Below are 55,675 nucleotides of genomic sequence, written 5' to 3' on the forward strand. Positions count from 1 at the left end.
CGTGCCGTGCCGTGCCGTGCCGTGCCGTGCCGTGCCGTGCCGTGCCGTGCCGTGCCGTGCCGTGCCGTGCCGTGCCGTGCCGTGCCGTGCCGTGCGCAGTTCCCGGCCGGGGAAACCGGAGTGGTCCTTGCGCGTCTGCGGAACCCAGAGCGGCCCGTGCTGGGTTGTCCCGTCTCTAGAGGGTGAACTCGGTTCCGTCCGGCGGCAGTTCCGCCCCCGCGGCGAGAACCGCGGCGTGCTCCGGACCAGCCGGGTCGACGACCGGGTTCGTGTTGTTCAGGTGGGTATAAGCCCACCGCGTGGCACCTGGGCGCGCCGCGAGCGTCGGCAGGGTCGTGGTGATCGGCACGTGGCCCATCGCCTGCTGAGCAGCGGGGTCGGCAGTGTCGGTGGCGGTCGTGAATTCGGTGCCGCTGTAGAACGAGCCGTCCAGCAGGACGAGGCTCGCGCCGTCGGTGAACGCGTCGAAGCCGGGTGGCCAGGTGCGCAGGCACGGCGCGTAGACGAGCGTGCCGCCGGTCGTCGGGTCGTGGACGCGGTACGCGACGACCCATGGGCCGGGGTGGGCGGAAGACCTGGCGTATTTGGGTTGTTTGTCGCTGATGGGGAGGGAGGTGATCGCTAAGCCGTCGAGCGTGGTTTCGGTGGTGGGGTGCCAGTTCCAGCTGTGGTATCCGCCGATGATGGTGCGGGCCGGGAAGTGGTCGGTCAGCGCGTGCAGGGCCGCGGCGGGTGCGTGGACGGTCAGGTCGGCCGCCTCGCGGAGCATGAGCAGGCCGAGGGCGTGGTCTAGTTCGGCGTCGGTGAGCAGGACTGTGCGCAGCGGCGTCTCGCGCGGACCCGGTCCGGCGCGCAGGGCTGGGGTCGCCAGGATTTGGGCGCGGATGTCGGGCGAGGCGTTGAGCAGGTGCCAGGTGCGGCCGTCTGCGCTGAAGGCGACGCTGTCCTGCGTGCGCGGCGGAGAACCCGAGGCGCATTGGGCGCAGGCGCAATTCCATTGTGGACAGCCGCCGCCGGCCGCGGTGCCGAGGAGGATGACTTTCACCGGGCCGGGCCACGCATAATCAGGTCCGAAGTGGACGGTGCGGTGAGGATCAGGTCGACTGCGCCGCGGTGTGGGGAGCGGGAGCAGACGGGATCGGTGTTGGCGGCGTCGCCGGTGAGCTGGAACGCCTGGCAGCGGCATCCGCCGAAGTCGGTGGTGCGGCGGTCGCAGGTCCGGCACGGTTCGCTCATCCAGTCTTCGCCGCGGTAGGCGTTGAAGGACTCCGAGCGGTACCAGATGTCGGCCAGGGTGGTGTCGCGGACATTGTCGAGAGACAGCGTGGTGATCGCGCTCGCGGCGGGGCAGGGCAGCACGGTGCCGTCGGGGGCGATCGTCAGCTGGCGCGCGCCCCAGCCGTGCATGCAGGGTTTGGGGAACGGCTCGTAGTAGTCGGCGACGACGTAGATGATCTCCATCGTCCCGCGGAGGCGCTCGACAGCCGCGCGGACCACGGGTTCCGCGGCGGCGAGTTGCGCGCGGGTGGGCATGAGTGCGTCCCGGTTGCGCAGGGCCCAGCCGTAGTACTGGGTGTTCGCCAGCTCAAGACGGTCCGCGCCCATCGACTCGGCGAGGGCGATGATTTCGGTCAGCTGGTCGTGGTTTTGCCGGTGCAGCACCACGTTGACGGTCAGAGGCATGCCGGCGGCCTTCACCAGCTCGGCGGCGGCCAGTTTCCGGTCGAAGGCCTTCGCCCCGGCGAGCAGGTTCGCGCGCTCCGGGGTGGCGGCTTGCGCGGACAGTTGGATGTGGGCCAAGCCCCGCTCGGCGAGATCGTTCAGCCGCGGCTCGGTCAGGCCGAGGCCGGAAGTCACGAGGTTGACGTAGCAGCCGAGGCCGCTCGCGTGCGTGACCAGCTCGGGAAGATCCGGGCGCGCCAGCGGTTCCCCGCCGGACAGGTGCACCTGCAGCACGCCCAGCTCACGGGCCTGGGACAGCGCGTCCGTCCAGTCCTCAGTGGACATTTCCGCGGACCGGCTCACGAGTTCCACCGGATTCGAGCAGTACGAGCAGTGCAGGGGACATCGATGCGTCAGTTCCGCGAGCAGCCCCAGCGGTGCGGTCACGTCCATTCGATCACCCGCCGTTGGCCGAACCGGGCCAGCACTGCCCGGACGTCGCTCTCTTGGACGCCTTGGTACCGGCTGTTCAAGGCAGTGACGATGCCGGAGACGGAGGTAGCGCCGTCGCAGAGTTCCAGGACCGCGGTGGCGGTGGAGTTCGGCACGAGCACCCCTTCCGGGAACAACACCACGGGCACGCCGCGCACATGATCGAACGTCAGGCGCACGCCGACGCGCAGTTTCGGCACCGATGCGGCGGTGATGGTGTCCATCGGCTTACTCCTTGGCCGCAGCGCGTTCGATGGCGTCGAGCATCGACCACAGGACGTCGCACTTGAACGACAACGCGGACACCGCCTTCTCCTGCTGTTCGCGGCTGACGCAGTGGCGCACGACAATGTCCAAAGTGTCCTTGCCCTCGCCGGAGACCTTGTCGATCCGGTTCGTGAAATACGCCAGGTCCGCGCGGGAGATCCACGAATAGTTCGCCAGGACGTCGGCCACCCGCTGCTGCATCAGATGCCCGGCGAACATCTCGGTCAGGCCGGAAGCGATGGCCTCGACCCAGGGTTTGGTACGGGCGAAGGTGACGTAGGCGTCGACGGCGAACCGGACGCCGGGAGCGACATGCCGTTCGTCGAGCACCTCGGCCCGATCGAGCCCGACCGCGGCGCACAGCCGCAGCCAGCGTTCGGCTCCGCCCTCGCCTTCGACGGCCCCGTCGTGGTAGACGATCCGGTCGAGCCAGATCCGGCGGATTTCCGGAATCGGGCAGTTGCTGATGACGGCGGCGTCTTTCTGCGGCAGCTGGCATTGGTAGTACCAGCGATTCGCGGCCCACAGTTTCAGCTCGTGCTCGCTCAGTTCGCCGGCGTGCATTCGCTGGTGGAAAGGATGGCTGCCCCAATACCGGTGGGCGAGCCCCCGCAGGGCTCCGGTGAACTCCGCCGGGCTCATCGGGTGCACAGTGGACATTCGCGTACTCCGGGATTCTCACTGAGCGGTACGGTTTTCCGGGAGGGACGGGACCGTCGGCGGGCCGGCCCCGTCCGGCGGGTCATTCCTCCCTGCGGGCCGCGTAGGCGGTGACCTCCATCGGCGTTTCGTACTCGACGAAGTCGGGCGCGGTCCACATTTCGGCGGTTTCGGGCATGAGGAAACTCGCTTTCCTTCGGTGGTGCACCGTTGAGCGGGGCAGGCGTCCCGCCGCGAACGCCGTCACCCTAAAAGCGCAAGGCGGCCGGTCGCCAGGGGTGCGGACCGATTTCCCGCCGACTTTGTAAATATTCCTTCCGATGGCGCAGCGAGCGGTCACTCTGGGGCGTCGCCGTCCCTTGTCCGCCCGGCAGATTCGCCGCGGGCGCGCGAAACCTCCCGCTGCCGCTTGACATCAGGCCCGCGGGCGGCCGAATAATAGGGTTCAAGTGCGGTTGACAACGATGTCAGAGGCTATGGGAGCGACGTGACCCAGGTGAATCGCAGGCGTTTCCTGTCCGGCGGGATGGCTGTCGCGGGCGGCGGTGTGCTCGGTGCGTTCGGGCTGTCCGGCACCGCCGGGGCGGCGCCGGAGGCCCGGCCGCCCCAGGCCGGCGGCGGGGAGATCGGCAGCGGATGGACGTTCGCCGCGGCGGACGGCACCGCGGCGGGAAGCGTGCTGGCCAGCGCCCAGGACGTCGCCGGGCTGAAGCCGGCCGTGGTTCCGGGGACGCCGCTCACGAGCATGATCGCCAACGGCGAGTATCCCGATCCGCTGTACGGCCACATCGTGACCGATACCGTGCCAGACACCCTCAAGGACACCGGCTACTGGTACCGGGTCGCTTTCCGGGTGCCGAAGCTCGTTCCGGGACAGCGGTTCTGGCTGCAGTTCGACGGGATCAACTACCTCGGGACCGTGTGGCTCAACGGCACGAAGGTCGGCACGGTCGAGGGTGCGTTCAAGCGGGCCGTCTTCGAGGTCACGGACATCGTGGCGAAGGCGGACGGGACGGCCCGGCTCGCGGTGCTGGTCGGCAAGCTCGACTACACCGATCCGCCCGCCTTGCCGAGTTACGCCAGCGGCGTGACGCGCGGCGGCCGCAACGGCGGTCCGACCGGAATCACGCTGAAGAACGGCCCGACCTTCTTCTGCACCGCTGGCTGGGATTGGCTGCCCACCGTCCCCGACCGGGATCTGGGTATCTGGCAGCCGGTCACCTGGCGTACCACCGGACCGGTCCGGGTGGCCGACGTGCAGGTCACCTCGACACTGTCGAAGGACTTGCGCACGGCGGACGTCGCGGTCGAACTGGCGCTGGACAGTGCCGGCGCGAAGTCCGTGGTGGTGAAGGGATCGCTGGACGGACGAGAGTTCCGGCGGACGGTCAGTGTTCCGGCGGGTGCGTCGTCGATCGTGCTGACGTCGAAGGACCTCGCTTGCCTGCGGCTGGACCGGCCGAAGCTGTGGTGGCCCAACGGCTACGGCGATCCGTTCCGCTACCGGCTGGCCGTGAGCGTCGAGTCCGGGGGCCAGGTCCACGACGAACGAACGGTGGACTTCGGGATCCGGCGAATCGAGTACACGACTCCGATGCGATCGCCGTCCGGGACGACGAGCGACTGCCTGGCGATCACCGTCAACAACCAGCCGATCCTGGTGATGGGCGGCAACTGGGGATTGGACGAGGCGCTCAAGCGGATTCCCCGGGAGCGGTTGCGGGCACAGGTGCGCCTGCACCGCGACGCCAACCTCAACCTGATCCGGAACTGGAACGGCCAGAGCAGCACCGAGGACTTCTTCGCCGCCTGCGACGAGTACGGAATCCTGGTCTGGCAGGACTTCTTCTGCTCGACCGAAGGCCCGCCCGCGGAGAACACCGCCCGCGACCTCGCCAACATCCGCGACTGCATCGTGCGGTTCCGCAACCACCCGTCGATCCTGCTCTGGTGCGGCGGCAACGAAGGCCCGCCTCCTCAGCCGTTGATCGACGGACTGGACGCGCTGGCCGCAGAACTGGATCCGCAACGGGTCGTGCTGACCAGTTCGGCAGGGGACACCGGGAACAATCCGATCGACGGATACCGGTCCGGCGGCCCTTACCATTGGGTGCCGCCCGCCAAGCACTTCTCGCTCAACGACGGTACGCAGTGGCCACCGTTCCACAACGAGGTCGGCTCGTACTCGATCCCGACGCTCGAGTTCATGCGGAAGATGCTGCCCGAGTCTTCCTGGGAACACCCGGATGACTTTTGGGCCGACCGGGACGTGAACGGCAACGGAGGCAACGGGGGCGGGGCAGGGTATCTCGCATTGACGGCTGAGCGGTACGGAGAAGTACGAAACCTCCCGGACTTCGCGCGCAAATCGCAGTTGATGAACTACGAGTGCATCAAGGCTATTTACGAGGCTCCGGTGGCGAATATGCGGAGCGCTGGACCTTACCCGCGCACCGGGGTCATCATGTGGATGACTAATCCCGCGCAACCGAGCTTTGTCTGGCAGATGTACAGCCACGATCTGGAGGCACACTCGTCGTACTACGCGGTTCAGCACGCGTGTCGGCGGGTCAATGTGATTCTAGATGGGCAGAACTTCGACGTCGTAGTGGCAAATCACGGCCGAACGGCGGTTAGGGGAAAGGTTGAGGCCACGCTCTACGGTCTGGACGGCGTGGAGGTCGGTCGCGCTTCGTTTGACGCGGCCGCGGGATCCTCTGATCGAGCTGTGGTCGGGAGTATCGCTTCGCGAGTAAAGGATGTGCCGTCCGAAGTAGTCTTTGTTCGGTTGGCACTCAAGGACTCTCGGGCTTCGGAGATCACCCGAAACTTCTATTGGGTAGAGAACCCCGCGCGAGCGGCGGGATTCGCCGCCCTGGACGGGATGCCCGCAGCCACTGTTTCGGTGATCGCCGGGGTTTCACGAGACCGAGACGGCATCGAGGTGGCTGTCGATGTACGCAACGTCGGAAAATCTGTCGCGTTGATGGTGCACTTGCAGGCCTATGACGTCCGAACCGGAGAACGCATTCTCCCCGCTACCTTCAGCGACAACTACGTGAATTTAGTCGGCGGGGAAACGGCGACCGTTAAAGTTCAGCTGGACAGCAAACAGACCCGGCAGCATCCGAACCTGGGAATCCGGATCGACGGATGGAAAATCGACCAGCAAACGTCCCAATTACGAGGCCGCGGCATAACAATGACCTTCAACCACGAGGCATTAGACACCCGCCCAGCACAGCCCACGTTCGGACGCTGACGTAGCGCACCCACACCCCCCCGCATCCCGATACGAAGCCAAAATGCACCCTCAGACCGTCATCACAATCAAGCTTCGGGGTGCCCCACGCAACCCCCAGGCGCAATGTCGCCGCCAGGCGACGAGCCGGAGGATCAGCAAGAACCGCCTCCAACAACCCAGAAAACCCCTCCACCTCACCCCGCCGATAACGTTGCCCTCCACGACCAAGCGCGAACGCCCCGCGGTACTGATCAATCCGCGCATCGTCACGCTGCTCACGGCGAGCACCCTGGTCCGGGCAACACGAACGCGACCCTGTCGCACTGCTGGTCAACGGAACGGCGCTCTTCCTCGGCACCCGGCTCGCAGGGCTCTTCGCCGACCGACTCCGCCCCCACGCTCGTCGTGCTGTTCGTACTCGGAGCGCGGGGACCGGCCGGGTCCTCCTGGCGCACGCGGGAGCGAACTGGCCCACCCCCGCCAGTCCCCGCGATCGCGCTGACCCCCCCGGAACAACCCCCAAACCACCCCGCGCACCCCCCCCGAACGTCCAGTGTGGACAGTCCGGACCACCGCGGGTTGCCGTGTTCGCGGGACTGGCGGATGATGGGCGGCCAGTCCCCGTCCCGTTCCACCGCAGCCCCGGAGGCACGCGATCGCCGGCAACGCCGCCGAACCCGGGCGCACGGTCCTGAGCCGCGCGTTCGCGGTGCTGGATTCCTTCCTGTCCGGCCGACCCGAACAGACTCACGGCGAGATCACCCGGGCGACCGGGCTCGCGCCCGCCACCGTGCATCGGCTGCTGGCCGAGCTGACCGGCTGGGGCGCGCTGGAGCGCACCGGGCGCGGCCGGTACCGGATCGGGCTTCGGCTGTGGCAGCTCGGGGCGCAGGCTCCGGGAGGACGTGAGCTGCGGGATGTCGCGCTGCCGTTCCTGCAGGATCTGCTGCAGGTGACGCACGAGGTCGTCCATCTGGTGGTCCTCGACGGGGACCGGGCGCTGTATCTGGAAAAGCTCGAGGCGCATCCGGATGTCGTGGTGACCTCGCGGGTGGGCCTGCGGCTCCCGCTGCACGCGGCGGGGCCGGGCAAGGTGCTGCTCGCGCACGCGCCGCCGGAGTGTCTGGAAAGCATTCTGGCCGCGGGGCTGGAGCGCCGCGCCAGCGGGACGATCACGGACCCGGCGCGGCTGCGCCAGGTGCTCGCGGAGGTGCGGCTCCAGGGATTCTGCATCTCCCGCAACGAAATGACCGAGGGCGCCTCGTCGGTCGCGGCCCCGGTGCGCGGGCCGGGCGATCAGGTCGTGGCGGCGATTTCCGTGGTGGTGCCGAGCTGCACGCCGAATCTGTCGCCGCTCGTGCCGGTCGTCCGGATGGCCGCGCTGGGGGTCACGCGGGCATTGCAAGGCTGAGGAACTTTTCCGCTGAGTGGAAGAGGGGCTGGGCGGCGCGGAACCGGGCCGGGAGACTCCGGACCCACCCGCTCGCACTGCCCGAGGAGAAGTCCGTGAGCCCTGCCCCGACCGTTCGCGACGCCGCGTTCGACGTGCTGCGCCGGTTCGGCGCCACGACGGTGTTCGCCAATCCCGGGTCGACCGAGATCGCGCTGCTCACCGACCTGCCCGACGACCTCGAGTTCGTGCTGGCGCTGCACGAGGGTTCGGTGGTCGGGATGGCGACCGGCTGGGCGCTCGCGAACGACCGGCCCGCGGTCGCGATCCTGCACACCACCGCGGGGCTCGGGAACGCGGTCGGCGCGCTCGCCACCGCCCGGGTCAACCGCGCGCCGCTGGTCGTGCTCGTCGGGCAGCAGGACCGCCGCCACCTCGCGCTGGAGCCGTTCCTCACCGGTCACCGGCTCGACGACCTGGCCCGCCCCGCGCCGGTGTGGATCGCGGAACCGCCGCGCGCGCAGGACGTTCCGGGCGCGCTGGCCCGTGCCTGGCACGAGGCGCGCGAGCACCGCGGCCCGGCGCTGGTGATCGTGCCGATGGACGACTGGTCGGAGCCCGCGGCCGTGGACGAGCCGTTGCCCGCCCCGGCCAAGCTGCTCCGTGCGAACGCCGTCGAGCCCGCGGTGCTGGTCGAGCTGGCGAAATTCCTCGGCACGGCAAGCAATCCGGTCCTCGTGGCGGGCGCTGGGGCCGACGACGCCGAATCGTGGCGCGGGCTGACCGCGCTCGCCGAGACGCTCGCGTGCCCGGTGTGGCAGGAGGCGTTCGGCGCCCGTGCCGGATTCCCGCAGGATCACCCGCAGTTCGCCGGACATCTGCCGCCGGGCCGCGAAGGACTGCGGAAAGCGTTGTCCGGGCACGACGCGGTGCTCTCGGTCGGCGCGCCGGTCTTCCGGCAGTACCCGCGAGAACCAGGACAGCTGACCGAGCCGGGCACGCGCATCGCGGTGGTCACCGACGATCCGAACGAAGCGCACCGCAGCCCGGTCGACCTTGCCGTGCTGGCGCGGCCGTCGGCGGTGTGCGGTCCGCTGGCCGAGCTGATTCCGGCGCGGGAAGCGGGCACCGAGAAGATCGGCCGGACGGTCGAATTGCCGGGAGCGCCGGAGGACGGTGCGCCGCTGGCCCCGGAGCACGTGTTCGGTCTGCTCGCGCGCCAGTTGCCCAAGGACACGGTGCTGGTCGAGGAATCCCCGTCGAGCCGTCCGCTGCTGCACGCGTACGTGCCGGCGCGCGAGCCGCTCGGGTTTCTGAGCGCGGCCATGGGCGGTCTGGGATTCGGCGTCCCGGCGGCGATCGGGCTGCGGATGGGCGGCCTGAAGCGCCCGGTGGTGGCGGTGATCGGGGACGGTTCGTCGCTGTACTCGATCCAGGCGCTGTGGAGCGCCGCGCATTACGGCGTCGGCGTTCTCGTGATCGTGCTGTCCAACGGCGGCTACGCGATCATGGACAAACTCGCCGCACGGCACGGCGAACGGACGGCCGGGGGCGGCAAAGCGCCGTGGCCCGGCTTCGACGAGGTCAGCGTGAGCGGGCTCGCGAAGTCGCTCGGCTGCCCGGCGCGGCGCGCGGAAACCTACGAAGAACTGGAGTCGGTGGTGAACGAGGTGCTGCCGACCCTGGCCGCGCGCACGGAGCCGCTGGTGCTGGAAGTGGCGGTGACGGCATGACCTTGCTCGGAACCGGATGGCAGGGCCGGATCTTCTCCGGCGGCTGGAACCCCGGCGCGGGCGGGGAATACGACGCGGTCGAGCCAGCGACCGGGAACACGCTCGCCCGGGTCGGCGCGGCGGCTCCGGAGGACGTCGCGAAGGCCGCCGCTGCCGCGCGGGAAGCCCAGCGGGAATGGGCCGCGAAGCCGTACGACCAGCGGGCACGGGTGTTGCGCCGGGCCGCGCGGCTCTTCGAGGACCACGGCGACGAGATCGACGAATGGCTCATCCGGGAATCCGGTGCCACACGGGGGTTCGCGCAGTTCCAGACCCGCGCGGTCGCCGCGGAGGAATGCCACGAAGCCGCCGCGCTGGCCGCGCATCCGTACGGGGAACTGTTGCGTTCCAGCCAGCCTCGGCTGTCGATGGCACGCCGGGTTCCGGCCGGAGTGGTCGGCGTGATTTCGCCGTTCAACGCGCCGGTGATCCTGTCCATTCGTGCGATCGCGCCTGCCTTGGCGCTTGGCAACGCGGTACTGGCGAAGCCGGACCCGCGCACGGCGGTGTGCGGTGGCGTAGTGCTGGCCAGGATCTTCGAGGAAGCCGGGCTGCCCGAAGGTCTGTTCCACCTGCTGCCCGGCGGCGCGGACGTCGGCGCGGCGCTGGTCGAAGACCCTCTGGTGCGCGTGATCGCGTTCACCGGTTCGACGAACGCGGGCCGCAAGATCGCCGCGGCGGCGGGGGAGCGGCTCAAGCGCGTCCATCTCGAACTCGGCGGCAACTCGGCGCTGGTCGTGCTGGCGGACGCGGACGTCGAGCAGGCCGCGTCGGTCGGCGCGTTCGGTTCGTTCAACCACTCCGGGCAGATCTGCATGGCGACCGGACGGCACCTCGTCGCCGCGGAAATCGCCGACGACTACGCGGCCGCGCTGGCCGAACACGCGGCCAAGCTGACCGTCGGAAACCCGGCGAACGGTGACGTCGCGCTCGGTCCGCTCATCGATGCGGGACAACGCGACCGTGTGCACTCGGTGGTCACCGGCAGCGCCGAAGCGGGCGCGAAGATCGCCACCGGCGGCACGTACGAGGACCTGTTCTACCGCCCGACCGTCCTCGCCGACGTCCCGCTCGCCGCGCCCGCCTACGCCCAGGAGGTGTTCGGCCCGGTCGCGCCGGTCGTGCCGTTTTCCACAGTGGACGAAGCAGTCCGCCTGGCCGGCGGTACCGAGTACGGGCTGTCGCTGGGCATCCTGACCAGGGACGCCGCGCGGGGGCTGGCGCTGGCCGAGCGGATCCCGTCCGGTCTGGTGCACGTCAACGACCAGACGGTCAACGACGAGGCCCTCGCGCCGTTCGGCGGGGTGGGGGATTCGGGAACCGGCTCCCGGCACGGCGGCGCGCAGGCCAACCTGGAGGCGTTCACCGAAACCCAGTGGGTCACCGTGCGCGGCGACCTTCCGCAGTACCCGTTCTGAAAGCAATTCGACCAGGTCCCCTCCGACGACGCAGGTGATGACATGACGGTCTCGACCGACCCCCGGGCTCGCTACGCCCGCTGGGTGGCCCCGCTGTGCTGGACGGCGGTGGCGCTCGAAGGGTTCGACCTGGTGGTGCTGGGCGTCGTGCTGCCCGCGCTGCTGAAGGACAAAGCGTGGGGGCTCGACCCCAATACCGCGTCGCTGATCTCCGCGGTCGGGCTGCTCGGCGTGGCGGTCGGCGCGTTCGCGATCGGCCCGCTCAGCGACCTGTTCGGCCGCCGCGGGATGATGCTGCTGACTGTGATCAGCTTCTCGGTCTGCACGCTGCTTTGCGCGTTCGCGAACGGGCCGTGGCTGTTCGGCGTGCTGCGGTTCCTGGCCGGGCTCGGGCTCGGCGGCGTGCTGCCGACCGCGCTGGCGCTGATCACGGAGTACGCGAGGATCGGCCGCGGCGGCAGCGCGACCACCGTGCTGATGACCGGCTACCACGTCGGCGCGGTGCTCACCGCGCTGCTGGGAATCCTGGTGCTGCAACGGTTCGGCTGGCAGTGGATGTTCGTCATCGGGGCCGCGCCCGCGCTGATCCTGGTGCCGCTGATGGTGAAGTTCCTGCCCGAGTCGAAGGCGCTGGAGCGGGCGAAGGAAGCCCGGCGGACCCGCAATCCGCTCGGCGTCCTGTTCCGGCACGGCTACGGCCGCGCGACGATCGCGTTCTGGGTGACGTCGTTCATGGGGCTGCTGCTGGTGTACGGCCTGAACACCTGGCTGCCGCAGATCATGCGGGCGGCGGGCTACGAACTCGGCGCGGCGCTGGCGCTGTTGCTGGTGCTGAACGTCGGCGCGGTCATCGGCCTGCTGGTCGGCGGCCGGGTGGCGGACCGGATCGGCTACCGGCGTTCGGTCATCGTGTGGTTCGCCGCGGCCGCGGTGTTCCTGGCGCTGCTGAGCATCAAGCTGCCCGGGGCGAGCGTGTACGCCGGGGTGGCGCTGGCGGGGATCTTCACCTTCAGTTCGCAGGTGCTGGTCTACGTGTACATCGCCCGCGTGTACCCCGCCGAAGCGCGCGGCACCGGACTCGGCGCGGCGAGCGGGATCGGCCGGTTCGGCGCGATGTCCGGGCCGTTGGTGACCGGGCTGCTGCTGTCGGCGGGGCTGGCGTATCCGTGGGGCTTCTACCTGTTCGCGGCGGTGGCGGTGATCGGGGCGGTCGCGATCGCGGCGGTGAACCGGGACCCGGCCCCGGACGCCCCGGCGGACAGCCCGGCACCGGAGGCGGTTCCGGCTCCGGCTCCGGAAAGCTGAGTCATTCGGCGGTCGTCTGGGCGATCCGGTCGCTGTCGGTGTCGTAGTCGAACAGTTCCGCGTACCGGCCCCAGTCGATCGCCGTGTCCAGCTGCTGCCGGGCGTCGGCGGCGGAGAAGCCGCGGCGGAGGAGGTCGAGGAAGAACTCCGCGCGCAGCGTGCCGTCCGAACTGGCGGTGAGCGCGTTGACGATCGTGCGCACCAGCGGCGCCCGGTCGCGGACCTGACCGGCGAAGATTTTCTTGCTGGTCTGGATGTCCGCGGTGGTGAAGGCGGTGCCGACCGGCGTCAGGTGCAGGTCGCCGCCGGCCACGAAGAGGAGGTCGAGCAGGGCGGCGGCGTCCACGAGCGGCAGCAGGTCGTCGACCTCGAAGCTCAGCTCGGCGGCCAGATCCGGCAGATCGGCGTGCCCGCCGCGCGCGTGCACGAGTTCGACCAGGCCGGCGAGCCCGCCGACCGACGCCCGCGGCAGCGGCCGTGCGGTGGGCGTGGCCTGTGCGGGTTCGACGGCCGCCGGGTCGCGTCCGGTCAGCAGGTCGTAGAGCCGTTCGACCAGCGCGGTGAACGCGGGGGATTTGCGGTCGCGCGGCCGGGCGAGGCCGATTTCCACCTCCGCGGTCAGGTTTCCGGGATTGGAGCCGAGGACCAGCACTCGGTCCGCGAGCAGGACTGCCTCCTCGATGTTGTGCGTGACGATGCAAACGGCTTTCGTGGGGAAATCGTCACGCTGCCACAGGCTCATCAGCTCGGTGCGCAGGTTCTCCGCGGTCAGCACGTCGAGCGCGGAGAACGGTTCGTCCATCAGCAGCACGTCCGGTTCGAGCACGAGCGCGCGGGCGAAGCCGACGCGCTGCCGCATTCCGCCGGAAAGCTCCTTGGGATAAGCGGATTCGAAACCGTCGAGGCCGATCAGGTCGATCGCCCGCAGCGCCTGGTCCCGGCGGGTTTTCGGCGGGATCCCGCGCGCGGCCAGGCCGAGTTCGACGTTGTCCTGCACGGTCAGCCAGGGCATCAGCGCGAAGGTCTGGAACACCATCGCGGTGCCCGGATTGGCGCCGTCGAGTTCGTCGCCGCGGTAGCGCACGGTGCCCCGCGTCGGGCCGATCAGCCCGGCGATCGTGCGCAGCAACGTCGATTTCCCGGAGCCGGACCGGCCGAGCAGCGCGACGATCTCGCCCGCGCGCAGGTCGAGGGTGATGTCGTCGAGGACGCGCAGTTCGTCGCCCGCCGAACCGGGGAAGCTCTTGCTGACCTGCTCGACGGACACGAGGACTTCGGACATGGGAATACCTTTCAGGACAGGGAGAACCGGCGTTCGGCGAGGCGGTACAGCCGCCGCCAGAAGAGCCGGTTGAGACCGACGACGTACAGGCTCATCACCGCGACGCCGAGCAGGATCCGCCCGGAGTCGCCGGAGCCGGTCGCGTCGGCGATGTACGCGCCGAGGCCGGTCGCGGTGAGCGTGACCCCGTTGTAGGACACGATTTCCGCGACGATGGAGGCGTTCCACGCGCCGCCCGCCGCGGTGATCCCGCCGGTGACGTAACTGGGGAAGATCGCGGGCAGCACGAGCCGCCGCCGCCACAGCGCCCGCGGCAGCCGCAGGTTCGCGGCGGCCTCGCGCAGGTCGTGCGGGATGGCCGAGGCGCCCGCGATGACGTTGAAGAGGATGTACCACTGCGCGCCGAGGCTCATCAGCAGGATGCCGCCCCAGTCCAGGGAAATCCCGGTCGCCACGAGCACGGCGGTGAGCAGCGGGAACAGGAAGTTCGCCGGGAACGACGCGAGCACCTGCACGACCGGCTGGGCGAGCCGCGACACCCGCGGGTTCATCCCGATCCACACGCCGATCGGCACCCAGACGAGCGTGCCGGCGACCACCAGGGTCACCACTCGCGCGAACGTGATCAGGCCGAGCAGCAGGACGTGGCCGATTTCGCCGTACCCGGTGGTCTCGCCGACGAACAGCACCGCGCGCACGGCACCGTAGAGGATCAGCCCGAAGACCACGACGCTGAACACGATGTCCGCGACGCGCCTGCGGGCGGGGGAGAAGCGCAGCGGGTACTCGGCGAGCCCGAAGACCGCGAGCGCGCGGTCGAGCGGGAACACCAGCTTGCCGAGCACCCGGCCGAGCAGCGTCGGGATTCGCGAGCGGCGCAGCAGGTCGAGCACCAGGCTGCGGGGTGCTTCGGCGGCTTCGGAGTTCTCGATGCGGAACCGTTCTGACCACGCGGTGAGCGGTCGCCAGAAGAGCACGTTCACGCCGACGACCAGAACCACCATCACGCCGACTGCCAGCAGCACCTTGCCGAGGTCGCCCTGTTCGGAGGCAGTCGCGACGTACGCGCCGATGCCGGGCAGCGCGAACTTCTGGTTGTTCACGCTGAGCGCTTCGGAGGCGGTGAGGAAGAACCAGCCGCCGCCGAAGCTCATCATCCCGTTCCAGACCAGCGGAATCATCCCGCTCGGCACGTCGACGCGCCAGAACCGCTGCCAGCGCGACAGCCGCAGCAGCCGCGACGCCTCGTCGAGGTCGCGTGGCTGCGACACCAGCGAGTGGTGGAACGCGAACGTCATATTCCACGCCTGCGCGGTGAAGATCGCGAAGATCGACGCGCATTCCAGGCCGAGTTGCGAGCCGGGGAACAGCGCGATGAATCCCGTGATCGTCACCGACAGGAACCCGAGCACCGGCACCGACTGCAGGATGTCGAGTGCGGGCAGGAGGATCTTTTCGGTACGGCGGAGGCGGGCCGCCGCGGTCGCGTAGACGAAGGTGAACCCGACCGACAGCACAAGTGCGACGAACATCCGCAGCAGCGAACGTCCGGCGTAGTAAGGGAGTTCGGCCGGGTCAGTGGACACTGTGGACGGTGCGGTCGCCGGAGTCCACGCCGTGGCGGCCCCGTGCGCGAGCCGCACGATCAGCCACAGTGCCGCGGCGGCGCCGAGGAACACCGCCACGTCGGCGAGCGTGCGGCGGGGCCGGACGAGCGCGCCGCGGGTGGGGAAGGTACGCAGCATGGTCTAGTTCTCGCTGTCTTCCTCGGTGTAGGAGAGTTCGGTTTGCCAGCGCACGCTGGTCACTGACGGCTCCATGGACAGCCTGCTCACCGCCGATTCCATCTGCTTGTCGTCGCGCTGATCGGCGGACAGTTCGGCGCGCACCTGCACCTGCCCGTCGGTTTCGGTATTGGTGCTGGTGACCGATTGCAGGGAGAAATCCGTGCGCGCCAACGCCTGCACGAGCAACGCGCGCACGTGCGCTTCGGCGTCGTCCTTGGTCACCGCCAGGAAGGTGTACGACGTCGGGGTTTCGCGGCCGGTCGCCGGACGGCGGTCGACCACCCGGCCGAGCGGGCGCAGCGCGATGTTCACCGCCATCACCACGGCGGTGCCCGCGCCCGCCGCCGTGTACAGCCCGGCTCCGGCCAGCGCACCCACCGCGGCGGAACACCACAGTGTCGCCGCCGTGTTGAGGCCGCGCACGGTCAGCCCTTCGCGCAGAATCACGCCCGCGCCGAGAAAACCGATTCCGGAAACGATTTGCGCGGCGACCCGGGTGGGGTCGGCACTCGCTCCGCTGAAGCCGTGCGCGGACAGCAGCACGAATAGCGTCGAACCGGCCGCGACCAGGGCGTTCGTGCGCAGGCCTGCCATCCGGGCGCGGTATTGGCGTTCAAATCCGATTACTGTGCCGAGGCCGACTCCGGCCCCAAGGCGCAGCAGCATCTCCGCAGTCGTCATCTGCGCTCCCACTGGTTGTTGCGAAAAGTTCGGAAATGGTTGTAAAAAGCTGGAAAAAGGACAGTTACCACCACGTACGTTGGCGTGCGTAGCCGCGTTTCGCTACTTGAGCCGCCAATGCGTACCCGGTCAGGACGAGCACCAGCCACAGCAGGTAGCTCGCGGGCAGCGCCTGCATCCGCAGCGGTCCGGCGAGCGGCGACAGCGGCACCAGCAGGCCGGCGAGCGCCGCAGCAGCCGTGGCGAGCACGACCGGGCGGCTGGCGCGCAGGGGAGTGCCGCGACCGCGCAGGACGAGCACGACCAGCAGCTGCGAGAGCAGCCCTTCGACGAACCAGCCGGTCTGGAACAGCAACGGGTCCGCTCCCGCGCCGAAGACGTGCCACAGCACCGCGAACGTCGCGAGGTCGAACAGCGACGACAACGGGCCGAAGACGAGCATGAAGCCGGTCAGCCCGCGGGCATCCCACCGGCGCGGCTTGCTGAGATAGTCGTCGTCCACCCGGTCCCAGGCCAGCGCGAGCTGAGCGAGGTCGTAGAGCAGGTTCGACACCACGAGCTGGATCGGCAGAATGGGCAGGAACGGCAGGAACGCGCTGGCCGCGAGCACCGACAGCACGTTGCCGAAGTTCGACGCGGCGGTGATGTTGACGTACTTCAGCGTGTTGCCGAGCGTTCGCCGTCCTTCGGCCACGCCGCGGGCGAGCACACCGAGGTCGCGTTCCAATAGCACCAGATCGGCGGCGTCCTTGGCCGCGTCTGTGGCGGTGTCCGGAGCGATCCCGACGTCTGCGGTGCGCAGCGCGGTGACGTCGTTGACGCCGTCGCCGACGAAGCCGACCGCGCGGCCGTTCTCCCGCAACGCCGTGACGACGCGGGCCTTGTGCGCTGGCGTGAGCTTCGCGAAGACGGTGGTGTCCTTGACGATCTCGCGCAACTCAGCGTCGTCCGCCGTCTCGACCTGAAGGCCGAGCACGACTTCGCCGACCGGAATGCCCGCCGAATCCGCGACGCGCGCGGCGACGTGCCGGTTGTCCCCGGTCAGCACTTTGAGCGCGACGCCTTGCTCGCCAAGGGCTTTCACCGCGTTCACGACGCCGTCGCGGACCGGGTCGACGAATCCCACGAAACCGACGAGGATCATCTCGTTCTCGTCGGTTTCGTCAAATCCGTCGAGCCTGGCGTTGACTTCATGGGCGGCTACCGCGAGCACCCGCATGCCGTGCTCGGCGTACGCGCGCACCAGTTCGTCCGCGCCGATCCGGGCCGCGTCGTCGAATTCGGCGACGACACCGTCGCGGCGCGCGTGGCTGCAGCGCGGCAGGATCTCGTCCGGGTCGCCCTTGCTGATCAGCAGGTGCTCGCTGCCGCGCCGGACCACGACGCTGGCCCGGCGCCGGGCGTGGTCGAAGCCGATCTCGGCGACGCCGGTGAACAGCGCGTCGGCGACCAGGTCGTCCTCGCCGTCGAACAGGGTCTCGATCGCCTCGTCCAGCCGGTCGTGCCGGTCGGTCTGGAACCGCACCGCGAGCCCGGCGTACTCGGCCGCTTCGCCGTCCGGGCTGCCGGAGTAGTCGACGCTGTGCGCGTAGGCGATCCGGTCCTCGGTGAGCGTCCCGGTCTTGTCGACGCACAGCACGTCCATCGCGGCGAGGTCCTGAATGGCGTTGAGCCGCTTGACAATCACCTGCCTCCGGGACAGCGCCGCCGCGCCGCGGGCGAGGTTCGTCGTGACGATGACCGGCAGCATCTCCGGCGTGAGACCGACCGCGACGGCGACCGCGAACATCCCGGCCTGCGCCCAGTCCCCGGTGACAGTGCCGTTGACCACCAGCACGATCGGCACCATCACGAGCATGAACCGCACGAGCGTCCAGCCGACGCGGCGCACCCCGGCGTCGAAGCTGGATTCCGAGCGCGGTTCGGCGGATTGCCCGGCCAGCGCGCCGAAGTAGGTCTCGCTGCCGGTCGCGGCTACGACCGCGGTGGCCGTTCCGCCGACCACCGACGTGCCCGCGAAGCCGAGCGCGGGCGTCTCGACGAGCTCGTGTTCCTCGTGCCTGCCTGGCTGGGGTGCCCGCTTCGCGACCGGCAGTGCCTCGCCGGACAGCGCGGACTGGTCGACCACACAGTCTTTCGCGGCGACAATCCGCACGTCCGCCGGGATCACGTCGCCAGGTCCGAGCAGCACGACGTCGCCGGGCACGAGGTCGGAAGTCGGCACTTCGCGCTCGCTGCCGGGAAACTCCGCGGCAGCGCGCCGACGCACCGTGACAGTGGTGGTGATCTGGTCGCGTACCGCACTGATCGCGCGCTCGGACCGCGTGTGCTGCCAGTAGCGCAAGCCGATGCTGAGCACGACCATCACGCCGACGGTCACCGCGCCGCGAATGTCGCCGACGCCGGCGAACACTGCACCGAGCGCGGTCAGCAACGCGACGAACGGGCTGCGCGCGGCGGCCCAGACACGGACGGGCGCGCGAATCGTGCCGTCGATGCGGTTGTCGCCGAAGCGCCGCAGCCGTTCGGCCGCCTCGTTCTCGGTGAGGCCTTTCGGCGAGCTGTCGAGATTCCGGAAAAGAGTGAGCACTGGCGCGTCGCCGTGGGCGCGCAGGGCGGGAAAGCGGGTCATGGTCGTCCCCTCGAGGTCAGCTGGGCGTCAGCGGACCGCGCGGGTTCGGCCGGACCTACCTGGCTGCCCGGGTTCCCGCACGGTCGTGCCGACTACTTCCTTCGCCGGTCACCCGGCTCACCTCCTCCGCAAGACTCATCGACCGGCGTTTCGCGCCGGCCGGGGACCAGTAGAGCGCAGATCACGAAAACAGTCAAACACTTGTGCAACTGATGGGGGCTAAGTCACGCTGGGGGCCCACCCGAGAGGATGTCCGTCGTGTCCACCCCTTCCCAGCCCCCGCTGGACCCCCTCCCCGCCGACCTGCTGCAGGACGCGGCCGCGACGTTCGGCCTGCTGTCCGCGACCGTGCGGCTGCACCTGCTCTGGCTGCTGTCGCACGGGGAACGCGACGTCGGCACCCTCGCCGAGGAGACCGGCCAGACCGTGCCCACCGCGAGCCACCACCTGGGCAAGCTGAAACTCGCCGGCCTGGTCCGCGCCCGCCGCGAGGGGAAGCGGCAGGTGTACGTGCTCGACGATCCGCACGTGCGGCACATCGTCCAGCTGGCCGTGCAGCATCACCAGGAGCTGTCCGGAGGCTCGGGGCGGCGCAGCAAAGGCGCTTGAGCTTTCCCGGACGTAGAGTCGGGTCATGGCCGAGCTGAACTTCTACTTCGATCCGGTGTGCCCGTTCGCGTGGATGACCAGCAAGTGGGTCCGCCAGGTGGCCCGCCAGCGCGAGTACTCAGTGGACTGGCGGTTCATTTCGCTGCGGTTGCTCAACGCGCATCTGGACTACGCGACGCACTTCCCGCCGGAATACGACGCTTCGCACACGGCCGGGCTTCGTTTGCTCCGCCTGGCGGCAGCGGTCCGCGCCGAACACGGCCGGGAGGCGGTCGGCCCGCTGTACGAAGCGTTGGGGGAGCAGAACTTCGAGAGCGGCCTGGTCGAGGACACCGCCGCGGCCCGGGCCGCCCACGGCACGCGCTCGGCGGCTTCGTCGGCATTGTCGCGCGTTGGTCTTGATGAGTCGCTCGCTTCCGCGGCGGACGATTCCCGGTGGGATGCGGAGATCCAGCGTGAGACCGACGAAGCCCTTTCGCTGACGGGCAAGGATGTCGGAACGCCGATCCTGCACTTCCAGCCGCCGGAGGGGGCCGCGTTCTTCGGTCCGGTGATCAGCAGGCTGCCGTCTGACGAGGAGGCGGTGGAGTTGTGGGACCACGTGGTGGGATTGGCGAGGTTCGCCGGGTTCGCCGAGCTGAAGCGGAGCTTGCGGGAGATGCCGCAGCTGCCGTCGTTCGGCGTGGCGGAGGGGGAAACCGGGCGGGAACAGGATTGGCATGGCGGGAGCCGACGGCTGAAGAAGTAGGCGGGCGGGTACGGTCGAGCAATGGACCCGGATCGGCCGCCGGAGGCCACCAAGTGGACGATCCACGGCGAACGTCTTGTCGACGACACCCGGCGCTTGCTGCTGAGCGTCGCCTCGGTCGAACTGCCTGATGGCCTGACCTTCGAGCAGTACGTCCTGCGGATGCCGAAGGCGGCGATGACGGTGGTGCTCGACGATCCCGGCACCGCGGTCTTGATGATGTGGCGGCATCGCTGGATTTTCGACCGGTGGGTGTGGGAACTGCCCGGAGGATACGTCGACCCGGACGAGAACCCCGCGATCACGGCGGCGCGCGAGGTCGAAGAAGAGACAGGGTGGCGACCGCGCACCAGTGAGCCGTTGGTTTCGCTTCAGCCGAACGTCGGCGTGGCGGACAACGAAAACTTGCTGTTCCTGTCCCGGGGCGCGGAGTACATCGGCGGCGACGTCGACCTCAACGAGGCGGAGCGGGTGGCTTGGGTGCCGTTGGCGGCTGTGCGTGAGCGGATCGCGAAGGGCGAGATCCTCGGTGCTTCGTCGCTGGTCGGTCTGCTCCATGTGATCGCGTTTCCGCCGGCCGCGCGCTAAGGCGGGGACCCGCGGCTTGCTGCTGGGCTGATTCTCTGTGCCGCCAGGCGTTTCCCGCATCGGCCTGCGCGACCGGACCGTCCTCGGTCACGACGGATGCTTCGATGCCGAGCAGAGCGCCTTGGCCGGGACCCGCAGCGTGTGCCACTCGACGGTGTCCGGTACCACGACGGCGTACCGTGCACCGGGCGTTCCGAACTCGCCCGTCCGGCGCGGGATTCGGCCCCGCAGGACGTCCGCGTCGATGTCCTGCTCCGCCGGGTGCTCTGAGCGTCCGGTCATGATATCTGTGGTTTGCGTTACTCCACTAGCGTTATTTCACTCCCCGAAGTCGTGAACCTGACACACTGGGTCTTGACGACAACTCCGGGAGTTTCCCATGTCGCGCGACAGTTATCGGACAGTTCGCACCCCAGACGGCCTCCGCCTGGCCAGCACCCTCACCGAACCGGACGGCGACGCTCGCCGCGCGGTGCTGCTCGTGCAAGGGGCGAGCGTCACCCGCGAAGAAGGCGGCTTCTTCACCCGGCTCGCCGACGGGCTGGCCGAGGTCGGCGTAGCTTCCCTGAGAATCGACCTTCCGGGCCACGGCGAAAGCGAAGGCCGCCAAGAGGATCTCTCGCTTTTCGCTCTGCTCAACGTGATTCGCGGCAGCATCGAGCATCTGTCGAGCGCCGTCCCGGGCGTGCGGACGTCGCTCGCGGCGGCCAGTTTCTCCGGCGGCGCCGCGGCGTACTACGCGGCCGAGCGGCCGGACGACGTCGAGCGGCTCGTTCTGTTCAACCCGCTCATCGACTACCGCGCGCGGTTCATCGACGAGAAGCCCGCGTGGTCGGCGGACGGCTACCTCGACGACAAGGGTGCGGCCGACCTGAAGGAACAGAACTATCTCGGGCACGGGCCTGGCTTCCGGCTCGGCCGGGCCTTGCTCAACGAGGCGTTCTGGTTCGAGGCACGGCGAAAACTGCCCAGCATCACCGCGCCGACGCTCGTCGTGCACGGCACCGAGGACACCTTCGTTCCCGTCGAGTCGTCACGGGCCGCGGACCGGGAGCTGACCTGCGAACACCGGCTGGTTCAGCTCGAGGGCGCACAGCACGGCTTCGCGGTGCACGACGATCCGGAGTACGCCGATCCGCGGACGCGAGCCTGGCAACAGCAGGTGATCCGCGAAGTACAGGAATGGCTTCGCTAGCGGTCAGCTGTTCAGTGCCTCGCGCAATTCCCGTACATCCGGGCGGTTATGCCAGGGCTTGAGCACCCCGACTACCCGCCGGAGTTCTTCCCTGGTGCGGCGGGAGTTCGTTTCCGCCGCGCGATGGGCGGAGGCGAGGCCGGTTTTGGCGGCTTGGTCCGGTTCGCCGGAAAGGGCGAGCGAGTTCGCCATGAGGGACAGGAAGAACCCGTAGTCGCGACGGGAGAATTGGGTTTCCTTCAACGTCTTCTCGTACAACTCGACCGACCGGCGCGGCTCTCCCGCCTCGGTGTAGCAGATGGCGGTCTGCATATTCAGAAGAGTCGCGTTGAAGTGCGCGCCCAGCGGCGATTCGACCGGCCCGGCGTCGTCGAGCAGTTTCCAGGCGACATCGAGTTTCCGGTTCACCTGGTCGGCGGACGCGCCGAGCATCGCCTCCGCGCGGGCTTCCTGCTGGGCCGCTTCGGCCTGGAGCCGCCGGGGGAGCGACCAGGGGCCTTTGCGCACCGCCCGGGTGAGGATGAGCATTCGCCGCGGATCGCGTTCGTCGTAGGCGACCTGGGCCTTTTTGAGCAGAATGTAGCCCTGCATCGTGCTGTCGCCCGCCGCCTGCGCCCATTCCATCGCGCGGTCGTGCCAGTACAGCGAGTCTTCCATCTGCCGCCGGTCCCGGTAGAGCCATCCGGCGAACTCCGCGCCCTCCGAGCCGATTTGCAGCAGGTCCCGCTGATCGTCGGGGGTCGCGTCGCGGGCGATGCGGTCGATGATGTCCAGCACGCCGAGCGTCATCGGCAGCGTTTTGGCCGGACCGCGTTCGCCGTCCTCGTATTTGTACTGGTCGAGCTGTCTCCGGAAATAGTGCGTGACGGTTTTGTCCATGTACCGCCGGGGATTCTCCAGCGCTCGCGCGACGTGCTCGGCACTGCCTATTCCCAAGGCGGGCAAAGCCGCGACCGGCAGGCCGTTTTTGAGCAGTGAGCGGCGACTGAGCGGGCTCATGACGTCCCATTCTGTGGTCGGAACCGCCGGCGGGGCCGCGTCGCCGAGAGCGGGCACGAGCCGGCCGAGCACGCTGGCCGCGACCGTGGCGCGGTCCAGCGGCAGCGCGACCGGCCGCCCGTCCACGACGACGGGGAGCAGGACGCTCGGCGGCCCCCGGAGGTCCTCGGGCGTGCCTTCCCGGAGCAGCTCCTCCAGCCGGGCGGGGCTGATGCGCAGAAGCCGGGCGAGCCGGTCGCGCCGGTGCGGACGGGGCTCGGACCGGCCGGATTCCCAGGCGCGGATGCTCTTTTCGTCCGCGGGCAGCAGCGCGGCGAGCTTTTCTTGCGTCAGGTTCGCCGCTTTGCGCGCCCGGACAAGCCCTTCTCGCCGTTCGCCCATGGGCGACACTCCTTCGCCACGAACCGGGGTCGTCAGATTACCGCAGGTCACCGTGGGCAGGGCAAGCCGATTCGCTCGGTTGCCGCCCGCTTTTCGCCCGGTTTGCTGGCTGGTCCAGGCCACTGCCCGGCCCCATGGTGGTGGGGCACGCGAAGACACTTCCGAAGCCGAGAGGTGCGTCGCATGAAGGCAGCAGAGACGCTCGTCGAGGCGACCCGCACCGGCCATCCGGCGGTGGTCATCGTGTGTTGCGTGCTCTTGCTGCTGGTCCTTCTCTCGATGTGGCTGTGGCGGGCGCGCCGCCCGATCCCGCCGCCGCGCGGACGGCTGACGGTCCGCGACCTCAAGGCCCGGCTGGACTACGAGGTCCAGGCCGAGATCGAGGAGGCCCGGCTGGCCGAATTCCGCCGGACGGCCGAGGCGATGGCCGCCGAACGCGCCGACGACGACACCGAGGTCATCCCGAAAGTCGAGGACACGATCGTCTTCCCGGAGGTCGAGAACCCGCGAAAAGGGGAGAGAACGAGTAAGGCTCGGTGCGGTTAGGAGCGTCCCGCCCATCGCTCACCGCACCGTTATGCCTGCCCCAGCCTGGCGCGGCACGCCACCTCCCCTGGGCTGGGGCAGGCCTTATCACCGGTTTGAAGCCATCCCTCGCGGCAACTGGCCCCGCAAAGTGTATAACGACCTATACGGCCTCGGAGGAAAGCGCGGCGATCTCGATCCCCGCCAACCGCTCGGCACTCGCCACCACTTCATACGCCTGGAGCAAACCGCCGCGGACCTCGATCTTGAGCACGCCCACCAGTCGCCCGGCCGGAGCGAGCACCAGCCCGGCATCCCCGTCGATCAGTGCGAGTTCGGCCAGTCGCGCATTCCCCGCGAACAGCTTCGTTCCCTGCGCGACCTCGTCCGCCCCGCGCAGCACCGCAGCGGCTCCCGGCGGCAGCATCGCCGGATCGGTGTGCCGGACGACATCCGGTGCCAGCACGGTCAGCAGCGTCGCCATATCCCCGCCGCGGGCAGCGGACAGGAACGCCGTCACCACTTCCCGGTGCTCGGCCAGCTCCGCGGCGGGCACCGCTGGTTCCCCGCGCACCCGCAGCCGTGCCCGGCTGGCGAGTTTCTTCGCGGTCGCGGGCGTGCGGTCGAGGATCGGGCCGACCGCGTCGAACGGCACCGCGAACAGGTCGTGCAGCACGAACGCCACCCGTTCGGGCGGGGCCAGCCGGTCCAAGACCACCAGCAGCGCGCGTCCGACCTCCCCGGCCAGAAGGACCTCGTCCTCGGGAACAGCGCCCCCGGCGGCGTCGGGTACCTCGGAGACCGGCGTTTCCCGGCGGGCGCGCAGCGCGTCCAGGCACAGTCGCGACACGACAGTGGTCAGCCAGCCGCCGAGGTTGTCGACGCCGGACGTGCGGTTCAGCCGCAGCCACGACTCCTGCACGACGTCCTCGGCCTCGGCCGCGGAGCCCAGCATGCGGTAGGCCAGCGCGTGCAGCCGCGGGCGCTCGTCTTCGAAGCGCCGCGCCAGTGCGTCGTCCATCGGTCACCTTTTCCCGTCTCGATCCGTCATGGGAGTGCCGGCCCGAGGACCAAGGACGAGGAGAGGAACCGGATGACCGTCATGCTAGCGCCCTTGCTGCACGTGGATTCGAGCGCCGACCGAGAGGCGTCGGTGAGCAGGCAGCTGGGCGCGTTGTTCGCCGACGAGTGGCGAAGAGGCGGTGGAACTGTCCGCCACCGCGATGTTTCCGCTGAGCCGGTGCCGCCGCTGAAGGAGGCGTACGCGCGGCTCGGCCGCCGGGTGGAACGCAAAGGCGTGCTGTCGCTGGAAGACATCGCGGCGTTGATCGCGGACGACGACGAACAGCGCGAATGGGACCTGACGCTGCCGCTGGTCAACGAGGTGCGCGAAGCCCGCGCCGTGCTGCTCGGGGTGCCGATGTACAACTTCGGCGTGCCCGCGATGCTCAAGGCGTGGATCGACCGGATCAGCTTCCCCGGCGTGTTCGCCGACCCGGAGACCGGCCGGAAACTGCTGGCGGACAAGGACTTCGTGATCGTCAACGCACGCGGCGGAGGATACGGCCCCGGGACGCCGCGGGAGAAATTCGAGTTCCAGGAGTCGTATCTGCGCGCTTACCTGGGCGACAAAGGCGTCGAGCGGCTGACGTTCGTGTCCCAGGAGTTCACCCGGGTCGGTGACGTCCCGGCGCTGGACGGGTTCGAAGACCTGGCCGCCGCGTCGCGCGCGGCGGCCAGGTCTCAGGTCGCGGAAACCGCCCAGCGGCTCATCCGGTGAGGTCGGAGCACTTCCGCGCGTCCGGATCCTTCGCCCCGCCCGGCGACCACCGCACGTTCGCGAACGACGCGGAGAACGCGCCGTCGGTGTAGACGAGGAACGGCGTGTCGACGCTCTCGAAGTCCAGCCCGCTCGCGAAGCAGGACAACGGGATCTTCACCGTCGACTTCTGCCCGGCGGGCAGGTCGCCGAACAGCTTCGTCGCGTTGACCTCGGACGAACACGGGTAGACGCAGTGCAGGCTGACCACCGTCCGGTTCACCGGCGGCGAATGCACGACCACGTCGAACTCGAGCGCGCCGTCGGCGTTGGGGTATCCGCGCAGATCGTCGGTGCCGCCGGGATGCTGCGAGTACAGCTGTGCCGCGCCGGTGCCGGTCCACGTCGCTTTCAGGCCGTCGCCCTGGACGTTGACGTCGGCCGGCACCACGTTGATCTCCGGATGCGAAGCGGTGCCGTCGGCGCCGATCTCGGTGCCGCCCCAGTTCGCCGCCGAGCCGATGAAACTCTTGTACGGCGCGACATCCGTGCGGTCGTAGATCGGCAGGTCCTCGGTCGCGGTGCCGCCGCCCCCGGTCGACCCGCAGCGGGCCGGGCCCTCGGTCTCGTCGAGCTTGCCGACGGTGGCCCGCTGGTTCGAGGTGAGGCCGTAGCCGAGCTTGAACAGCGGGTCGTAGCCGGGACTCCACGGGTTGAGCGGCGTCTGGCACGCGCTCTTCGGCCACGAATAGGACAGTTTGCCGTGGTATCCGCCGCGATCCTTGCCGCGCACCAGCATGTCCGCGACCCCGCCGCCTTCGGTGCCCGGCAGCCACGCGGCGACGAACGCGTCGGAACGGTTGAGCTCCTTGTTGACGTACAGCGGGCGCCCGCTGACGTACACGGTCACCACCGGCGTGCCCTTGCCGCTGACTTTGTCCAGCACCGCAAGGTCTTCCGGATACAGCTTCGCCGCTTCCAGGCTCTTGCGCTGCAGATCGCCGACGCCTTCCGCGTACGGAGTCTCGCCGACGACAGCGATGACAGCGTCGTAGCCCTTCGGATCGGCGGTGCCAGTGGGGTCGAAGGTGACGTTGGCGAGATCCTCCTTGAGCCCGGCGAGGATCGAAGTGGCGCCAGGGAAGTCAGCGTTGGTGTTGCCGGTGCCCTGCCAGGTCAGCGTCCAGCCACCGGTCTGGTTCGAGATGCTGTCCGCGCTCTTGCCGACCACGAGCACCTTCGCGTTGCGCGCCAAGGGAAGCACGTTGCCGTTGTTCTTCAGCAGCGTCTGCGACTTGCGCACCGCTTCGCGGGCGAGCGCCTTGTCCGTGAGCGCGTCCGGCGAACCGGCGTACCAGCGCTGCGACGGCTTGCGCTCCTCGAACAGCCCGGCGCGCAGCTTGACCCGCAGGATCCGGGTGACCGCGTCGTCGATGCGCGACATCGGGATCTCGCCGCCGCGCACCTGCGCGACCGTGTTGGCGATGAAGGCTTTCCAGTCGTTCGGGACCATCACGAGGTCGATGCCCGCGTTGATCGCGCGCGGGCAGCTGGCGTTGGTGCAGCCGGACACCTGGCCGATGCCGTTCCAGTCCGACACGACCAGGCCGTCGAAGCCCATCTTGCCCTTGAGGATCTGGTTGAGGACCTTGTCGCTGCCGTGGATCTTGCCCTCGTTGATGCCGAGGTCGGGGTTGGTCCAGCTGTTGAACGACGCCATGACCGTCTGCGCGCCCGCGGCGAGCGCGCCGTAGTAGCCCTGGCCGTGCAGGTTGATCAGGTCCGCTTCCGAGGAGGCGTTCACGCCCTGGTCCTGGCCGTTGGTGGTGCCGCCGTCGCCGATGAAGTGCTTGGCGGTGCCGATCACGCCGTTCGCCCCGATCCGCAGCCGCGCACCGGCTTGCAGGCCGTTCATGGCCTCGTATCCGTAGGCACGGGTGATGCGCGGATCCTCGGAGAAGCCTTCGTAGGTGCGGCCCCAGCGGTCGTCCTGCACGACGGCGAGCGTCGGCGCGAACGCCCAGTCCTGGCCGGTCGCGCGGATCTGCCGTGCGGTGGAGTTCTCGACGTCGCGCACCAGGCACGGGTCGTGCGCCGCGCCGAGCGCGATGTTCTGCGGGAAAACAGTCGAGCCGTACACATTGTTGTTTCCGTGCACGGCATCTATGCCCCAAATTACCGGGATCTTTGTCCTCGTGGCCCTCGCCGCGTCCCAATAGGAATCCGCGAGCTTGAGCCAGTCCTGCTGGCCGGCGTGCTTGTTCCCGCCCGGCCAGGAGCCGCCGCCGTTGAGCACGGACCCGATCGAGTACTGCGTCACCTCGGCCGGCGTGATCGCGGCGATCTCGGGCTGCGTCATCTGCCCGACCTTTTCCTCCAGCGACATGCCGGAGACGATCTGCCTGATCCGCCATTCGTCGACCGGGTTCTGCGGCATCGCGCTGCGCACCTTCGGCCAGTCCGAGAGCTTGGGCAGCGAGTTTTCGATGCGGGCACAGCCGTTGCGGTCCAGCGCGGGGCGGCCGACGTCCGGCTGGCGCGGGGGAGCGGCGTGCGCGGCCTGTGCGGGGATCAGCCCGCCCAGGAGGACGAGCGCGGCGAGGGCGACCCGGTTCCGGGCGCGCGGGGAGCGAGGAGGTCTGGCCATCGACAGTCCGTTCTGCGGAGGGCGGCCCGGAGCGGGCCCCGGTGATCCTGACCGGGCAAACCGGACTCCGTCAATCCGCCGACCGCAGTGGTTCAGTCCACTGACCGGACAGGAAACGCGACAACCGCGCGGCGCGGCGGCCGGTCGCCGGACGGGGATAGATTGATCGCGTACGCATTGAATTCACTGGAGGACAAAGCGGATGCGCAAGGAAAAGGTGGACGTACCGGCCGCCGACGGGACCGCGGACGCGTACCTGGCCGTGCCGGACGGCGGGCCGCACCCCGGGGTGCTGCTGTTCCCGGACGCGTTCGGGCTGCGGCCGCGGATCGAGGAGATGGCCGGCCGCGTCGCCGAAGCGGGTTATGCCGTGCTGGCCCCGAATCTGCTCTACCGCGGCGGCCGGACGCCGCTGGTGGACTTCGCCGCGCTGGAAGACCCGGAGCGGCGCGGCGAGGTCTTCGGCACGTTGATGCCGCTGATCGAGGGCCTGAACACCGACGCGATGACCCGGGACGCGCAGAAGTACCTCGACTGGTTCGCCGCGCAGGACGGCGTCGCGCCCGGCCCGGTCGTGATCGTCGGCTACTGCATGGGCGGCACGAACGCGCTGCGCGTGATCGAGGCGTTCCCGGACCGGGTCAAGGCGATCGCGTCGTTCCACGGCGGGCGCCTCGCCACCGACCAGCCCGACAGCCCGCACCTGCGGGTCGGCTCGATCGCCGGCGAGGTGTACTTCGGCCACGCGGATCAGGACCCGTCGGCCACCGCCGAGCAGATCAAGACGCTGGAGCACGCCCTCGACGAGGCAGGAGTGACCTACCGGTCGGAGGTCTACGAGGGCGCCTCGCACGGGTTCACGATGTCGGACACGGCGGCGTACCACGAGGAGGGCGAGAAACGGCACTGGGAGAACCTGTTCGCGCTCCTGGAGCGGGTGCGCTGACCCTCGGCTGATCGGGGCCCGGTTCGCTGTCCGTGAGGGCCACCCTGAGGGACTCAGATTCCCTCAGGGTTCCCCTCACGGACCTGCGGGGACGGCTCGCGGCCGGGCCCTGCGCGCGGAATCGGCGGCGGCCGTTTACGCTGGCCGCATGGCCGAAGGCGCGCTGTGCCGCGAACCGGTGGAGCTGACCGGGCGCGAGCGCTCGGTCCTGCGGAGCGTCGCGGTCCGCGGGACGGAGCCCGAGCTGTTCTGCGAGCTGGAGGCCGGGCACGGCCACGAGCACGCGACCCAGGTCGGCGGGCGCGGCGAGGAGCCGCTGATGTGGCTGCGCTGGTGGCCCGGCCGCCGGGTGCTGGAGACCCGCGCGCTCTGCGGCGCGGAGTCCGACGAGGGCGTGTTCTGCCGGGTGCCCGGCGGGCACGAAGGCAGTCACAGCTACGAGCTGGCCGAGCCCGAAGAGGTCTGGCCGCTGGCCGACGCGGGCCTGCCGGCGGGCCGCCGGTAAAGTCGCTCGACATGCGCGAAGGCTTCCAGGACGACCTGAAACAGCTCGACGGGCGTCTGGCGGCGATGGCCGAGGCGGCCGCCGAGGCGATGCGCCGGGCCACCCGGGCGCTGCTGACCGCGGACCTGCCGCTCGCCGAGCAGGTGCTCAGCGGCGACTCCGACCTCGACGACCAGCGCGCCGCCTGCGAGGACGAGGCGTATTCGCTGCTCGCCCTGCAGGCCCCGGTGGCGGGCGATCTGCGTGCCGTGCTGGCCGCGGTGTACTGCGCGGAGAAGCTCGAGCGGATGGGCGACCTCGCCGCGCACGTCGCGGGCACCGCCCGGCGCGGCCACCCGGACCCGACCGTGCCCGCCGACCTGGAGCCGGTGTTCGCCGAGCTCGGCGAGGTCACCTCGGCGATGGCCGAGCGGCTCGCCGACCTCGTGCACGGCGAGGCCCGCGGCGGTTACGCCGAGCTGAGCCGCTCCGACGAGCGCGTGGACGAGCTGCACGCCCGCGTGATGGCGACCGTCACCGCCCCGGACTGGACGCAGGACCAGCGGATCGCGGTCGCGCTGAGCCTGCTCACCCGTTTCTACGAGCGTTTCGCCGACCAGGCGGTGTCGGTCGCGAAGCGCCTGGAGTTCGCCGCGACGGGCGATCTCCCGGGCTGACCTCCGGCGGCGGACCGGCCGGGGACTGGTTCGACGGACGCGGCGGCGAACCCGCGGTGCGGGACTGCGGCGGGCCGGCCGGACGGGGCTGTTGCGAGCGCGCCGGACGGGCAGGCGGCTGCGCGGGCGGACGGGCCGGGTTCGGCGGCGGGCCGTCGGCGGGACGGGGCTGGGGCGCGGCGGTGCGGATCGGCTGCGAATTCTGCCGCCGAGGCGGCAGGGCGGCCGGGTCGCGAGGTGCGGAAGTGCGGATCGGCTGCGAGTTCTGCCGCCGAGGACCCCCTGCGTTGCGGGATTCCGGCTGCGGGCGAGCTGGGCGGCCGCTGGCATCCCGAGGCGCTGGATCGGCGGGACGGACCGGACCCCGGGGCGGCAGAGAACCGGCGGCCCGAGCTGGTGCGTCCTCAGCGCGAATGGGCGCGGCATCGGCTTGCTGAGCGTCCGGACGGCCAGCGCGAGGTCCCCGTGAACGAGGCTTCTTCTCCGCCGGAGGAAGCACCGTCGTAGCCTCCTCGCCTTCCGGCGCCACACCCAAGAGCCCGAACGGCACCTTCCCCGAAAACCGCCGCACGAGCCCGGCCGCCGGAGCCAGCGCGTACCGCTGCAGCAGCAACGCCATCCCGGCCCCGAGCGCGAGCCCGATCAGCACGTCGTGCGGATAGTGCGCCCCCACGAACACCCGCGAGAAGCCCATCGTCGCCGCGAAGGCCGCGAGCCACGGCGCGCCCTTGTGCCAGGCGAAAGCCCCGCCGAGCGCGACGGCGGCCGCGATGGTCGAGTGGTTGCTGGGGAACGACCAGTCGCCCGGCGGCGGGCAGGCGCCGACGATCGCCTCCGGCGGCAGTCCGCGGCACGGCCGCTGCTCGTGCACGAAGGCTTTGATGATCTCGCTGAGCACGTAGGCGACCACCGTGGCCGCCGGGACCAGCAGCGCCGCCGCCATCCGCTCGGGCGAGCCGGTCGGGCGCGCCCGCCACCAGAGCCAGGCGAAGAACGGGGCCACGAGGATCAGGCCGTAGTGCGTGTACGCCAGCACGACGGACTGCACCCAGCCCGGCATCGCCAGGGCGAAATGGGTGATCGCGTCGTAGGTCTCGCTGCTGGAACCTCCGGCCGTGGTCGCCATACAACCCCTCTCCGGTCCGCCGGTTCGCCTGGCGGCCATCTCGCGTTCACCCGAAGGTCACGAGGGTACCGAGCGGCGGAGGGGAGTCCGCGAGGCCCCGCGAGTCCACTGAGGACTTTCCGGGGCGGGTCAGGAGTCGGTGGTGTGCTTGCCGGGGCCCGGGGCGCTCGCCTTGGCGAGTTCCTTCGTCTTGTCCAGCAGGATCCGGCAGCTCAGCGTCGCGGCGGTCGAGGGCGTCGCGGTGACCGAGGCGTCCTGTCCGGCGCTGACCACGACGTCCTGCTTCCAGGGCAGCCCGAGCGGGCCGGTGAGCTGGTGCGGCGCGACCTTGTCCTCGTAGCGGTTGCCCGATTCGCCGTAGGTGACGCCGGCGGCCGTGGCCTGCTGGTCGGCGGTGACCTCGTAGGTGATCGCCCACGACTTGCCGGTCGGGTTGGAGCACGCGGCGAGACCGGCGAGCGCGACCGCCGCGACGGTGGCGGAGAGTGCCTTCTTGATCACGCTCGGACTGTACCGGAGCCCTTCTCCTGAAGCCCGGCGAGGAACGTCTGCGCGGCCGGTTCCTCGCGCGCGGCCTGGGCGAGGATGCCGAACTGCAGCATGGTGACCACGAGCGAGGTCCCGCCCGCGGACACCAGCGGCAGGGTCACGCCGGTCACCGGCAGCGCGCCCGAGACGTAGCCGATGTTGATCAGCGCCTGCGCGACGAGCAGCAAGGTGGTCGTCCCGGCGACCAGCCGCACCCACGGATCGGAGACCCGCGCCGCGGTGCGCAGGCCGGTCACCGCGAGGCAGCCGAACAGGCCCAGTACCAGCAGGCAGCCGGCGAAGCCGAGTTCCTCGCCGACGAGCGCGAAGACGAAGTCGTTCTGGACGTCCGGCAGGTAGCTCCACTTCGCCGCGCCACGGCCGAGCCCGACGCCGAACCAGCCGCCGTCGGCGAGGGCGTATTGCGCCTGCTGCGCCTGGTAGCCGCTGCCGCTCGCGTCGGGGTTCGGCGAGAGAAAAGAAAGGATGCGCGCGAGACGATAACTGGCGAAAAGGGCGAGTACGACGATTCCGACGACCCCGCCGGCGAGAATGGCGGCGAACAAGCGTTTCGGTGCCCCGGCGAACCACAGCAAACCCAAGGTGATCAGCGCGAGCGTGACCGTGCCGCTGAGATTCGGCTGGGCCAGCAACAGCGCGCACAACGCGAGCGTCACCGGGATCAGCGGCACCAGCAGATGCCGCCAATGGTGCAGCACCTTCTGTTTCGACACCAGCAGATGCGCGCCCCAGAACACCAGCGCGACCTTCGCGATTTCCACTGGCTGCAAGGTGATCGGCCCGGCGGCGAGCCAGCGTTGCGCGCCGCCGTGGTCGGAACCCAGCGGCGTCAGAACGAGAAGCAGCAATACCACCGCGGCGGCGAGCGCGGGGGTGGCTGCCTTGCGCAGCTGGGAAAACGGGACGCGCAGGCCGAGCACGAAGGCGACCGCGCCGAGCGCGACAAAGGTCAGATGCCGGAAAAAAGCTTGGTACACCCCGGTTCCGGCGGTCGGGTTCGCCGCGGCGGCCGAGGACGACAGCGCCATCACCGCGCCCAGCAGCGTCAGCAGCGCCCAAATCGCGGTGATGATCCGGAACGACGCGAGCGGATGCGCGAAGAACTGTCCGATTGCGTGCCGTGCGGGTTTGCTGTCCCGTTCGGTTGGCGACTCCACAGCGGGTGAGTGTGTGCCGTTTTCCCTTCGGGGTGGCTGACCGACTCGCCCGGGTGCGGAAAATTACCGCCCGGATTCCTGATTGGCCTGGTCGACGTCGGCCATGTGCTCTTCCGCCCACGTGCGCAGCACCGCGAGCGCGGATTCGAGCGACGTGCCCAGCGCGGTGAGCCGGTAATGCACCCGAGGCGGCACGGTGGCTTCGACCCGCCGCGAGACGAGACCGTCGCGGACGAGGCTCTGCAGGGTCGCCGAGAGCATCTTCTGCGACACCCCGGGGATGCGGCGGCGCAGGTCGGCGAACCGCACCTCGTCCGGCGCGGCCTCGGCGAGGATCTTGACCGTCATCGACGTCCACTTCGTCCCGATCCGGTCGAGCAGACGCCGCGTCGGGCAGGCCGGGTCGAACAGATCGCCGCGGGCGGAGGGGGTCACCTCGGGCTCACCACCTGTCGGGAAAGTGCCGTCTTGGCGGCGTGCTGGGAGTTACCTACCGTGTGCTGGTAACCAATGGTAATCACAGGAGGAACGATGGACGCGGTGCGGCAGGTCGAAGCGAACGGGGTCCGGCTGAACGTCGCCGTCGCCGGGAGCGGTCCGTCGCTGGTGCTGCTGCACGGGTTCCCGCATACGTGGCAGCTGTGGAGCAAGGTCGTCCCGGCGCTGGCCGAGCGGTACCTCGTGCTCGCGCCGGACCTTCGCGGGCTGGGCGCGAGCAGCCGCCCGGAGAGCGGTTTCGACGCCGGGACGGTCGCCGCCGATGTCTCTGGCCTGCTCGACGCGCTGGGGGAGCCGGACGCCGAGGTGGTGGCGATCGATCTGTCGGTGGCGGCGGCGTTGCTGCTGGCCTTGCGGGAGCCGGAGCGGGTGCGTCGTCTGGTGCTGATGGAGTCGCTGCCCTGGGGTTTCCCGGCCAGCCCGCCGTGGTGGTTCGGCTTCCACGCGGTGCCGGGCCTTGCCGAGACTGTCCTTAATGGACACGAGGCGGAGTACGTCGGCTGGTTCCTCGACCAGGGAACGCTCGGCCGCGGCGTTCCGGCGGACCTCCAGGCGGCGTTCGCCGAGGCGTACACCGGGACCGACGCGCTCCGCTGCGCCTTCGAGTACTACCGGGCGCTGCCGGAAAGCGCCCGCCAGCTGACCGAAGCGGCGACGAAACGGCTGACCGTCCCGACGATGGCGATCGGCGCGAATCCGGTGGGCGATGCACTGGAGCGGCAGCTGCGCCCGATCGCCGACGACCTCACCGGGCACGTGCTGGCGGACTGCGGGCACCTGGTCCCGCTGGACCGCCCGCGCGAATTCCTCGATCTCCTGCTGCCGTTCCTGTCCCGGGAGATACTGGCCGGGTGTCGTTGACGTCCGAGCTGGCCGACCCGCGGGGGACGCTCGCGCGCTGGTGCGCGCGGGTCTTCACCGGCACGGCCGCGGCCGCTCGCCGGATCGAGGAGGCGACGAACGGCGTGCGCCCGATCCGGCCGGCGCTCGCGCGTCCGCCGCGCCCGCACTGGGCCGAGATCGGCGGCGCGTTCGGCCAGCGGATCGCGGACCTCGTGCAACCCGCGCCGCCGTACTACGCGCTGCTCGGGATGGTGCGTGCGCAGTGGGGCAGCGGCCCGTGGGCGCATGCCCAAGCCGCCGAGTACCCGACGCACGACGAGCTGCCGCCGGAGTACCGGGCGCGGGCACTCGGGATCCGTCCGGCCGCGGCGACCTGGCTCGACCTAGGCGACGGCATGCCGGACGGCGACGCGCTTCCGGGTGCTGAGGAGTTGTGGGGCGAACTGCTGGAGCGCGCTCGCCGCTACCAGGCGCAGCACGCCCCGCCCGGCGTGCTCGGCGGACCGGGCGCGGAAGCGGGTCTGGCACGGACGAACTGGGTGCTGTCGGCGTGCGAGGACATCTACCGCTCCGGCCGGATCGACCCCCGGCTCGCCCGGGTCGTCGACGGCGGCGGCACGATCGCGGATCTGCGCGCCCTGCCCTCCGACGCGGCGGTGACCGAACTGGCGGAACTCGCGAAACGGTTGCACGACAACGGTGCGCTGTGGGAACTGCGCCGCCTCGCCGGCGCGCCGCCCGAGGGCTACCCGCTCGGGATCGCCGGGCCGACCATCGTGCCCGGCTGGGCGGACGGCGACCTTCTGCTCGGGCGGCTCGACCCCGAAGAGGGGATCGCCGAGGGCACTCTGCTGGACGTGAAGACCGTGCTGACCGTCGGCGATCCGGACCGGGCCGGGCGCTGGCTGTGGCAGATCCTGCTGTACGCCTGGCTCGACGTCGCCGACCTGTACCGGATCCGGGAGGTCGGGCTGCTGCTCGGGCGGCACGGCAAGCTGGTCCGCTGGCCGGTCGGCGAGCTGGCCGCGGAGCTGCTCGGCGGGGACGGGCTGGTCGATCACCGCCGCGACGAGTTCAGGGACATGGCGCGCGGGCTGCTCGACGCGGTCGGGCTGAGCTTGGCCGAGGGCTGAGCCGCGGGCCGCTTCGTCGCGCCGCGACCGGCGAAACAGACCGCGGCGAGCACGATCGCGCAGCCGGCGAGCTGCAGCGCACCGGGCCGTTCGCTCAGCAGCAGGAATCCGAAGGCGACCGCGCCGACCGGCTGGAGCAGCATCATCGTCGCGCCGGTCGAGGCCGCCAGCCGAGGCAGCGCACCGGCGATCAGCAGCCACCCGATCACCTGGCCGACCAACGCCAGCGCGGCGAACCAGCCGAGCGAGGGCAGGCTGGGCGTCAGGTCGAGGCGGCCGAACGGCAGTCCGAGCGCCACCGAGACGAAGCCCGCCGACACGGTGGCCAGCGACAGCGAGCGGACCTGCGTCGCGGGGCTGCTGCTGAGCCGGAGCAACAGGAGATATCCCGAGTAGCCCGCCCCGGCGGCGAGCGCGAAGACCATGCCCAGCACCGGGTTCGAGCCGGTCATCGACGAGCCGAACACCCCGCCCGCGAGCACGATGCCGGCGATCAGCGTCGGCGCGACGAACTTGAACCGCGGATCCGGCCGTTCCTTGAGGAAGACGAACGCCAGCAGCGGCACGATGACCACCTGCACCGAAAGCAGCATGGTCGCGACGCCCGCGCCGACGCGCGGGATCGCCTCGCCCCACAGGACGAAGTCGAGTCCAAGACCGAGTCCGGCCAGCAGCGGCAGCAGGATCTTCGCGCGCACGCGGGTCCGTCGCGCTTCGCTGAACGCCAGGATCGCGAGCAGCGGCAGTGCGAGGGCGCAGCGCCAGAACGCGCTGGTGGCCCCGCTGGCCCCGGAAACCTTGATGAGCACCGAGGTCAGCGCGATGCAGAGGCAGCCGGCCGCGGCCAGCAGCCGGGGGTCGGCGCGGCCGGTGAGCGCGGCGATCGGACCGGCGGTCGGCAGCGTGGCGGGTTCGGTGGTCATGCCTTCTATCGTGGGGTCGCTAACTATCAAGGACAAGTGAATGTTCCTGCGCAAAATCCGGTAGCATCACTACCGTGTTCAGTGTGGATCGGATGCGCGCCCTGCACGCGGTCGCGCAGCACGGCTCGGTCGCCCGCGCGGCGGCGGCGCTGCACGTCACGCCGTCCGGGGTGTCGCAGCAGCTGGCGAAACTGGAGCGGGAAGCGGGACTGGCGCTCTTGGAACCGCGCGGCCGCACCGTGCGGCTCACGCGCGCCGGCCAGGTGCTGGTCGGACACGCCGAACGCGTGCTGGCGCAACTCGCCGAAGCGCGCACGGATCTCGAACGGCTGCGCGAGGACGTGTTCGGGCCGTTGCGGATCGGGTCGATCGCGACGTGCGTGCACGCCCTGCTGCCGCCCGCGCTCGCCACGCTCACCGAACAGCACCCGCGGCTGGACGTGACGTTGGTCGAGGGCGAAGCCGAACAGACGTTGCCGAAGGTGCTCGCCGGAGACCTCGACGTCGCGGTGTTCGAAAGCTGGGCGGACCGGCCGACTGTGGTGCCGCCGGGGATCACGCAGGTCACGCTGTTCTCCGACGTCGCCGATCTCGCGCTGCCCGCCGGGCATCGGCTCGCGCACCGGCGCACCGTCGATCTCTCCGAGGTGGACGACGTGTCGTGGATCAGCTGGACCGGTCGTTCCGGCTGCTACGAATGGCTCGTGCACGTGCTCCGTTCGCAGGACCTGGAGCCGCGGATCAGTTGCACCATCGGGAGTTACGTGACGCAACTGGCGCTCGTCGCGGGCAATGTCGGCGCCGCGCTCGTCCCGCGGCTCGCCCGCGGACCGGTGCCGGAGGGCGTCCGGATGCTGGCGACCCGGCCGGTGCTGAACCGCACGATCATCGCCGCGTGCCGGTCCGGCGAGGAGGCGCACGGCGGGGTCCGGGCGGCGCTGGACGCGCTCAGCGAGGCGTCGGCGACTTATGTGAATCACTGAATCTTGTTGCGCGGCTGCCTTTTCCGGCCGGTTCGGCCCTAGAGTCGGAATGGACGAGCAGGGGAGCCGCCCATGACCGCCGAGGATGCCGCCCGTGCCTTGCGGGTTCGAGTGCCTGCCGGGCAAGTGCACACTTCCGGCCCTCAGTACGAATCGGCGGCGACGGTGTGGAACGCCGCCTTCGTCGCGCGTCCGGCGGTGGTGGTGGAATGCCGGAGCACGGCGGATGTTCAAGCGTCGGTGCGTGTCGCGCGCGAATTGGGCCTGTCGTTGTCCGTGCGGAGCGGCGGCCACGACTGGGCCGGACGCGCGGTGGCGGACGGCGGGATCACGCTCGATCTGCGTCCGTTGAACCGGGTCGCGGTCGATGCCGGGCGGCGAGCCGCGGTGGTCGGCGGCGGGGCGCGGGCCAACGATGTGCTTGCGGCGGCTGAGGTTCACGGTCTGACGGCGGCGGTCGGCACGATCGGCACAGTCGGCTTCGCCGGGCTCGCGCTCGGCGGCGGATACGGTCCCTTCGTGGGCAAATACGGGCTCGCCGCGGACAATCTGCTCGGAGCCGAGATCGTGCTCGCGGACGGCGAGGTCGTGTTCGCCAACGCTTCGCGGCTGCCGGATCTGTGGTGGGCGCTGCGGGGCGGCGGCGGGAACTTCGGCGTGGTGACGTCGCTCGGGGTGCGGCTGCACGCGGCACCGCGGATCACCACCGGCCCGGTCTGGTACCCGGCGACGGACGCGGCCCGGGTTTTCGCCGCGGTCACGGAAATCCAGGCCAGCGCGCCGGACGAACTCACCGTGCAGACCGGCGTCCTCGCCGGTCCCGACGGTTCGCTGTGCGTGCTGGTCTGGCCAACGTGGTGCGGCGATGCGGCCCCCGAAAGCTTCCTCGCCCGGCTCGGGACGCCGCTCGCCTCGCAGATCGCCCCGGTCTCGTCGTATGCGGCCGAGATCGCCGGCCGGGACGCGATGTTCCCCGGCGGCCGATCGGTCACCATCCGCACGCGGTCGCTTCCGGCGTTCGCTCCGGAGGTCGTCTCGGTGCTGGTGCGGCAGACGGAAGCCCGGACGTCGCCGTTGTCCGGACTGTCGATCCACCACTTCCACGGCGTGGCCTCCCGGATCCCGGCGGCGGAAACGCCCTTCCCGCTGCGGGAGGACCATCTGATGGCCGAGGTGCTCGGGCTGGGGGAGGGCAACGACGACCGGGCCTGGGCGGACGCCACGTCGGCGGCGCTGGCGCCGCACGCCCTGCCGGGCGGGTACGCGAATCTGCTCGGGCCGGATGTGCCGGAGCAGTCGGTGAACGCGTTCGGCCGCAATACGTCCCGGCTCCGCGACATCAAGCACCGGTACGACCCGGACGGAGTCTTCCGCGCGATTCCGCTGGCGTGAAACGGGGCGCGGAAAATTCCCGCTGTGACGGGATTCTCGCCGCGTCGGCGGCTGCCGGGCACGGCTGTTAGGTTCGCGGACGTGACAACAAAAGCGATGCGGGCAGTGGTCCACGAAGGCGCGGCGGGAGTCGGCGGGGTTCGGGTCGCGGAGGTTCCGGTGCCGCGACCGGGGCCGGGCGAAGTGCTCGTCCGGCTGAAGGCGGCCGGGCTGAACCATCGGGACCTGTTCATCGTGGACAGTCGCGATCCCGCTGATCCCTGGGCCGTGCTGGGCTCGGACGGAGCCGGAGTGGTCGAAGCGACGGGCGCGGACACGACCGTCGAGATCGGCGCCGAGGTCGTCATCAACCCGTCCCTCGACTGGGCCGAGCCGGACGCGGTGCCGGAAGTTCCCGCCATTCTGGGGGTGCCGACGAACGGCACGCTGGCCGAATACGTGGTCGTGCCAGCAGGCAATGTCCTGCCGAAACCCGCGCACCTGAGCTGGACCGAAGCCGCCGCGCTCCCGCTGGCCGCGCTCACCGCGTACCGGGCGCTGTTCACCCGCGGCGGGCTGACCGCGGGGGAACACGTGCTGCTGCCCGGCATCGGCAGCGGGGTCGCGACCTTCGCCCTCGCCATGGCGAAAGCCGTCGGCGCGACGGTCAGCGTCACCTCGCGCAGCCCCGAAAAGCTCGCCAGGGCAACGGAACTGGGTGCCGACCGCGCGATCGGCAGCGGCGGCGACTGGGCCGCCGAGCTCGGCGAACCGGTGGACCTGGTCGTCGACAGCATCGGCTCGGCGACGTTCGACGCCTGTCTCTCGGTGCTTCGGTCCGGCGGCCGGATGGTGACGCTCGGCGCGACCACCGGCCCGGACGTCGAGCTGTCGCTGCGCGACCTCTTCTTCCGGCAGATCAGCCTGCTGGGCACGTCGATGGGCAGCGCGCGGGAGTTCTCGGAGATGGTCGCGCTGGTCACGGAACACCGGCTGCGGCCGGTGGTGCACCGCGTCCACGACCTCGCGGACGGGCCGCGCGCGCTGGGCGAACTGGCGGCGGGGGACCAGTTCGGCAAGCTGGTGGTCACGATCGGCTGACCCGGCCGGTGATTTTTTGTCGGTGCCCCGTGGTGAACTGAGGGCACGAACCGAGGGAGGGGAACATCTGATGAGCAAGCGCTGGAATCCCGGGACGCTCGCGGCGCCGGTAGGCCGCTACAGCCATCTCGCGCAGATTCCCGCCGGACACGAGCTGGTCGTAGTGGCCGGGCAGATCGGCGTCCGGCCGGACGGCACGCTGGCCGGTCCGGACGCGGAGGCGCAGACGCGCGAGGTGCTGGCGAACATCGAACGCGTGCTCGCCGCGGCGGGCGCCGGGCCGGAACACCTGGTCAAGGTCTTCAGCATGGTCGCAGGCGCCGAGCACCTGCCCGGCTTCCGCGCGGCGACCGGCGACGTGTTCAGCCGGTGGTTCCCGGAGAGCGACTGGCCGACGCAGTCGCTGATCGTCGTGTCGGCGCTCGCCAAACCGGAACTCCTCGTCGAAATCGAGGCGATGGCGGCGGTGCCCCGATGAACGTGCGCGCGCCGATCCCCTTCTCCGGACGACAGGAAACCCGATGACCATCGAACTCGGTCCGCTGCGGATCGACCCGGTAGCCGAACTGGACCACTGGCCCTTCGCCCCGGCGGACCTGTTCCCGGCGGTCACCCCGGAACAGCTGGGGGAGCACCGCGGCGACCTGGACCTGTCGATCACCACGTACCTGGTGCGCACGCCGGACCAGACCGTGCTCCTCGACGCCGGGAACGGCAACGCCAAGGAACGCCCGGTCCTGCTGGCACACCACCAGTTCGACACGCCGTACCTGGACCGCCTGGCCGCGGCCGGCGTCGTGCCGGAGGACGTCGACATCGTGGTGGCGACCCACCTGCACCCCGATCACTGCGGCGGCTTCACCCGGCTGGTCGACGGTTCCTGGGATCCCACCTTCCCGCGCGCCCGGTACCTGATTCCGAGCGAGGAATACGCCTGGCTCCAACAGGTGCACGCGGCGGCGCCCGAAGGCGGCGTCGCGGGGGATCTGGCCAGGACGTTCGAAGACAGTGTGCTCCCGGTGGTCGAGGCGGGCCTGGTCGAACTGATCGACCTCCCGTACGAGGTGGCGGACGGCATCACCCTGCGCGCCCTGCCCGGCCACACCACCGCGCACCTGATCGCGGAACTCAGCGGCGGCGGTCAGCACGCGGTGGTGAGCGGGGATGTGCTGCACCACCCGTTCCAGTTCTCGAACCTGACGCTGGCCCAAGGCGGCGACCAGGATCCCGCCGCCGCCGCGGAATCCCGGCGGACCCTGTGCGAACTGGCCGTCGAACGAGACGCGCTTCTCCTGCCCGCGCACTTCCCTGTCGGACGAATCAACCGCGATGGCGACGGCTTCAGCTACCGCCCGGCCGCGTCAGGAGGTGCCTGACCCATTCTTTTCGCGGGCCGCTGTCGATTCGGCGGCATCCCGTTCGACGCATGGGCATGACTGACTACGAACCGACCACGACCCGCAACCTCGACGGTTACGGAAACGCCCCGCTGCCGTGGAGCCGCGCCCGCGACGTCCTCGCCGCCGACACCCCGACCGCCGACTTGACGTTCTTCGTGGCGACCGTCCGCCCAGACGGACGCCCGCACTCGGCGGGCGTCGGCGCGGTCTGGGTGGACGACGCCCTGTACTTCGTCGGCGGACCGGGCACGCGCCGCTCCCGGAACCTCGCGGAGAACCCGGCGTGCAGCATTTCGGTGCGGCTGCGCGGCCTCGATCTGGTGCTGGAAGGCGACGCGCACCGAGTCGCGGACGTCGGCACCGTGGCGCGCCTGGCCGAGGTCTACCGCTCCGGCGGGTGGCCGGCGGAGGCGACCGGGGACGCGTTGACGGCCCCGTTCAGCGCGCCGAGCGCGGGCCCGCCGCCGTGGCACCTGTACCGCCTCGCCTTGCGCCGCGCGGTGGGAGTCGCGTCGGAGGAACCGCACGGGGCGACCTGCTGGGAGTTCGCCAGGGGTTGAGCGCGGTGGCCCGGGTTGGCGTGGGTCGTCGTGGAGGGCCGCCTGCAGGGGACTGGCCGGGGATTGATCGCGGTGGTCCGGCGCGATGCGGGGGTCGTCGTGGTGGATCTGCCTGCCGGGAGTGAGCCGGGGGTCGAGCGCGGCGGTCCGGTTTGGCGCGGGGCACCGTGGCGGGCTGCCGGGAGTTCGCCAGGGGGCGAGCTCGGTGGTCGTGGCTTGGCGCGGGGCCGCTGTGGCGGGGCTGCTTGCCGGGAGTTGGCCGGGGATCGAGCACGGTGGGCCGATTTCGTGCGAGGCGTCGTGGCGCAACTGCCTGCCGGGAGTGGGCCGGGGTTTGGACGCGGTGTCCGGTTCCGTCGTGGATCGCCGCAGCGGAAGTGCCTACCGCAGCACCCCGCGAATTCGCGAGACGCCGAGCGTGGCCTGCCGCGACCGCAGCCAGGGCGGAATCAGAATCGCGCGCCGCCGGTCGAGCGGTGAGCCTGGCCGTCCGGCGAGTGAATGGCTGTGGCACAACCGCACCGCGGCCAAGCTCCCGCGGGCAAGCGGTCAGCGGGTTCTGCCGCAGGCCAGCGGCGGCACGCGAGCGGAGCATCCGGCGACCACGACCAGCGCCGCTCCAGGGTCAAGCGCGCCCGTCCGGCCCCTCCCACTCCAGCAGCAACTCCCGCAAATCGTCGTTCATCCGGTCCTGCTCCGCGGCCGACAAGACACCCAGCAGCCGAGCCTCGGTCTGTGTCTTCATCCCGAACACCTCCCGCGCCCGTGCCAGCCCCTCGTCGGTCAGGCTGACCAGGATCTGCCGCCGATCGCCTGGGTCGATGTCGCGGCGGACCCAGCCTTTGCGTTCCAGCCCGGCCACGCGTTTGGTCACCCCGCCGGACGTCAGGCGCATGCTGTCCAGCAGCTGCCCGGCCGAGAGCCGGTGCGGCGGGCCGGCCCGTTTGAGCGCGCCCAGCAGTTCGACTTCCCACAGGCCGACCCCGAAGGCGTCGAACTCGCGGCGCAGTTCCGTTTCCAGCAGCCGGGCCGCGCGCAGCAGGCGGAAGCTCAGCGCCTTGCTGACCCGGTCTTCCGCGCGCACGCCGGTGATCTGCGCCATGACTCCGTCGACGTGGTCCCGCTCCGCTGGCATGGGCGAGTATTCTAACACCAGTAATTATCTTACCGGTCTCGAATCAGGACGGTCCGTGCATTCTTCCCCTGCCCCCGAGCCCGATCCGCAGCGCTGGCGCGCCTTGTGGGTGTGCCTCATCGCGGGGTTCATGACGCTGCTCGACGTCAGCATCGTCAACGTCGCGCTGCCCTCGATGGAGCACGGGATCGGCGCGACGCCCGCGGACGTCTCGTGGGTCGTGTCCGGGTACGCGCTCACGTTCGGTCTCGCGCTGGTGCCCTCGGGGCGGCTCGGCGACGACTACGGGCGCCGCCGGATGTTCTTGCTCGGGCTGGCGTTGTTCGTGCTGACCAGCGTGCTGTGCGGAGCGGCGCCGAACGCGACCTGGCTCGTCGTGGCCCGGCTGGGGCAGGGCGTCGCGGGCGGGCTGCTGAACCCGCAGATCATCGGCCTGATGCAGCAGCTGTTCTCCGGCCGCGAGCGAGGCAAGGCGTTCGGCGCGTTCGGCGCGACGGTCGGAGTGTCGACGGCGATCGGGCCGGTGCTCGGCGGGCTGCTGATCCAGGGCATCGGCGTCGACGAGGGCTGGCGCTGGGTGTTCTACGTCAACCTGCCGATCGGCATCCTCGCGATCCTGTTCGGGCTGCGGTTGCTGCCGAAGGACGCGCGCGGCGGCCGGAAGCGGACGCCGGACCTGGTCGGCAGCGTGCTGCTCGGCGTGGCGGTCGTGCTGGTGATGCTGCCGTTGATCGAGGAAGAGGAACAGGCGGCCTCGCCGCGCTGGTGGCTGATGGGCGTCGCGGCCGCGTTGCTCGTGCTGTTCGTGCTGTGGGAACGCTGGCTCGGCAGCCGCGGCAAGCAGCCGCTGGTGAACCTGAAGCTGCTGACCGTGCGCAGCTACTCGATGGGTTCCGCGCTCGGGATGGTCTATTTCGCCGGATTCACCGGGATTTTCCTCGTCCTGACGCTGTTCTTCCAGCAGGGCCTCGGCTACACGGCGCTGCAGGCGGGCGCGGCGATGCTCGCGTTCGCGATCGGCTCGGCGATCTCGCCGACCATCGGCGGGCGGCTCGTGCACCGGCTCGGCAGGCCGATGGTCGTCCTCGGCACGCTGCTCGTGGCGATCGGGCTCGCCGCGACCGCGTGGCTCGTCCGCGACTACTCCGGCGCGAACACCGCGTTCGTGCTGGCCGCGCCGCTGTTCGTCGGCGGCTTCGGCAGCGGGCTGGTGATTTCGCCGAACTCGACGCTCGCCCTGGAAGAGGTCCCGCCCGCGGAGGGCGGCACCGCGGCCGGAGTTCTGCAGACCGGGCAGCGGATCGGCTCGGCGGTCGGCACCGCGCTCGGCGGGTCGCTGTTCTTCGGCGAACTCGGGCGTTCGCACGGGGATTACCACTCCGCGACCGCGCTCGGGCTGATCGGCTCGACCGCGCTGGTCGTGCTCGCGCTGCTGTTCGGGATCGTCGACGTGCTGCTGTCGCGGACGCGAAAACGCCGCAGCACACCGGAAAACCCGTCGCCCGCGGCGATTTCCGGCTCGGTGAGCGGCCTCGCTCCCGCGGAAACCGCCTCGGTGTCGTTGACCTCCCTGGAAACCCACGAAGTACGCCGCACGACGACCGGCGCGGACGACAGCTTCGCCCTGGACGCCCCGGCGGGCACGTATCTGCTGCTGGTCCAGGCAGGCGGCCGGGAGCCGGTGGCCCGTCATGTCCAGCTGGGCACTGAGCCGGTGCGAGAGGACGTCGAACTGGCGCGGTCGGTCCGGCTCACCGGCACCGTGCACGCGGTCCGGGGCCCGTTCCCGGGAGCCCAGGTCGCAGTGCTGGACGCCGAGGGTCAGGTCAAGCGGGTGACAGTGACGGACGAAGCGGGCCACTACGCCGTCGACGATCTGTTCCCTGGCGAGTACACCGTCGTCGTGACCGGATACCAGCCGGTCGCGGAACCGGTGCAGCTGACGACCGAGGGCCCGGCCCGCTTCGATCCGTTGCTGCGGCTGGTTTCCGCGGACAAGGCCTAGTCGGAGACGAGCGCCAGCACCGCCAGGGCCTGGTCCCGCATGGCGACGTCCAGGAACGTCCCGTCGGCGAGCGCGATCGCGCCCACCCCGGCCTGAGTGGCACCGTCCATTCGGGACAGCACCTCCCGCGCCCGCGCGACCTCCTCCGCCGTCGGCAGGAAGGCCGCGCGGATCGTCGGCAGCTGCGCCGGGTGGATCGCCGTCCGGCCGCGGAACCCCAGCGCCCGCCCGGCCCGGCAGCTTTCCGCCAGGCCGTCCAGGTCGCGGACGTTGGCGTACACCGACATCGCCGGCGGGGGCAGCCGCGCGGCGCGGGCGGCGTTCACGATCCGGCTGCGCGCCCAGGTGAGCCCGGCTTCGTCGGCGAGCCGCAGGTCGGACCGCAGATCCGCCTCGCCCAGCCCGAGCGACGCGATCTGCGGGGAGGCAAGCGCGATTTCCAGCGCCTGTTCCACGCCGAGCGCCGATTCGATCAGCGGGTGCAATTCCCGTCCCGGCAACGCATCGGCGTGCGACCGAACGTCAACCGAACTCTCGACCTTCGGCAGCCGCGCGCCCACCCACGTCGGCAGCGCGGCGACCGCGGCCACGTCCGCCGCGTGCCACGGCGTGTCCGGGTGGTTGATCCGCACTTGCACCGGACGCGACGCGGGGACGTCGGCCAACAGTCGCATCGCGTTGTCCCGTGCGGCATCCTTCTGCGCGGGCGCGACGGCGTCTTCCAGGTCGACCAGCACGACGTCGGCGTCCGACGCGAGCGCCTTGGCCACGCGGTCGGGCCGGTCCGCCGGGACGTAGAGCAAGGTCAGCGCGGGCGTCATACTGCTCCTTCCGCGCGAAGCTCGGCGATCCGGGACGCGGTGAAGCCCAGCGAGCCGAGCACCTCGTCGGTGTCCGCGCCGTGTGGGCGTCCGGTGAATCCGATGACGGCGTCGTTGCCCGACAGCCGGAACAGCGGCCCCTGCATCAACGTCGTGCCCAGTTCCGGGTCTGCGATCTCGTGGATCGTGCCCAGCGCGCGGAACTGCGGGTCGGCCACGATGTCGGCCGCGTCGTAGATCGGCGCGACCGCGGCCTGCGCCTGTTCGAACGCGGCCACGACCTCGTCGCGCGTGTGCCGGGCGATCCAGCCGCCGACGGCCTCGTCCAGTTCGTCCGCGTGCGCCGCGCGGTCCGCGCCGGTCGCGAACCACGGCTCGTCGGCCAGTTCCGGCCGTCCGACCAGCCGCACCACGCGTTCCGCGATCGACTGCGCCGACGTCGACACCGCCACCCACTGCCCGTCGCGGGTGCGATAGGTGTTGCGCGGCGCGTTGTTCGCGGACCGGTTGCCGGTGCGCGGCTGGACCGTGCCGAGCTGGTCCCACCGCGTGATCTGCGGTCCGAGCATGGCGAGAATCGGCTCGATGATCGCGACGTCCACGACCTGGCCGCGTCCGCTCGCGGCCCGGCCGGCGAGCGCGACCATGATCGCGTACGCGGTGGCCAGCGACGCGACCCCGTCGGCGAGCCCGAACGGCGGCAGCGTCGGCGGCCCGTCCGGTTCGCCGGTGGCCGCGGCGAAACCGCTCATCGCCTCGGCGAGTGTGCCGAATCCGGGCCGCGAGCGATACGGCCCGAGCTGGCCGAACCCGGTCACCCGCGCGAGAACCAGCCCCGGATTGCGGGCGGACAGCTCCTCGTAGCCGAGGCCCCAGCGTTCGAGTGTGCCCGGCCGGAAGTTCTCGATCACCACGTCGGCGGTCTCGGCGAGCGCCAGGAACACCTCGCGCCCGCCGTCGCTGCCCAGGTTCGCGGTGACGGTGCGCTTGTTGCGCCCCAACGTCTTCCACCACAGGTTGACGTCGCCCTTGGCCGCCCCGTGCGTACGCGACGGGTCCGGCCGCGACGGGTGCTCTACCTTGATCACCTCGGCGCCCATGTCGCCGAGGTGCATCGCGGCCATCGGCCCGGCGAACAACGTCGACGCGTCCACGACCCTCAGCCCGGCCAGCGCCCCGGCGGACGCGTCCCTCGACACGGTCATCGCGGCACGTCCCACGCGCAGCGGAACCCGACGGTCGCGCCGCGTGCCAGCCCCAACCCGGGCAACAGCAGCTTCACGCTGTAATCCGGCTCGTGGCGGCCGCCCTCGACGTACCATTCGGAACCTTCGGCGCGGTAATCGCTGCCGCCTTTGAGCATCACGAACCGGGTCCTCCCGTCGGAGTGTTCGCTTTCGGTCCAGTTCCACACCGCGGGCGCGCCGCGCCGCAGACCGCCGGTTTCCCCGGCGAGCTGCCATTCGTCCTCGGTCGGCAACCGGCCGCCGCGCCACGCGCAATACGCACGGGCGTCGTCGAGGTCCACAAAGGTCACCGGCTCGTCCTCGGAGACCGGTCGACCGTCGACCCAATGCGCGAGGAACCGATGCGGTTCGACCGGCTGATACCCAGTAGCAGCGAGGAATTCCGCGAACTCGCCATTGGTCACCTCGGTCACCGCGACCGCGACCGGAGACGCCAGCGAACCGTCTCGCTGCAGCGTCCGGGCATCGTGCAGCCGTGGCGGCAACGGTTTCCACTCGTCCACGTACGGCGCGCCCTGGTACATCCCGGTCTCGCGCCCCCGATACCGGACCGTCAGCACATACGGCCCGGCAGGCAGCTCAACTACGTCCGTGAGGGGAACCCTGACGGACTCTGATTCCCTCAGGGGGCCCTTCACGGACTCCAGATCTGGTTGGACCCGCGTGGCGAGACGGTGCGGGAAACGGGCGTCCGGATCGTGGGGGAGGGTCGCCACCCGCGACAGCCACCACGGCTCCGCCGCACCGTCCGCGACCCGCAGCAACGCCGAAATCCCGCGCGCAGGAACACATCCGTCGGCGAAGAGATCGATCACCGGCCCGTCCACGACCGGCCCGGCGTAATCCGAATCGCCGCGGTTGACGACTGTCCACAGTGTCCAGTCACCCAGCTCCCAGCGCGACGCGTAAACCCCGGCCGCCTCCGCTTCCGGCGTCAATGGAGCCAACGGCGTCCACTCGCCTTCGCGCAGCAGGTCACCGGCCGTGCGCTGCACGGTCACCATCCGCCGCACGGTCGCCGCGTCGCGCTGCGACCAGCCGACCCACACGCCGAACACGACTTCCCACACCATCACGCCGACGCCGTTCAACCACGCCGACTGCAGTTCCTCGGTGTGATCGCGATGCCACCGTCGCACGTGGTGCTGCATGTGCCGCCGCTCGTACCAGTGCGAACGCAGCACGCCCGGCACCGGCGAGTCGGCGAAAAACTGCGCCCACGACGCCGAGTGGTCCTCGATCCGCTCGACCGGCAGCTTCGACTCGCCCTCCAGCACGACCCCCGGCCGCGCGCGTTCGAGCTGCTCGACCAGCGCCGGATCGGCCTTCTTCAGCGTGTCCAGGAAGACGCCGTCCGCGCCGAAATCCGCCAGCACCGCGGACAGTTCCGCAGCGTCGTCCTCGCCCCGGCGCGTGCCGACGTCCCACGGGTTGTAGTCCACGAACACCCGCACGCCCGCCGAATGGAACGTCTCGACCAGCTCGCCGAGACCGGGCACATCGCGGTAGAAATCCCACTGGTTGCGGTCGTCGAGGCCGATCACCGGGTACGCGTGCCACAGCACGACCGCGTCGAGGCCGCCGAACCGCTGGTGCGCGTCGGCGAGGAACCGCTCCGGCGTGAACCGGCGCTCCTCGAACGAATACAGCAATTCGTCCCACAGCCAGACCTGCGCGACCGTGTGGCATCCGGCGGCCCACGCGGCTTCCGGCCGGTCGTAGGCGCGGCCGTGGTAACTGTGCCGCTCGTGCGCGTCGGCACGCCATTGTTCCAGCCGCGCCCGCCATTCCGCCCGGTCGGCGGGGTCTGCCGGACCGACGAAGATCTTGGCCTCGTCCAGCGCGACGAGCTGCTCGGGGGTGAGCGGCGCGCCGAGCGGAACCTCGGTCGACTGGTCGATCGGGCGCGGGACGAGCGGGTCGAACACGTAGGTCATCGGGCGTTTCCTCCGGTCGCGAACTCAGCGAACTCGGCGACCTCGGCAGCGGTCGGTACAGCGGATTGCGCGCCGGGCCGGGTCACGGCGAGCGCGGCGGCGGCCCCGGCGCGCTCGGCGGCTTCGCGGAGCGGACGGCCTTCGGCGAGCACCGCCGCGAGCACGCCGCAGAACGTGTCCCCGGCTCCAGTTGTGTCCACAGGGGACACCGGGAACCCGGACAGGTGCACGATTTCCCGCTCAGCGACGACACAACCGGCCGCGCCGAGCGTGATCACCACAGCGGGTGCGCGTTGCTGCAGGATCCGGGCCAGCTCCTCGGGAGTGCCCGACGTCCCGGCCAGGTCCGCCGCCTCGTGCTCGTTGACGATCAGCACATCAAGGTCAAGTTCCGGCAGAGGCCGGGAAGGCGCGGCGTTGAGCACCATCCGCGCGCCGGACCGCCGGGCCGCGGCGGCAGCGGTCACGGCCTCGAGCGGAATCTCCAGCTGCGCGAGCACGACGTCCGCCGCGGCGATCCGCTCCAGCTGCTCGTCAGCAAGCGAGAGCCGCGAGTTGGCCCCAGGAGCGACCACAATGGAGTTCTCCCCGTCCGGCGACACCATGATGAACGCGGTCCCGGTCGCACTGTCCACTCGCGACACCAGATCCGTCCGCACCCCGGCCTTCGTCAGCGACGCCAGCAGAAAGTCCGCGCCGTCATCAGCACCGAACGCCCCGAGAAACGTCGTGTCCGCCCCGCCGGCCAGCGCCGCGGCAACCGCCTGATTAGCCCCCTTGCCACCCGGACTGCGCCGCAAGTCCCCGCCGAGGACGGTCTCGCCGCCACCCGGGTGCCGCGGAACGCCGACCACCAGATCGACATTCGCCGAGCCGACGACAGCCACCCGTCCGGTCATCGCGCCACCCCGGCCGTCCGCGCGGCCAGGTCGGTGATCCGCTGTTCGCCGCCGGGCAACGAGGTCGCGATCCGGTTGTCGAGCGGCTTCGTCCACTGCTCGCCGATCCCGTCCACCCCCAGCAGCGCACCGACCACCCCGCCGACCGTCGCGGCCGCCGAATCCGTGTCCCAGCCAGCCGTGACAGCGAGCGAGACGCTCTGGCCGAAGTCGCCGTCGCCGCGAGCCAGCGCGTACGCGATCACTGCGGCGTTGTTCAGCACGTGCACCCAATGCAGGTCGCCGTATCGGGCACGCAACCGGTCCAGCCCGTCTTCGTAAGCAGCGGCTTCCCGCCCGAACTGAACTGCCGCGGCGAGGCGGCTTTCCGGCGGCAGAACAGTTTCCGCCGCGTCGAGGACACTGTGGACGGAGTCGCAGACCATCGCCGCCGATGCCAGCGCAGCCGCCCACATCGCGCCGTAAATGCCGTTGCGAGTGTGGCTGAGCCGCGCGTCGACCCACGCGAGCTGTGCGGCGCCGCGGACGTCACCGGGGGAGACCCAGCCGAAGACGTCGGTCCGGATCAACGCGCCGATCCACTCGCGGAACGGGTTGAGGTGCGTCGCGGTCTCCGGCACCGGCCGCGCGTCCAGCAGATTCCGGTACGCGGCGCGCTCGGCGGTGAACACCCGTCCGGCGGGCAGCTGCTCCAGCCAGAGTTGCGCGACATCGTCGGTGGTGAACTCGCGACCGTGCCGTTCCAGCAGCGTGAGCGCGAGGATCGGGTAGTTGAGGTCGTCGTCCTCCGGCATCCCGGAGATGTTCTCCTCCAAGGAGGTCGGCGCCGACCGCCGGTTCCACGGCCACCGCGCCGCGACGTCGTCCGGCAGCCCGACCGCGGTGAACCACCGGTCCAGCGGCCAGCGTCCGGTCGCGCGCAGGATCTCCTCGATGCCGTCGCGCGGGATCTTCTCGACCGGCTTCCCGAGCAGGCATCCCGCCGCCCGCCCGGTCCACGCGCCGAGCGTGCGGTCCGCGGCGGGCCGGGGGAGGACCGGCGCGGCCGGAAGCAGCGCGAGGATCGAGTCCCAGTCGTCCGGCTCGTGCGGCGCAGCCGGACAGGGGAGCGCGGCCAGTTCCTCCAGCAGCGTCCGGGCCAGCGCCCGCAACGCTGGGGGCGCCGGCCGCGGTCCTGCCCCGCTCGCGGCGGGTGCCGGATCGCCGCCAGCGGCGGTCCAGCGCTCCCGCACCGAGGTCACGTCCTTGCCCTCCACAGCGGACTGGACGAACTCGTGCGCGAGCAGGTCTTCGGGCTGCGCCCAGGTCAGCCTCATGCCGCGGCCAGCGCGTCGAGAGCGGCGAGCCGGGCCTGGGCCCGGTCCCGGTCGGCCTTCACGATGTCCGTCGCGGCCGACGCGAGCAGCCGTCCGGTCTCGCGCAGATCCATCTTGCTGGCCTCGCCGATCGGATCGATCCACTCGTCCGGCACCGAAGCCGCCCCGCCGAGCCCGGCGCAGAGCGCCCCCGCCATCGACGCGATCGAGTCCGCGTCGCGGCCGTAGTTCACCGACGCCAGCACCGCGCCGCGGTAGTCGCCCTGATGGCCCAGCACAAACCCGAGCGCGGCGGGCAATTCCTCGATCGCCTTGGTCCGCGACGGCCGCCGTGCGTCCATCGACATCTGCCGGTACTCCGGCCCGACCGAATCGAACGGCGCGACGACCTCACGGATCTTCCGCGCGAGCGCCCGCTCCTCGTCGTCGGTCTTCGGCGCGTCGTTCCACCCCTGGAAGGCATCGACAACAGCCAGCAGCGCGGCCAAAGTCCCGTCGTGCGACACCGCGAGCGCGGCTTGCACGATGTCGTCCAGCCCAGCGCCCGGCGCGACCGAAGCGGCGACCATCGCGGCCAGCACCCCGGCGGCCTCCCGGCCGTAGCTGGACTGATGCGGCGCGGTCAGGTCGATCGCTTCGGCATACGCCGCCCGCGGATCGCCCGGGTTCACGACGCCGACCGGCGCGATGTACATCGCCGCACCGCAGTTGACGATGTTGCCGACGCCCGCCTCACGCGGGTCCACATGCCCGTAGTGCAGTTTCGCGACGATCCACTTCTCGGCGAGGAACACCCGCTGCAGCAACAGGGCCGTCGACTCCAGCTCCGGCACCCAGCGCGGTTCGCCGATCATCAGCGGCACCAGGTCCTCGGCCATCGAGTACGCGTCGAGGTGCGCGCGGCGCTTCGCGTACACCTCGACGATCGCGCGGGTCATCAAGGTGTCGTCGGTGATGTGCCCGTCGCCCTTGTGGTACGGCGCGATCGGGCGCGCGTCCCGCCAGTTCGGGTACCAGGGCGGCACGATCCCGGCCACCCGGCCGCCGTGGCGCTCCTCGATCTGCTCGGGCGTCCACCCTTCGGTCGCGCCGCCGAGCGCGTCCCCCACTGCCGCGCCGGTGATCACTGCCACCGCGCGGTCCTCCAGCCAGGTCACCGGCTTGCGTCCCTTCGTTCCCCGGCGCGGGCGGGCCGCCCGCGCCTGTTGTGCGCGCCGGGACCGGACGCGTGCCCGGTCCCGGCGCGGCGGTCACTTGCCGACGCTCTTCCAGCCGTCCTTCAGCTGCTGCGCCAGCGTGTTCGCGTCGATCTGGTTCGCCAGGAAGCGCTGGTAGGCGGGCGTCGCGACGGTGTCCTTCCACTGCGCGTACTTGCCGGCGAACAGATACGGCGCCGAGGTCAGGTACTTGCCCGAGGCCAGGATGGTGCTCCAGCCCTTCTTGGCGCCGAGCTTCTTGTCCAGCGCTTCGCGCGCGGAGTTGCTCGCCGCGATCAGCGTGTCGGCCTCGTTGAGCGCGGCGAGGTTCTCGGTGCTGGTGAAGTAGTCCAGGAACTTCGCGGCCTGCTCGACGTGCTTGGAGTCCTTGTTGACCGACAGCGTCTGCGGGTTCGCCGCCTGCGCCGGTCCGGCCGGACCCGCGATCGGCGGCAGCGCGACCCAGTCGAGGTCCTTCGGCGCGTCCTTCTCGATGTTCGCCGCCTGGTACGAACCCTGCACGGTCATCGCGACCTGGCCCGCGTAGAACGGGGCCAGCGCCTTGCCGCCGGACTGGGTCAGCGTCACCGGCAGGATCGAGTGGTCGGTGGCGTTCATGTCGTGCACCAGCTGCGGCAGCGCCATCTCGCCCTGGCCGACGCTGATCTGCGCTTGGTCGCCGGTGCCCTCGAAGTACTTGCCGCCGAACGCCGGGGCCATCGCCACGAACGTCGCGGTCGGGCTCGACAGCCCCCAGCCGAGGCCGTACTTGCCGTCCTTGGTGGCGGTCTTGGCCAGCTGGCGCAGCTGGTCCCAGGTCATCGTCTCGCCGGTCGGGACCTGCGCGCCGGACTGCTCCAGCAGCTTCTTGTTCGCGAAGACCACATAGGACTGAAGCTCGGTCGGATAGGCGACGACCTTGCTGTCCACCGTCACCGAGTCGAGCACGCCCTTCGGGATGTCCGCGCGCTTCTGCCCGGACAGGTAGGGGGAGAGGTCGGCGAGGTAGCCGTCGGCGGCGAACGGCCCGATCCCGGCCGCCTCGTAGTGCACGATGTCCGGCGCGGTGCCCGCGTTGAACTGGGTGATCAGCTTGTCGTAGGCGCTGTCCCAGCCTGCTTGGACGACCTTCACCTGCGTGTCCGGATGCGCCTGGTTCCACGATCCGACGATCTTGTTCGTGGCGGCGATCGCGGCGGGCTGGTCCGACAGCGACTGGAAGGTGAGGGTGACCGGCCCGCCGTCCCCGCCGCCGCTGTCCCCGCCGCTGCCGCACGCCGCGGCGAGCAGGCTGGTGAGAGCGAGGCTGGCGGCGATGGCCGCGCGTCGTGTCTTCATCGACCGACCTTTCGAAGGTGTTTCCGATGGGGTGGGGCTCATCCCTTCACCGCCCCGGCCATGAGGCCGCCGGTGAGTTTCTTCCGCAGGAGGCTGAAGAAGGCGATGCTCGGGATCGCCGCGAGCACGGCGCCCGCGGCCAGCGGGCCGAGGGCGACCTTGCCCTCGCCGCCGATGAACATGGTGAGCGTGATCGGCAGCGTGTAGTTCTCCGGCGACTGCAGCAGGACCAGCGCGAAGAAGAACTCGTTCCACGACGACACGAAGCTGAACATCGCGGTCGCGACCACGCCCGGGGCCAGCAGCGGGAACACGATGGTGCGCAGCACGGTGAACCGGTTCGCGCCGTCCATCGCCCCGGCCTCCTCGAGGTCCACCGGGATCGCCGCGACGTAGCCCTGCAGCATCCACAGCGCGAACGGGAGGATGTAGGTGGTGTGCACGAGCGTCAGCCCGACGAGGCTGTCGGCGAGGCCGAGCGTCCGCAGCACGAGGAACAGCGGCAGGATCACCAGCACCACCGGGAACACCTGGCTGACCAGGATCCAGGTGACGCCCGCGACGCGCAGCTTGCCCTTGAGCCGGGCCAGCACGTAGGCCGCGGGCACCGAGATCAGGATCGCGAGCACGGTGCTGGCCAGCGCGACCAGCAGGCTGTTGAACGCCGAATGCAGCAGGCCCTGCCGGGAAAGCGCTTCGCCGTAGTTGTCCCAGTGCCATTCGCTCGGGACCAGGTTGACCGACAGCGAGTTCAGCTCCGCCGACGACTTCACCGACGCGGAAATCAGCCACAGCAACGGGAAACCGAGGAACAGCAGGTACAGCACGAGAGCCAGGTACTGCGCGGGGCGCACGGACCGGCGCATGGATCACCGCCCCCTTTCCGGGCGGTCGCCCCGGAACTGCGACCGCAGGTAGATCGCGAGCAGCGCGACGACCACGATGACGAGGACCAGCCCCATCGCGGCGGCGTAGCCGATCTCGCGGTTCTTGAACGCTTCGAGATAGACGAACAGCACCGGCACCATGGTTTTGCCGCCCGGCCCGCCCGCGGTGAGGACGTAGACAAGCGAGAAGGAATTGAAATTCCAGATAAAATTGAGGGAAGTAATAGAACTGACGATGGGTCGCATGCTCGGCCAGGTCACCGCGGTGAATCGTCGCCATGCTCCGGCTCCGTCCACCGCTGCCGCTTCGTGCAGTTCAGTGGGGATCTGTTGCAGGCCAGCGAGAAGCGTCACGGTGGTCTGCGGCATGCCGACCCAGACGCCGACCACGATCACCGCGGGCAATGCGGTATTGAAATCGCCGAGCCAGTTGATTCCGTCCGGAAGTCCGATGCTGCCGAGGAAGGCGTTGAGCGGTCCGCCGTTGGCCGAGTAAATCATTTGCCACATAATCGCGACGACCACCGGCGGCATTGCCCAGGGAATGAGTGCGAGCACCCGGGTGAGGCCCTGCAGTTTGAGGCCCGAGTTGAGCAGCAGCGCCAGCCCCATCGCGGCGGCCAGTTGCAGGACGGTCACCCCGACCGTCCAAATCAGACCGATCCGCAGCGAGTCCCAGAACAGCGAATTCCCGCCGAGCCGGACGAAGTTGTCGATCCCGGCGAAGCCGAAGTCCGGATGCCGCACCAGCCGCGTGTCGGTGAAGGCCAGCACGATGCCGATGACCAGCGGGGCCACCGACAGCACCAGGATCGGGATCAGCGACGGCATCACCAGCGCGATCGCCTCGCGCCGGCGCGTGCGGGCCTGCGTGGTCTTCTTCGGGCGCGGCGGGGGAGCGGGGGCGACCCGCGGCTGCGTCGCGGTGGTCATTCCGCGTCCTCCACGTTCTGGTCCACAGTGGATTCCCGGACGAACAGCTCGGTTCCCACCGAGATCTGCCGCGCCGGGGCGTCCGCGTCGTCGGTCAGCCCGAGCATGAGCCGGGCGGCGGCGCGCCCGCGCTCGGCCGAGCCGAGGGACACGCTGGTCAACCGGGG

52 protein-coding genes (1 of these 52 cut by a window edge) are annotated in these 55,675 nt (G+C 70.5%); 23 read left to right on the forward strand and 29 right to left on the reverse strand.

Going from position 1 to position 55,675, the window contains the following annotated elements; translation table 11 throughout:
* Positions 1-175: 175 nt before the first annotated feature.
* The 5 genes from pqqB to pqqA form a co-directional block, all read right to left on the reverse strand.
* Complete coding sequence (gene pqqB / locus ACZ7SW_RS41980) at positions 176-1,045, reverse strand: pyrroloquinoline quinone biosynthesis protein PqqB (RefSeq protein WP_470235939.1); 870 nt, start codon at positions 1,043-1,045, stop codon at positions 176-178.
* Positions 1,042-2,115, reverse strand: coding sequence for a pyrroloquinoline quinone biosynthesis protein PqqE (pqqE, locus tag ACZ7SW_RS41985; RefSeq protein WP_470235940.1), 1,074 nt, complete (start codon positions 2,113-2,115; stop codon positions 1,042-1,044). Before pqqE ends, pqqB begins: the two co-directional genes overlap by 4 nt.
* Positions 2,106-2,378, reverse strand: coding sequence for a pyrroloquinoline quinone biosynthesis peptide chaperone PqqD (gene pqqD / locus ACZ7SW_RS41990; protein ID WP_470235941.1), 273 nt, complete (start codon positions 2,376-2,378; stop codon positions 2,106-2,108). The genes pqqE and pqqD overlap by 10 nt, the downstream gene beginning before the upstream one ends.
* A 4-nt stretch (positions 2,379-2,382) precedes the next feature.
* Positions 2,383-3,081 (reverse strand): pyrroloquinoline-quinone synthase PqqC, encoded by a 699-nt coding sequence (gene pqqC / locus ACZ7SW_RS41995; RefSeq protein ID WP_470235942.1) that lies wholly within the window; start codon positions 3,079-3,081, stop codon positions 2,383-2,385.
* 82 nt (positions 3,082-3,163) lie between these two features.
* Positions 3,164-3,259 (reverse strand): pyrroloquinoline quinone precursor peptide PqqA, encoded by a 96-nt coding sequence (gene pqqA / locus ACZ7SW_RS42000; protein WP_116204359.1) that lies wholly within the window; start codon positions 3,257-3,259, stop codon positions 3,164-3,166.
* A 309-nt stretch (positions 3,260-3,568) separates the two neighbouring features.
* On the opposite strand from pqqA, the gene ACZ7SW_RS42005 reads away from it, so the two are divergent.
* The 5 genes from ACZ7SW_RS42005 (at position 3,569) to ACZ7SW_RS42025 (ending at position 12,210) form a co-directional block, all read left to right on the forward strand.
* Positions 3,569-6,343 (forward strand): glycoside hydrolase family 2 protein, encoded by a 2,775-nt coding sequence (locus ACZ7SW_RS42005; protein WP_470235943.1) that lies wholly within the window; start codon positions 3,569-3,571, stop codon positions 6,341-6,343.
* Positions 6,344-7,034: 691 nt separating this feature from the next.
* The gene (locus ACZ7SW_RS42010; protein WP_470235944.1) at positions 7,035-7,736 is read left to right on the forward strand and encodes an IclR family transcriptional regulator; all 702 of its coding nucleotides are present in this window, start codon (positions 7,035-7,037) and stop codon (positions 7,734-7,736) included.
* A 95-nt stretch (positions 7,737-7,831) separates the two neighbouring features.
* Entirely contained in the window at positions 7,832-9,448 is a 1,617-nt protein-coding gene (locus ACZ7SW_RS42015) for a thiamine pyrophosphate-dependent enzyme (protein WP_470235945.1), read from the forward strand.
* Positions 9,445-10,905: an aldehyde dehydrogenase family protein gene (locus tag ACZ7SW_RS42020; protein ID WP_470235946.1), complete on the forward strand. Its 1,461-nt coding sequence runs from the start codon at positions 9,445-9,447 to the stop codon at positions 10,903-10,905. Before ACZ7SW_RS42015 ends, ACZ7SW_RS42020 begins: the two co-directional genes overlap by 4 nt.
* A 42-nt stretch (positions 10,906-10,947) precedes the next feature.
* Positions 10,948-12,210: an MFS transporter gene (locus tag ACZ7SW_RS42025; RefSeq protein ID WP_470235947.1), complete on the forward strand. Its 1,263-nt coding sequence runs from the start codon at positions 10,948-10,950 to the stop codon at positions 12,208-12,210.
* Position 12,211: 1 nt separating this feature from the next.
* Here ACZ7SW_RS42025 and ACZ7SW_RS42030 read toward each other — a convergent pair whose 3' ends face one another.
* From ACZ7SW_RS42030 to mgtA, 4 genes are all read right to left on the reverse strand, one after another.
* Positions 12,212-13,492, reverse strand: a complete 1,281-nt coding sequence (locus ACZ7SW_RS42030; protein WP_470235948.1) for an ABC transporter ATP-binding protein — start codon at positions 13,490-13,492, stop codon at positions 12,212-12,214.
* Positions 13,493-13,503: 11 nt separating this feature from the next.
* Positions 13,504-15,237 carry an ABC transporter permease gene (locus ACZ7SW_RS42035; RefSeq protein WP_470235949.1) on the reverse strand — a complete coding sequence of 578 codons (1,734 nt, stop codon included), beginning with the start codon at positions 15,235-15,237 and terminating at the stop codon, positions 13,504-13,506.
* 3 nt (positions 15,238-15,240) lie between these two features.
* Entirely contained in the window at positions 15,241-15,960 is a 720-nt protein-coding gene (locus ACZ7SW_RS42040) for an MgtC/SapB family protein (protein WP_470235950.1), read from the reverse strand.
* 64 nt (positions 15,961-16,024) lie between these two features.
* Positions 16,025-18,592 carry a magnesium-translocating P-type ATPase gene (gene mgtA / locus ACZ7SW_RS42045; protein ID WP_470235951.1) on the reverse strand — a complete coding sequence of 856 codons (2,568 nt, stop codon included), beginning with the start codon at positions 18,590-18,592 and terminating at the stop codon, positions 16,025-16,027.
* Between the two features lie 249 nt (positions 18,593-18,841).
* On the opposite strand from mgtA, the gene ACZ7SW_RS42050 reads away from it, so the two are divergent.
* Genes ACZ7SW_RS42050 through ACZ7SW_RS42060 form a run of 3 tightly spaced genes read left to right on the forward strand, consistent with a single transcriptional unit; the run spans position 18,842 to position 20,537 of the window.
* Complete coding sequence (locus ACZ7SW_RS42050; protein WP_470235952.1) at positions 18,842-19,201, forward strand: ArsR/SmtB family transcription factor; 360 nt, start codon at positions 18,842-18,844, stop codon at positions 19,199-19,201.
* 25 nt (positions 19,202-19,226) lie between these two features.
* Positions 19,227-19,949 carry a mycothiol-dependent nitroreductase Rv2466c family protein gene (locus ACZ7SW_RS42055; RefSeq protein ID WP_470235953.1) on the forward strand — a complete coding sequence of 241 codons (723 nt, stop codon included), beginning with the start codon at positions 19,227-19,229 and terminating at the stop codon, positions 19,947-19,949.
* A 21-nt stretch (positions 19,950-19,970) separates the two neighbouring features.
* Positions 19,971-20,537 (forward strand): NUDIX hydrolase, encoded by a 567-nt coding sequence (locus ACZ7SW_RS42060; protein ID WP_470235954.1) that lies wholly within the window; start codon positions 19,971-19,973, stop codon positions 20,535-20,537.
* An 87-nt stretch (positions 20,538-20,624) separates the two neighbouring features.
* Here ACZ7SW_RS42060 and ACZ7SW_RS42065 read toward each other — a convergent pair whose 3' ends face one another.
* Positions 20,625-20,819 carry a hypothetical protein gene (locus ACZ7SW_RS42065; RefSeq protein WP_470235955.1) on the reverse strand — a complete coding sequence of 65 codons (195 nt, stop codon included), beginning with the start codon at positions 20,817-20,819 and terminating at the stop codon, positions 20,625-20,627.
* 97 nt (positions 20,820-20,916) lie between these two features.
* On the opposite strand from ACZ7SW_RS42065, the gene ACZ7SW_RS42070 reads away from it, so the two are divergent.
* Positions 20,917-21,732 carry an alpha/beta hydrolase gene (locus ACZ7SW_RS42070; RefSeq protein WP_470235956.1) on the forward strand — a complete coding sequence of 272 codons (816 nt, stop codon included), beginning with the start codon at positions 20,917-20,919 and terminating at the stop codon, positions 21,730-21,732.
* A gap of 3 nt (positions 21,733-21,735) precedes the next feature.
* Here ACZ7SW_RS42070 and ACZ7SW_RS42075 read toward each other — a convergent pair whose 3' ends face one another.
* Entirely contained in the window at positions 21,736-23,112 is a 1,377-nt protein-coding gene (locus tag ACZ7SW_RS42075) for a helix-turn-helix domain-containing protein (protein WP_470235957.1), read from the reverse strand.
* Positions 23,113-23,295: 183 nt separating this feature from the next.
* On the opposite strand from ACZ7SW_RS42075, the gene ACZ7SW_RS42080 reads away from it, so the two are divergent.
* On the forward strand, positions 23,296-23,658 hold the full coding sequence (locus tag ACZ7SW_RS42080; RefSeq protein ID WP_470235958.1) for a hypothetical protein: 363 nt from the start codon (positions 23,296-23,298) through the stop codon (positions 23,656-23,658).
* 142 nt (positions 23,659-23,800) lie between these two features.
* On the opposite strand, the gene ACZ7SW_RS42085 is transcribed toward ACZ7SW_RS42080, so the two are convergent.
* Positions 23,801-24,658 (reverse strand): sigma-70 family RNA polymerase sigma factor, encoded by an 858-nt coding sequence (locus ACZ7SW_RS42085; protein ID WP_470235959.1) that lies wholly within the window; start codon positions 24,656-24,658, stop codon positions 23,801-23,803.
* A 72-nt stretch (positions 24,659-24,730) separates the two neighbouring features.
* Between ACZ7SW_RS42085 and ACZ7SW_RS42090 the strand changes: the two genes are divergently transcribed.
* Positions 24,731-25,417 (forward strand): FMN-dependent NADH-azoreductase, encoded by a 687-nt coding sequence (locus tag ACZ7SW_RS42090; protein WP_470235960.1) that lies wholly within the window; start codon positions 24,731-24,733, stop codon positions 25,415-25,417.
* Here the strand turns inward: ACZ7SW_RS42090 and ACZ7SW_RS42095 are convergent.
* Entirely contained in the window at positions 25,407-28,043 is a 2,637-nt protein-coding gene (locus ACZ7SW_RS42095; protein WP_470235961.1) for a glycoside hydrolase family 3 protein, read from the reverse strand. The genes ACZ7SW_RS42090 and ACZ7SW_RS42095 overlap by 11 nt on opposite strands.
* A 202-nt stretch (positions 28,044-28,245) precedes the next feature.
* Here ACZ7SW_RS42095 and ACZ7SW_RS42100 point away from each other — a divergent pair, with 202 nt between their 5' ends.
* From ACZ7SW_RS42100 to ACZ7SW_RS42110, 3 genes are all read left to right on the forward strand, one after another.
* A complete protein-coding gene (locus tag ACZ7SW_RS42100) occupies positions 28,246-28,989 on the forward strand; it encodes a dienelactone hydrolase family protein (RefSeq protein WP_470235962.1) in 744 nt (247 codons plus the stop codon).
* A 148-nt stretch (positions 28,990-29,137) separates the two neighbouring features.
* Entirely contained in the window at positions 29,138-29,494 is a 357-nt protein-coding gene (locus ACZ7SW_RS42105) for a hypothetical protein (protein ID WP_470235963.1), read from the forward strand.
* 11 nt (positions 29,495-29,505) lie between these two features.
* A complete protein-coding gene (locus tag ACZ7SW_RS42110; RefSeq protein ID WP_470235964.1) occupies positions 29,506-30,150 on the forward strand; it encodes a phosphate signaling complex PhoU family protein in 645 nt (214 codons plus the stop codon).
* On the opposite strand, the gene ACZ7SW_RS42115 is transcribed toward ACZ7SW_RS42110, so the two are convergent.
* From ACZ7SW_RS42115 to ACZ7SW_RS42130, 4 genes are all read right to left on the reverse strand, one after another.
* Positions 30,062-31,276: a phosphatase PAP2 family protein gene (locus ACZ7SW_RS42115; RefSeq protein ID WP_470235965.1), complete on the reverse strand. Its 1,215-nt coding sequence runs from the start codon at positions 31,274-31,276 to the stop codon at positions 30,062-30,064. The genes ACZ7SW_RS42110 and ACZ7SW_RS42115 overlap by 89 nt on opposite strands.
* Positions 31,277-31,405: 129 nt before the next feature.
* Entirely contained in the window at positions 31,406-31,777 is a 372-nt protein-coding gene (locus ACZ7SW_RS42120; RefSeq protein WP_470235966.1) for a hypothetical protein, read from the reverse strand.
* Complete coding sequence (gene ftsW, locus ACZ7SW_RS42125) at positions 31,774-32,982, reverse strand: putative lipid II flippase FtsW (protein ID WP_470235967.1); 1,209 nt, start codon at positions 32,980-32,982, stop codon at positions 31,774-31,776. The genes ACZ7SW_RS42120 and ftsW overlap by 4 nt, the downstream gene beginning before the upstream one ends.
* 63 nt (positions 32,983-33,045) lie before the next feature.
* Positions 33,046-33,417: a winged helix-turn-helix transcriptional regulator gene (locus ACZ7SW_RS42130; protein WP_470235968.1), complete on the reverse strand. Its 372-nt coding sequence runs from the start codon at positions 33,415-33,417 to the stop codon at positions 33,046-33,048.
* Positions 33,418-33,513: 96 nt separating this feature from the next.
* On the opposite strand from ACZ7SW_RS42130, the gene ACZ7SW_RS42135 reads away from it, so the two are divergent.
* On the forward strand, positions 33,514-34,341 hold the full coding sequence (locus tag ACZ7SW_RS42135; RefSeq protein WP_470235969.1) for an alpha/beta fold hydrolase: 828 nt from the start codon (positions 33,514-33,516) through the stop codon (positions 34,339-34,341).
* Positions 34,332-35,456 carry a hypothetical protein gene (locus ACZ7SW_RS42140; RefSeq protein WP_470235970.1) on the forward strand — a complete coding sequence of 375 codons (1,125 nt, stop codon included), beginning with the start codon at positions 34,332-34,334 and terminating at the stop codon, positions 35,454-35,456. The genes ACZ7SW_RS42135 and ACZ7SW_RS42140 overlap by 10 nt, the downstream gene beginning before the upstream one ends.
* Here ACZ7SW_RS42140 and ACZ7SW_RS42145 read toward each other — a convergent pair.
* On the reverse strand, positions 35,381-36,379 hold the full coding sequence (locus tag ACZ7SW_RS42145) for a DMT family transporter (protein WP_470235971.1): 999 nt from the start codon (positions 36,377-36,379) through the stop codon (positions 35,381-35,383). The two genes, ACZ7SW_RS42140 and ACZ7SW_RS42145, sit on opposite strands and share 76 nt — an antisense overlap.
* A 92-nt stretch (positions 36,380-36,471) precedes the next feature.
* Here ACZ7SW_RS42145 and ACZ7SW_RS42150 point away from each other — a divergent pair, with 92 nt between their 5' ends.
* From ACZ7SW_RS42150 to ACZ7SW_RS42175, 6 genes are all read left to right on the forward strand, one after another.
* Positions 36,472-37,362, forward strand: a complete 891-nt coding sequence (locus ACZ7SW_RS42150; protein WP_470236002.1) for a LysR substrate-binding domain-containing protein — start codon at positions 36,472-36,474, stop codon at positions 37,360-37,362.
* 72 nt (positions 37,363-37,434) lie between these two features.
* Positions 37,435-38,754: an FAD-binding oxidoreductase gene (locus ACZ7SW_RS42155; protein ID WP_470235972.1), complete on the forward strand. Its 1,320-nt coding sequence runs from the start codon at positions 37,435-37,437 to the stop codon at positions 38,752-38,754.
* A gap of 81 nt (positions 38,755-38,835) precedes the next feature.
* The gene (locus ACZ7SW_RS42160) at positions 38,836-39,834 is read left to right on the forward strand and encodes a zinc-binding dehydrogenase (protein ID WP_470235973.1); all 999 of its coding nucleotides are present in this window, start codon (positions 38,836-38,838) and stop codon (positions 39,832-39,834) included.
* Positions 39,835-39,904: 70 nt separating this feature from the next.
* Positions 39,905-40,312: a RidA family protein gene (locus tag ACZ7SW_RS42165; protein WP_470235974.1), complete on the forward strand. Its 408-nt coding sequence runs from the start codon at positions 39,905-39,907 to the stop codon at positions 40,310-40,312.
* Between the two features lie 43 nt (positions 40,313-40,355).
* The gene (locus ACZ7SW_RS42170; RefSeq protein ID WP_470235975.1) at positions 40,356-41,210 is read left to right on the forward strand and encodes an MBL fold metallo-hydrolase; all 855 of its coding nucleotides are present in this window, start codon (positions 40,356-40,358) and stop codon (positions 41,208-41,210) included.
* Between the two features lie 50 nt (positions 41,211-41,260).
* Positions 41,261-41,794, forward strand: a complete 534-nt coding sequence (locus ACZ7SW_RS42175) for a pyridoxamine 5'-phosphate oxidase family protein (RefSeq protein WP_470235976.1) — start codon at positions 41,261-41,263, stop codon at positions 41,792-41,794.
* 625 nt (positions 41,795-42,419) lie between these two features.
* Here ACZ7SW_RS42175 and ACZ7SW_RS42180 read toward each other — a convergent pair.
* Positions 42,420-42,929 (reverse strand): MarR family winged helix-turn-helix transcriptional regulator, encoded by a 510-nt coding sequence (locus ACZ7SW_RS42180; protein WP_470235977.1) that lies wholly within the window; start codon positions 42,927-42,929, stop codon positions 42,420-42,422.
* Between the two features lie 55 nt (positions 42,930-42,984).
* On the opposite strand from ACZ7SW_RS42180, the gene ACZ7SW_RS42185 reads away from it, so the two are divergent.
* Positions 42,985-44,934 carry a DHA2 family efflux MFS transporter permease subunit gene (locus tag ACZ7SW_RS42185; RefSeq protein WP_470235978.1) on the forward strand — a complete coding sequence of 650 codons (1,950 nt, stop codon included), beginning with the start codon at positions 42,985-42,987 and terminating at the stop codon, positions 44,932-44,934.
* On the opposite strand, the gene ACZ7SW_RS42190 is transcribed toward ACZ7SW_RS42185, so the two are convergent.
* The 10 genes from ACZ7SW_RS42190 to ACZ7SW_RS42235 all read right to left on the reverse strand — a co-directional run.
* On the reverse strand, positions 44,931-45,755 hold the full coding sequence (locus tag ACZ7SW_RS42190) for an HpcH/HpaI aldolase/citrate lyase family protein (RefSeq protein WP_470235979.1): 825 nt from the start codon (positions 45,753-45,755) through the stop codon (positions 44,931-44,933). The genes ACZ7SW_RS42185 and ACZ7SW_RS42190 overlap by 4 nt on opposite strands.
* Positions 45,752-46,960 (reverse strand): CaiB/BaiF CoA transferase family protein, encoded by a 1,209-nt coding sequence (locus ACZ7SW_RS42195; RefSeq protein WP_470235980.1) that lies wholly within the window; start codon positions 46,958-46,960, stop codon positions 45,752-45,754. Before ACZ7SW_RS42195 ends, ACZ7SW_RS42190 begins: the two co-directional genes overlap by 4 nt.
* A complete protein-coding gene (locus ACZ7SW_RS42200) occupies positions 46,957-48,939 on the reverse strand; it encodes an SUMF1/EgtB/PvdO family nonheme iron enzyme (RefSeq protein WP_470235981.1) in 1,983 nt (660 codons plus the stop codon). Before ACZ7SW_RS42200 ends, ACZ7SW_RS42195 begins: the two co-directional genes overlap by 4 nt.
* On the reverse strand, positions 48,936-49,838 hold the full coding sequence (locus ACZ7SW_RS42205; RefSeq protein WP_470235982.1) for a ribokinase: 903 nt from the start codon (positions 49,836-49,838) through the stop codon (positions 48,936-48,938). Before ACZ7SW_RS42205 ends, ACZ7SW_RS42200 begins: the two co-directional genes overlap by 4 nt.
* Positions 49,835-51,154 carry an ADP-ribosylglycohydrolase family protein gene (locus ACZ7SW_RS42210; protein ID WP_470235983.1) on the reverse strand — a complete coding sequence of 440 codons (1,320 nt, stop codon included), beginning with the start codon at positions 51,152-51,154 and terminating at the stop codon, positions 49,835-49,837. The genes ACZ7SW_RS42205 and ACZ7SW_RS42210 overlap by 4 nt, the downstream gene beginning before the upstream one ends.
* Positions 51,151-52,311 carry an ADP-ribosylglycohydrolase family protein gene (locus ACZ7SW_RS42215; protein WP_470235984.1) on the reverse strand — a complete coding sequence of 387 codons (1,161 nt, stop codon included), beginning with the start codon at positions 52,309-52,311 and terminating at the stop codon, positions 51,151-51,153. The genes ACZ7SW_RS42210 and ACZ7SW_RS42215 overlap by 4 nt, the downstream gene beginning before the upstream one ends.
* A 93-nt stretch (positions 52,312-52,404) precedes the next feature.
* Positions 52,405-53,688 (reverse strand): ABC transporter substrate-binding protein, encoded by a 1,284-nt coding sequence (locus ACZ7SW_RS42220; RefSeq protein WP_470235985.1) that lies wholly within the window; start codon positions 53,686-53,688, stop codon positions 52,405-52,407.
* A 38-nt stretch (positions 53,689-53,726) separates the two neighbouring features.
* Complete coding sequence (locus tag ACZ7SW_RS42225) at positions 53,727-54,554, reverse strand: carbohydrate ABC transporter permease (protein WP_470235986.1); 828 nt, start codon at positions 54,552-54,554, stop codon at positions 53,727-53,729.
* 3 nt (positions 54,555-54,557) lie between these two features.
* Positions 54,558-55,508, reverse strand: a complete 951-nt coding sequence (locus tag ACZ7SW_RS42230; RefSeq protein WP_470235987.1) for a carbohydrate ABC transporter permease — start codon at positions 55,506-55,508, stop codon at positions 54,558-54,560.
* Positions 55,505-55,675, reverse strand: partial view of a LacI family DNA-binding transcriptional regulator gene (locus tag ACZ7SW_RS42235; protein ID WP_470235988.1) — the final stretch only. 858 nt of this gene lie beyond the right edge of the window; only the last 171 of its 1,029 coding nucleotides appear in the window; its start codon lies beyond the right edge, outside the window — the gene reads right to left on this strand; it ends in the stop codon at positions 55,505-55,507. The genes ACZ7SW_RS42230 and ACZ7SW_RS42235 overlap by 4 nt, the downstream gene beginning before the upstream one ends.

It is taken from the genome of Amycolatopsis sp. NPDC114484, from assembly GCF_055633755.1.

Bases quoted from the DNA above. Each gene is read 5' to 3' on its own strand.
- ACZ7SW_RS42060 (WP_470235954.1), top strand. From the start codon at position 19,971: ATGGACCCGGATCGGCCGCCGGAGGCCACCAAGTGGACGATCCACGGC.
- ACZ7SW_RS42200 (WP_470235981.1), bottom strand. From the start codon at position 48,939: ATGACCTACGTGTTCGACCCGCTCGTCCCGCGCCCGATCGACCAGTCG.
- ACZ7SW_RS42035 (WP_470235949.1), bottom strand. From the start codon at position 15,237: ATGCTGCGTACCTTCCCCACCCGCGGCGCGCTCGTCCGGCCCCGCCGC.
- ACZ7SW_RS42025 (WP_470235947.1), top strand. From the start codon at position 10,948: ATGACGGTCTCGACCGACCCCCGGGCTCGCTACGCCCGCTGGGTGGCC.
- ACZ7SW_RS42225 (WP_470235986.1), bottom strand. From the start codon at position 54,554: ATGCGCCGGTCCGTGCGCCCCGCGCAGTACCTGGCTCTCGTGCTGTAC.
- ACZ7SW_RS42055 (WP_470235953.1), top strand. From the start codon at position 19,227: ATGGCCGAGCTGAACTTCTACTTCGATCCGGTGTGCCCGTTCGCGTGG.
- ACZ7SW_RS42175 (WP_470235976.1), top strand. From the start codon at position 41,261: ATGGGCATGACTGACTACGAACCGACCACGACCCGCAACCTCGACGGT.
- pqqE (WP_470235940.1), bottom strand. From the start codon at position 2,115: ATGGACGTGACCGCACCGCTGGGGCTGCTCGCGGAACTGACGCATCGA.
- ACZ7SW_RS42065 (WP_470235955.1), bottom strand. From the start codon at position 20,819: ATGACCGGACGCTCAGAGCACCCGGCGGAGCAGGACATCGACGCGGAC.
- pqqC (WP_470235942.1), bottom strand. From the start codon at position 3,081: ATGTCCACTGTGCACCCGATGAGCCCGGCGGAGTTCACCGGAGCCCTG.
- ACZ7SW_RS42050 (WP_470235952.1), top strand. From the start codon at position 18,842: ATGTCCGTCGTGTCCACCCCTTCCCAGCCCCCGCTGGACCCCCTCCCC.
- pqqA (WP_116204359.1), bottom strand. From the start codon at position 3,259: ATGCCCGAAACCGCCGAAATGTGGACCGCGCCCGACTTCGTCGAGTAC.
- ACZ7SW_RS42220 (WP_470235985.1), bottom strand. From the start codon at position 53,688: ATGAAGACACGACGCGCGGCCATCGCCGCCAGCCTCGCTCTCACCAGC.
- ACZ7SW_RS42165 (WP_470235974.1), top strand. From the start codon at position 39,905: ATGAGCAAGCGCTGGAATCCCGGGACGCTCGCGGCGCCGGTAGGCCGC.
- ACZ7SW_RS42115 (WP_470235965.1), bottom strand. From the start codon at position 31,276: ATGGCGACCACGGCCGGAGGTTCCAGCAGCGAGACCTACGACGCGATC.
- mgtA (WP_470235951.1), bottom strand. From the start codon at position 18,592: ATGACCCGCTTTCCCGCCCTGCGCGCCCACGGCGACGCGCCAGTGCTC.
- ACZ7SW_RS42195 (WP_470235980.1), bottom strand. From the start codon at position 46,960: ATGACCGTGTCGAGGGACGCGTCCGCCGGGGCGCTGGCCGGGCTGAGG.
- ACZ7SW_RS42105 (WP_470235963.1), top strand. From the start codon at position 29,138: ATGGCCGAAGGCGCGCTGTGCCGCGAACCGGTGGAGCTGACCGGGCGC.
- ACZ7SW_RS42095 (WP_470235961.1), bottom strand. From the start codon at position 28,043: ATGGCCAGACCTCCTCGCTCCCCGCGCGCCCGGAACCGGGTCGCCCTC.
- ACZ7SW_RS42110 (WP_470235964.1), top strand. From the start codon at position 29,506: ATGCGCGAAGGCTTCCAGGACGACCTGAAACAGCTCGACGGGCGTCTG.
- ACZ7SW_RS42205 (WP_470235982.1), bottom strand. From the start codon at position 49,838: ATGACCGGACGGGTGGCTGTCGTCGGCTCGGCGAATGTCGATCTGGTG.
- ACZ7SW_RS42150 (WP_470236002.1), top strand. From the start codon at position 36,472: ATGCGCGCCCTGCACGCGGTCGCGCAGCACGGCTCGGTCGCCCGCGCG.
- ACZ7SW_RS42070 (WP_470235956.1), top strand. From the start codon at position 20,917: ATGTCGCGCGACAGTTATCGGACAGTTCGCACCCCAGACGGCCTCCGC.
- ACZ7SW_RS42080 (WP_470235958.1), top strand. From the start codon at position 23,296: ATGAAGGCAGCAGAGACGCTCGTCGAGGCGACCCGCACCGGCCATCCG.
- ACZ7SW_RS42145 (WP_470235971.1), bottom strand. From the start codon at position 36,379: ATGACCACCGAACCCGCCACGCTGCCGACCGCCGGTCCGATCGCCGCG.
- ACZ7SW_RS42230 (WP_470235987.1), bottom strand. From the start codon at position 55,508: ATGACCACCGCGACGCAGCCGCGGGTCGCCCCCGCTCCCCCGCCGCGC.
- ACZ7SW_RS42210 (WP_470235983.1), bottom strand. From the start codon at position 51,154: ATGAGGCTGACCTGGGCGCAGCCCGAAGACCTGCTCGCGCACGAGTTC.
- ACZ7SW_RS42190 (WP_470235979.1), bottom strand. From the start codon at position 45,755: ATGACGCCCGCGCTGACCTTGCTCTACGTCCCGGCGGACCGGCCCGAC.
- ACZ7SW_RS42135 (WP_470235969.1), top strand. From the start codon at position 33,514: ATGGACGCGGTGCGGCAGGTCGAAGCGAACGGGGTCCGGCTGAACGTC.
- ACZ7SW_RS42085 (WP_470235959.1), bottom strand. From the start codon at position 24,658: ATGGACGACGCACTGGCGCGGCGCTTCGAAGACGAGCGCCCGCGGCTG.
- ACZ7SW_RS42155 (WP_470235972.1), top strand. From the start codon at position 37,435: ATGACCGCCGAGGATGCCGCCCGTGCCTTGCGGGTTCGAGTGCCTGCC.
- ACZ7SW_RS42180 (WP_470235977.1), bottom strand. From the start codon at position 42,929: ATGCCAGCGGAGCGGGACCACGTCGACGGAGTCATGGCGCAGATCACC.
- ACZ7SW_RS42090 (WP_470235960.1), top strand. From the start codon at position 24,731: ATGACCGTCATGCTAGCGCCCTTGCTGCACGTGGATTCGAGCGCCGAC.
- ACZ7SW_RS42075 (WP_470235957.1), bottom strand. From the start codon at position 23,112: ATGGGCGAACGGCGAGAAGGGCTTGTCCGGGCGCGCAAAGCGGCGAAC.
- ACZ7SW_RS42040 (WP_470235950.1), bottom strand. From the start codon at position 15,960: ATGACGACTGCGGAGATGCTGCTGCGCCTTGGGGCCGGAGTCGGCCTC.
- ACZ7SW_RS42030 (WP_470235948.1), bottom strand. From the start codon at position 13,492: ATGTCCGAAGTCCTCGTGTCCGTCGAGCAGGTCAGCAAGAGCTTCCCC.
- ACZ7SW_RS42100 (WP_470235962.1), top strand. From the start codon at position 28,246: ATGCGCAAGGAAAAGGTGGACGTACCGGCCGCCGACGGGACCGCGGAC.
- ACZ7SW_RS42170 (WP_470235975.1), top strand. From the start codon at position 40,356: ATGACCATCGAACTCGGTCCGCTGCGGATCGACCCGGTAGCCGAACTG.
- ACZ7SW_RS42020 (WP_470235946.1), top strand. From the start codon at position 9,445: ATGACCTTGCTCGGAACCGGATGGCAGGGCCGGATCTTCTCCGGCGGC.
- pqqD (WP_470235941.1), bottom strand. From the start codon at position 2,378: ATGGACACCATCACCGCCGCATCGGTGCCGAAACTGCGCGTCGGCGTG.